This is a genomic window from Streptomyces sp. NPDC002888 (genome assembly GCF_042888465.1).
Lineage (GTDB): Bacteria > Actinomycetota > Actinomycetes > Streptomycetales > Streptomycetaceae > Streptomyces.
Window position 1 is genome coordinate 330,739 of record NZ_JBIAPU010000002.1, and the last position, 56,772, is coordinate 387,510.

Here is a 56,772-nt window from a genome sequence, read left to right on the forward strand (position 1 = left end):
CACCCGGCAAGCGTCGGCGAGCGGCTCCTCCGCGGAGCGCGGCAGCACCCGGCAAGCGTCGGCGAGCGGCTCCTCCGCGGAGCGCGGCAGCACCCGGCAAGCGTCGGCGAGCGGCTCCTCCGCGGAGCGCGGCAGCACCCGCCAAGCACCGGCGAGCGACGCCGCCGCGAAGCGCGGCACCACCCGCCAAGCACCGCCGAGCGGCACCGCCGCGAAGCCAGCGCCGGCAAGCGACACCGCCGCGAAGCGCACCGGTACCCACCCCGCACCGCCCAGCGAACCCCCCGTCAAACCCCGCCGCCTCCGCAAGTCGCGTCGAGTCGCACTCGCCGCCCTCATCACCGCCGCCCTGGTCTTCCCCCTCTCCGCCGCCGCGCACCCGGAGATCCCCGCTCCGGCCCCCGCCGTCCTGCCTCCGCCGACCGCGGCGACCCTGCACGACGCGTACGCCGCCAACCGGGCCAACGCCGCGCAGGCGTCCCGTATGGCCGCGGCCCACGGCGACGAGGACCGTGCCGCGGCGGACCGGGCCATGGCCGCCCCCTCCCGCCACCTGCTCACCTTCGACGGCCGAGGCTCCGGCCAGGCCACGGAGGTCCTCGGCGACCTCGCCCGCGCCGACCGCGTCGCGATCCTCGTCCCCGGCTCCGACACCTCTCTCGACGCCTACGGCCGCTTCCGAAGGACGGCGACCTCCCTGCACGCGGAGCTGACCCGCGAGGCCCCCGCGGGCACCCGCACCGCGGTCGTGGCCTGGCTGGGCTACGAGACACCCGGCACGATCAGCGCCACGGTCACGACCACCGGCCGAGCCGAACAAGCCGCCCCACACCTGCGCGAGTTCATCCACACCCTGCGCGGCGTGGTCGGCGACGACGCGAGCATCTCCCTGCTCTGCCACTCCTACGGCTCGGTCGTCTGCGGAAGAGCGTCCAAGCACCTGGACGTCGACGACATCGCCCTCCTCGGCAGCCCCGGCACCGGCGCCGACTCCGCCGCGGCCCTGCACACCCGGGCCCGCGTCTGGGCGGCCCGAGGCGCCGACGACTGGGTGCGGGAGGTCCCGCACGTGAGGGCCGACCTGTTCGGCACCACCGTCGGCTTCGGCACCGACCCGGTCTCCCCGGCGTTCGGCGCCCGCGTCTTCGCCGCCGGCGACGGCGGTCACAGCGACTACTTCGCACCGGGCTCGGCCTGCCTGACCAACCTCGCCCGGATCGTCCTCGGCGACACCTCGGAGGTGACCCGTGCGTGAGACCACCCCGCGCCGCGTCCGTAACGGCATACGACAGGGCGCCGACCGGGTCGACGCCGCCACCCCCGCCGAGCGGGACCGCGCGGTCGACGCATTGCGCGCCTTCGCGATCCTCGGTGTCGTCCTCGGCCACTGGCTGGTGACCGCCCTGGTCGCGGACGGCGCCACGCTGCACACCGCGAGCCCGCTGCAGCACATGCCCTGGCTGGCCCCGATCTCCTGGGCCTTCCAGACGCTCGCCGTGTTCTTCCTGGTGGGCGGCCATGTCGCCACCCGCGGCTACATCTCCGCCCGGGCCCGCGGCACGACGTACGGCGCGTGGCTGGCCGCCCGCCTCTCCCGGCTGCTCAAACCGGTCGCGGCCGTCCTCACCCTGTGGACGGTGACCGCGCTCGCCCTCCTCCTTTCCGGCGTCGAGTACGACACGGTCCGCGCCCTGGTCAAGTTGGCGCTGTCACCCCTGTGGTTCCTCGTGGTCTTCACCGTGCTGACGGCCGCGACCCCACTGCTGACCCGGCTCAACCCGCTGTGGCCGCTGGCCGTCGTCCTCCATGTGGACCTGCTGCGCTTCGGCCTCGGCGGCCCGTCCTGGCTCGGCTCGGTGAACGTGGTGGCGGGCTGGCTGGTGCCCTACGCCCTGGGCGCCGCCTGGACACGGGGCGAGCTGGACCGCCGTCGCGCCGCCTGGCTGCTGCTCACGGGCGGTACGGCGGCGACCGCGGCGCTCGTCGCGTGGGCGGGCTACCCCGCCTCGATGGTCGGGGTCCCGGGCACCGGAATCTCCAACCTGGGCCCGCCGACGCTGGCCGTCGTCACCTTCGGCGTGGCCCAGTGCGGCCTCGCCCTGCTCCTGCGCGACCGCCTGCGGCACGCCCTGCGCAGGCCGGTGGCCTGGGCGGCGGTGGCACTGGTCAACCTCTCCGCCATGACCATCTTCCTCTGGCACCAGACGGCCCTGATGGCCACCACGGCCACGGGACTCCTCGTCGGCCGCCTCCCCGGCCTGCACACCGTCCCCGACGGCCTGGACTGGGTCTGGGCCCGCCTCGCCTGGCTGCCGGTCTTCACCCTCGTCCTCGCCGTGTGCTGGACGGCGTTCCGCCATCACGAGCAGGGTGGGCGTCGGCGTACCGAGCGTCCAGGTCGCTCGCGGGTGGTTCGCGTGCACCGGACGTCCGAACGGGCGAGGGCGCGTCATGTCTAGGGTGGACGTGTGACGGAGACGGGGGTGGAGCGGGTGCTCCGGCGGTACGGCCTGCGCTGGTTGCATGTGCTGCGCGACGACCTGCTCACCGTGAGAGCGGACCCGCTGCCGCCCTCTGTGAGGCTGCGCTGGCTGCCGCACGTCCTGCTGTGCCTGGTCGCGCTCGGAGTCACGTCCGGAGCCGTGGCGCAGCTCACGGACAACGGGGGCGTGGGCATCCAGATCGCCTTCCCGCTCGGCCTCGCTCAGGGCGGTGCGATGGTGCTCGCGCTGAGGAGGCCCGTCCCCGCCTGGTTGCTCACGACGGCGGCCATGATGGTGGGCGCCTTCGAGGTGCGCCGGCACCTGCTGGCCAATGGCGCCCACGACTTCACCTGGCCCTGGACGGCAACCGGGATCATCGCACAGATGGCCGTGCTGCTGTTGCTCGCGCTGCGCGTGCCCACCCGGGTGTCCGCCGAGGCCCTGGGCGTGACCGTGCTCCTCACGTATGTCGTCCAGGGCCTGATGGGCGCCGCCGACTACCAGCCCACAGGGCTGGTCGCGGTCGAGCTCTTCGCGGTGGTCGTGGTGCTCGGCATCGCCCTGCGCGGCCGCCGCGAGGCCCGTGCGGAACTCGTCGAGCAGGCCACGCTCACCGCCGAGGAACGCTCCCGCCGCACCCTGCTGGAGGAGCGCAGCCGGATAGCGCGCGAGCTGCACGACGTAGTGGCCCACCACATGTCCGTCATCTCCATCCAGGCCCAGGTCGCCCCGCACCTCGTCGAGAACCCCTCCGAGGAGCTGAAGGAGAACCTCGCCGGCATCCGGCAGAACGCGCTGGAGGCCCTGACCGAACTGCGCCGGGTCCTGGGCGTGCTGCGCTCGGAGCACCTCGACGTGCCGAAGGCGCTGGAGGGTACCGAGTCCGGGAGCGACGCGGCCCCGCATGCCCCGCAGCCGACCCTCGACCGGCTCGACGCGCTCGTGGAGAACACCCGCGGCGCGGGTCTGTCGGTGACCCTCGAAGTCACCGGCGACCGGCGGACGTTGCCGCCCGGCGTGGAGCTGTCGGCGTACCGGATCGTGCAGGAGGCGCTGAGCAACGTGCTGCGCCACGCGCCCGGCGCGACGGCCCGCGTCCGGGTCGAGCACCACACGTTCGGGTTGAGCCTGATGGTCGTCAACACAAGCCCCACGCGGGCCGCGTCCCCCTCGTCGGGCGCCGGGCACGGGCTGCTCGGCATGCGGGAGCGGGCCGCGATGCTCGGCGGCGGCCTGTGGGCGGGCCCGGAACCGGACGGCGGCTACCAGGTGTCCTCCTTCCTCCCGGCGCAGGTGCCCACCGACGGCCTCGACCACGTGTTCCCGGCCCCCGCGGCCGCTCCGGCCCCCGACCCGAAGGACTCCAGCGCATGACGAGCAGCCCCATCCGTGTCCTCATCGCCGACGACCAGCAGATGGTCCGGCAGGGCTTCACCGTGCTGCTCAACACCCAGCCCGACATCGAGGTGATCGGCCAGGCGGTCCACGGCCTCGACGCCGTCGACAAGGTGGCCGAACTCGCCCCGGACGTCGTCCTCATGGACATCCGCATGCCCGAACTCGGCGGCATCGAGGCCACCCGCCGCATCACCGGCGAGCGCCCGGACATCAAGGTGCTGGTGCTGACCACCTTCGACCTCGACGAGTACGTGTACGACGCGCTGCGCGCCGGCGCGTCCGGTTTCCTGTTGAAGGACGCCTCCGCGGACCAGCTCGCCGAAGCGGTACGGGTGGTGGCCGCCGGCGACGCCCTGCTCGCGCCCGGCATCACCCGACGGCTGATCGCCGAGTTCTCCCGCCTGGGCGACAGACCCCGCGCCCCGCTGAAGGAACGCGTCGGCGGTCTGACCGAGCGGGAGACGGAGGTGCTCGCCCTGATCGCGCAGGGCCTGTCGAACGCGGAGATCGCCGAACGTCTCGTCGTCGCCGAACAGACCGTGAAGACCCATGTGGGCCGCATCCTGGTGAAGCTGGGTCTCCGGGACCGGACACAGGCGGCGGTCTTCGCGTACGAGTCGGGACTGGTGAGGCCGTCCGGCTACTGACGTCGGCCCCGTGGTGGGCCCGTAGTACCTGAGACGGATGCCGCAGGACCCCCCTCACTGGTGACGACCGCTACCACGGTCCCGGCCTACCGTTCTGTATGTGACCGAGACGACCCAGCACCTCAGCTCCCCGGACGGCGGGAGCAGGCCGCGCAGCCCGGAGTTCCGGATGGCGGCGGAAGCCCTGCGCGGGCTGCGGCAGGACCTGTTCCACGACGCCTTCGCCTACGACCCGCTGCCACGCATGCGAGTCGACGGCCCGCTGACCAGGCTGCTGCCCCCGCGCATACGGAGGCACGCGGTCTGGACGCCGCACGCCCTGGTGGCGCTCGCCGGCCTGCTGTCCATGACCATCGCGGGCGAGAGTGCCGGTGACGACATCGCCGTGGTCGTGAGCGCCCTCCTCGCGATCGGCCCGATCCTGCTGGCCATGCTGCGTCCCGTCGGCGCGTTCTGGTTCTCCATGGTGGCCACCCCGATCGCCACGACGTTCGGCTACGGCTGGGACGAGTGGCCGTGGCGGCCCGGCAGCTTCGCCTCCCACCTGGTCGTGCTGACGGTCGTGGCGCTGCGCACCAGGCCCCGCGTGGCGGCCTGGATGTGGGCACTGACCGCGGCGTACGGCATCCTCGTCGAGCCCTTCTTCGGCTCGGAGTACTGGTCGTCGAACACCGGCCCCATGCTGGTCTGCTCCGCCGTCCTGCTGCTCGGCGTCACTGTCTGGCACATACGCCGGGAGGCCAAGCAGGAGGTGACCGCCCAGCAGACGGTGACCGCGCACGAGCGGTCCCGGCGCACGCTGCTGGAGGAGCGCACGACGATCGCCCGCGAGCTGCACGACGTGGTGGCCCACCACATGTCGGTCGTCGCCATCCAGGCGGAGGCCGCGCCCTACCGGGTGGAGAACCCGCCGCCGGAGCTGGAGCGCGCCTTCGCCACCATCCGGGAGAACGCGGTGGCGGCCCTGACCGAACTGCGCCGCGTCCTCGGCGTGGTCCGCGCCGAGGACTACGAGGCCCCCGACGCCCCGCAGCCCACCCTCGCCGACCTGGGGGCACTCCTCGACAACGTCCGCGACGCCGGCCTGAGCGTCGACAAGGCCATCACCGGCGCGGTCCGTGAACTCCCGCAGGGCGTCGAACTGTCGGCGTACCGAATAGTCCAGGAGGCGCTGAGCAACACCCTCCGGCACGCCCCCGGCGCGAGCGCCCGCGTGGAGATCGGCTACGTCCTCGGCGGCCTCGGCCTGCGCATCGTCAACGACGCGCCCCCGGAGCTCTCCCTGCTCAAGCCCTCACCCGGCGCCGGCCACGGCATCACCGGAATGCGGGAGCGTGTGTCGATGCTGAACGGCGAGATGACGGCGGGCCCCACGGACGACGGGGGCTACGAGGTGACGGTGTTCCTGCCGGTCGCCATGGTGAGCGAGGACGAGGTATGACCATCCGCGTACTGATCGCGGACGACCAGATGATGGTCCGCGAGGGCTTCTCCGTCCTCCTGAACGCGATGCCGGACATCGAGGTCGTGGGCGAGGCGGTCAACGGCCGAGAAGCCGTCGACCGGGTCCGCGACCTCACCCCCGACGTGGTCCTGATGGACATCCGCATGCCGGAGCTGAACGGCATCGAGGCGACACGCGAGATCGTCGCCGCCGACGGCACCGCGAAGGTCCTGGTCCTGACCACCTTCGACCTCGACGAATACGTCTACCAGGCCCTGCGCGCCGGTGCCTCCGGCTTCCTCCTGAAGGACGCCTCGGCCCGCCAACTCGCGGACGGTGTCAGGGTGGTGGCCGCGGGCGAGGCGCTCCTGGCCCCCTCCGTCACGAAGCGCCTGATCACGGAGTTCTCCAAGCTCTCCGACACCGCTCGCATCCCCGCCACCGCCCAGGCGGCCTACGGCGACCTCACCGAACGCGAGACAGAGGTCCTCGTCCTCATCGCCCAGGGCCTGTCCAACGCGGAGATCGCCGAACGCCTGGTGGTGGCCGAGTCCACGATCAAGACCCATGTGAGCAGGGTCCTGGTGAAACTCGGCCTCCGAGACCGCACCCAGGCAGCGGTCTTCGCCTACGAGGCCCGCCTGGTGAGGCCGGGCTAACAGGACACTTCAGCCGGCGTCGGCGAAGGCGGAGTTGACGACGGCCATGACGTAGGGCCGTTCGGAGGCGGCGCCGGTGGGGTTGAGGGAGTAGGCGACGCGGCGTCTCAGGTCGCGGGTGGCGAAGACGCCATTGGTCCACCCGGGCCGGGAGCCGGTCTTGCCCCACACGGTGACGCCGTTGTCGAGGGTGACCCGCATCAGGCCGCCGACGCTGAAGCAGCTCGTTCCGTTGATGCAGTTCGTGTTGGTCGGCGCGCTGGGCACATCGGGCACCGTGAACACCAGCTTCTGCTGGGCGGGCGGGAGGAGCCGGCCCCGGAACAGGGCGGTCGTGAACCGGTCCAGATCAGCGGCCGTGGAGATCATTCCGCCCTCGGCCCAGGCCCAGGGGCTCTGCTCGGTCACCTCGTCCGTACCGACGTGTACGCGAGCGTGCGGTGCGGGGACGGACATGTCGTCCGGGGCGGGGAGGCTGGTGTCGCGCAGCCCCAGCGGTCGGATGAGACGGCGGGTGAGTTCGTCCTTGAAGGTTCGACCGGTCACCTTCTCGACCAGGAGGCCCGCGACGAACGTGTTGACGCCGTTGTACTGCTGCACACTGCCGGGCTCGGTCGGCTGCCCCGCTCCCTGGCTCTCGGCGGCCGCGAACGCGCCTCGCACCACGTCCTGCGGCGACACGCTCTTCCGCCACCAGCCGGGCCCGTCGGCAGGCCCGGGTATGCCGGCCGGTGCCGGCAGTCCGCTGGTGTGGTCCAGGAGCTGGCGCACGGTGACCGTGCCGTACGCGGCCGGGACGAGGTCGGGCAGGTAGCGCCGGACGGGCGCGTCGATGACGATCCGGTGCTCGGCGGCCAGCTGCAGCACGACCGTGCTGGTGAAGGTCTTCGTCACGCTGCCGATGCGGAAGTGGGCGTCACGGGGCACCTCTCCCGCGGTTCCGGTCCACGGCGTGGCCCGGCCGTCCCCCGCCACCCTGACCAGTGCACCGGCGACCACGCGATCGGGAAGACGGGCGAGCAGCTCCCGCACCGGCGCGCTCTCCCACGAGGCGGCGCCGGCGGACCGCTGCGGGACCGCGGACGCCGTCACCACGGGCACGCAGGCACCGGAGGTGATCACGGCGAGGGCCGCGCCGGTCACCACCAGGCGGCGAAGGGCAGAAGGACAGCGGCGCATCAGATTGCTCCCAAACATGATCGGTGGCCACGAAGCCGAAAACGGTGAACGGCCGCCAACTCTGCCGCTCCTGCTCCCGGTTGCCATCAGTGATCACCCTGGGCTGCCCCCGAGACACCCCTGAAACCTCTGGCGCCGCCTCCCCGGCCGGCCCAGGCCCTACTGGGACAGGCCCTACTGGGACAGACCCGGGCGCTCTCCGAAGATCTGCTCGCGGTGGACGCGCCAGCGCTCCATCATGGCCGAGATCTCGCCGTCGACGAACTCGAAGAAGGCGAGGGTCTCGGCCATGCGGCGGCCCGCGGGGGTGTCGCCGCCGAGGCTGGTGACGCCCTCGCTCAGGGCGGCCTCCCAGCGTTTGAGGACGGTCTCGCGGTTGGCCAGGGCCTCGTACCACTGGTTGCTGTGCACCCGGTAGCGCTCCCGTCGTGAACCGGGCTCGCGCTCGCGGGACACCATGTGCTGCTGGGCCAGGTAGCGGACCGCGCCGGAGACCGCGGCGGGGCTGATCCGTAGCTGTTCGCCCAGCTCGGCGGAGGTCAGCGCGCCCTCGTCGGAGGAGAGGAGCGCGGCGAAGACCCGGGCGGGCATGCGCTGCATCCCCGCCTCGACGAGCTGCGCCGCGAAGGACTCGACGAATCTGGACACGGCCTCCGCGTCCCGGCCGTTGTCCCGCCCGCTCTCGCTCATGGCCTCATCCTAACGGCGATTCACTCTCTTCCTTAACTTCACAAATTTCTGAAAGAAGCGTACGTTCTGAAGCATGACGAAGGCCATCACGATGTCGGGGCTGCACAAGTCCTTCGGCCGTACCCACGCGCTCGACGGGCTCGACCTGGAGGTCGGGGTGGGCGAGGTGCACGGCTTCCTCGGCCCGAACGGCGCCGGCAAGTCCACCGCCATCCGCGTCCTGCTCGGCCTGCTGCGCGCCGACTCGGGCGCCGCCCAGATCCTCGGCCGCGACCCGTGGAAGGACGCGGTGGAGATCCACCGCAGGATCGCGTACGTCCCCGGCGACGTGACGCTGTGGCGCAACCTCTCCGGCGGCGAGGTCATCGACCTGTACGGCAGACTGCGCGGAGGCCTGGACACGCGGCGCCGCGCCGAGCTGATCGAGCGCTTCGAGCTGGACCCCACGAAGAAGGGCCGGACGTACTCGAAGGGCAACCGGCAGAAGGTCGCCCTCGTCGCCGCCTTCGCCTCGGACGTGGACCTGCTGATCCTGGACGAGCCCACCTCGGGTCTGGACCCGCTGATGGAGGAGGTCTTCCAGCGCTGCGTGACGCAGGAGCGGGAACGGGGGCGGACCGTCCTGCTGTCCTCGCACATCCTCAGCGAGGTCGAGGAACTGTGTGACCGGGTCAGCATCATCCGCAAGGGGCGGACCGTCGAGAGCGGCTCGCTCGCCGACCTGCGCCACCTGACACGGACCAGCGTGACGGCGGAACTGGCCGGACCGCCCAACGGGTTGGCCCGGCTCCCGGGGGTGCACGACGTCGAGGTCCAGGGCCGGCGCGTCCGGCTCCAGGTCGAAACGGACCAACTGAACGCTGTACTGCGCTCGTTGAGCGAGTCGGGCGTACGGTCGCTGACCTCGAAGCCGCCGACGCTGGAGGAGTTGTTCCTGCGGCACTACCAGGACGAGGTGGGGGCGCGATGACCACCTTCGCACCGCAACTCGTCGGCACCGGGACGCTGTTGCGTTTCGCCCTGCGCCGCGACCGGGCGATGATCCCGGTCTGGGTGGGGGTGAACGCCTTGATGGTCCTCTCCATGCCGAACAGCCTGAAGGGTCTGTACGCAACGGCCGCAGAGCGCGCCGACCTGATGGAGCAGATGGCGGCCAACTCCTCGCTGCGCGCCCTGGTCGGGCCCGTCTTCGACGACTCCCTCGGCGCCCTCACCGCCTGGCGCGTCGGCGTCTACGCGGGCGCGCTCGCGGCGGTGACGAGCCTCCTCATCGTCGTACGGCACACCCGGGACGAGGAGGAGAGCGGCCGTCAGGAGCTCATCGCCTCCGGCATGGTGGGCCGCCGGGCCTCCCTGACGTCCGCCCTGCTGGCGGCGGGAGTCGCGAACGCCCTGATCGCGACGCTGGTCACGGGAGGCCTTGCCGGGCAGGGTGCCGTCGGCGCCCTGGCCTTCGGGCTCGGTCTCGCGGCCGTCGGGATGCTCTTCGCCACGATGGCGGCGATCGCCGCGCAGCTCACCGAGAGCGCGCGCCTCGCCCGGGGTCTCACCTCGGCGGTCCTCGGTGCGGCCTTCGTCCTGCGCGCGGCGGGCGACTCGGCGACGGACGACGGCTCGTCGCTGCTGACGTGGCTGTCGCCGCTCGGCTGGCTGGAGAACCTGCGGCCGTACGCGGACGAACGCTGGTGGGTGCTGCTGCTGTTCGTCGCGGCGGCGACGGCACAGGCGGCCGTGGCGTACGCACTGGCCGGGCGCCGGGACGTGGGCATGAGCTTCCTGCCCACCCTCCCCCACTCTCGGCTCCGCTCGAGCGGGGGGACCCCCATCGGCCCCGCGACCGGCCGCCTCGGCTCGGCGGGCGCGCTGGCCTGGCGGCTGCAGCGGGGCAGTGTGCTCGGCTGGAGCGTCGGCTTCCTCCTCGCCGGGGTCGTCTACGGCGGGATGACCGACGGGGCGGCCGACCTGGTCGGCGACAACGAGCGGGCCCGGGAGATCTTCGAGCGCATGGGCGGACAGGGCGGCCTCACGGACGCGTTCCTCGCCTCGATGGTCGGGATGCTCGGGCTGGTGGCCGCGCTGTACGTGGTGGCGTCGGTCCTGCGCCTGCACGGCGAGGAGACCTCGGGCCGGGCGGAGCCGGTGCTGGCGAACGCGGTGGGCCGACTGCGGTGGGCGGCCGGCCATCTGGTGATCGCCTTCGGCGGGGCCGCCCTGATCATGCTGCTCGCCGGACTGGGCTTCGCGATCGGATACGGGAAGGAGGCCGGGCCGATCCTCGGGGCGTGCCTGGTGCAGTTGCCGGCGATCTGGGTGGTCGGGGGACTGGCGGTCCTGCTGCACGGCGTGGCGCCCCGGGCGGCGATGGGCGCCTGGGGCGTGGCGGGCGCTGTGCTCCTGCTCGGCTGGGTCGGCCCCGCGCTGGATGCTCCGCAGGCGCTGCTGGATCTGTCGCCGTTCGGGCATCTGCCGAAGTTGCCGGGCGGGGACATGGCCTGGGGGCCGGTGCTGGTGCTGACGGGGTTGGCGGTGGTGCTGGTGGCCGGGGGCCTGGCGGGGTTGAGGCGCAGGGACGTGACGACGTGATCGTCGGCTGATGCCGGGGGTGGGCCGCGCAGCCCGGGCGGCCGGTTGCGCGGCCCACGGCCTGCCGGGTGGGAACCCCGCGGTGGCCGCGGGGCGTCCTTCTCGGGCGTGGGACAACGTGTGCAGGCCGCAGCCGGGTGTATGAGCGCCGCCCTCGGAGCCGGGGCGGGGCTTGCCGTGTGGACCGTCAGGGCGCGCGGGCGGGTGTGGCGCTTCGAACAGGGCCCGGACTGGAGCCTGCTCTACGCCGAACTGCCCCTGGCCCTCCTCGGCGGCACCGTCGCCGGCCTCGCGCTGTGGGCCCTCGTCCATGCCGTCGTCAGAGCGCGACGCTGAGCCCCTCCAACCCGCGGATCACGAAGTTCGGCTTGCGCCGCGGCTCCGCCGCCAGGGCCATGGTCGGGGCCTTCTCCAGCAGCGCCGTCATCGAGGCGGCCAGCTCGATACGGGCCAGGGGTGCGCCGATGCAGTAGTGGATACCGGCGCTGAAGGAGATGTGGGGGTTGTCCTTGCGGGAGAGGTCAAGCCGCTCGGGGGCCTCGAAGACCTCGGGGTCGTGGTTGGCGGAGCCGAAGAGCATGGCGATCTCCGCGCCCCGGGGGATGACGGTGCCGTCGATCTCGATGTCGTCCAGGACCCAGCGTTCGAAGAGCTGCAGCGGGGTGTCGTAGCGCATCAGCTCCTCGACGGCGGTCGGGACGAGGGAGTGGTCGGCGCGCAGGGCGGCGAGCTGGCCGGGGTTGCGGAACAGGGCCCACCAGCCGTTCACCGTCGCGTTGACCGTCGCCTCGTGGCCGGCGTTCAGGAGCAGGACGGCGGTGGAGATCATCTCCTGCTCGGTGAGCCGGTCGCCCTCGTCGTGCGCCTCGATCAGCCCCGAGACGAGGTCGTCGCCGGGCTCCTTGCGGCGGACGGCGATCAGCTCCGTCAGGTACTCCGAGAACTCCACGGACGCCCTGACCGCCTTCGCGGCGGTCTCCTCCGAGGGGTTCAGCTCGTACATCCCGCAGATGTCGGCCGACCAGGGCCGCAGCTGCGGACGGTCAGCCTCCGGGATGCCCAGCATCTCGGCGATCACCGCGACGGGCAGTGGCTCGGCGACATCCGTCAGCAGATCACCCCCGCCCGCCCCGACGAGTCCGTCCACCAGTTCGTTCGCCAGTCCGTGCACATACGGCTTGAGCCGCTCCACCGTGCGCGGCGTGAACGCCTTCGACACCAGGCGCCGGATGCGCGTGTGGTCCGGCGGCTCCAGGTCGAGCATCCCGTGGTCGTTCAGCGTGTGAAACGGCTCGTGCTCCGCCGGCGGCGCCGTCCGCCCGAAGTCCTCGTGCGTGAACCGGTGCTGATACGTCCGCCCCAGCCGCCGCTCCCGCAGCAGCGCCGACACATCGGCGTGGTGCGGCACGAGCCACTGGTCGGTCGGCTCATAGCGGATCACGCGGCCCTGGGCGCGCAGCTCTGCATAGGCGGGGTACGGGTCGGCGACGAACGCCGGGTCCCAGGGATCGAAGGCTGCCATGGACGGACGCTAGCCCGCCGGACCCCTCGCTGACCAGGGGCATCCTTCGGCCGGAGCTCTCCGGACCGGTCCTAGCGGGCCATCGACCGGTCCAGCTCCCGGGCCCTTTCCCTCGCCAGGCCCACCCAGTCCTGCCGAGGGGGCGCCGGCACCTGGATGTCCCTCTGGCCCTCCAGCCCCACACGGGGTTCCGGCCAGCACACCTCGACACCGGCGCGCTCCGCGAGGGCCACCGCGGTGCCGATGAAACCGGCGGTCAGGGCGTCGACGATCTCGTGCCGCGTCCGGTCGCGCCACTCCAGCAGGGCGTTCACGAACGCCTCGTAGGCGACGGGATCGACTTGGCACTCGTCGTTCTCCATCGGCCCGATCCCCGTCGGCATCCCCAGCTCGTCCTCGTACACGCGCACGTGCAACAGGAACAGCCGGGCCGCCCCGTTGGACGGGTTCCACAGGGTCTGGTCTCCCAGGTCGAAGTACTGGCTCATGGCTGCCCCTCCCGGCTCGCGATCAAGAGCGGGCAGGTTGACCACACCGCTCACCCGGCGACAGCGAATTCACGACACCACCGGCACCGTCAGCCCCCACGCGTCCTCCCACACCGTCCACGTGCGTCTGCGTACCGGCCCCGACACCACCGCATCCGCCCGGTACCGGAAGTCCGCGCCCGACACGGTGACGGTGCGCCCCGCGGCCCGCAGCGGCGACGCCTCCGCGCCCACCGAGACCGGCCGCACCTCGACCGCGGCGGCCCCGGCGCCCTCCGCCGACACGGACACCGCCGCGACCGGCTGGTCCAGGTCCACCAGCGTCACCCCGTCGACCTCCACCCGCAGCCGGGCAGGCCCGGGGCCGGGCGCGGAGGGCTCCCGGGCGGGGCGCGCCGGCACCAGCGTCCGTACGAGGGACTGGCACGTGCGCAGCCACGGCCGCGCCGACATCCCCGGCCCGACCGGCTCGGCGCCCTCCTCCGCGTGGATCGGCGGTATCCGCAACGCGTCGAGGACCACCCCGTCGCTGTCGTCGACGAGCAGGTCCATCCGCCGCTCGACCCCGTCGAGGACCGCCCGCGCCGCAGCCACCGTCCCCGTCGGCACCCCCAGCGCCGCCGCCAGCGACAGCCCGCCCCCCACCGGCACCATCGACAGCACACATCCGGCCAGCTCCCGGCGCCGGTGCAGCACGGACACCGCCCGCAGCAGCGCCCGGTCGTCCCCGACGACCACCGGCCGCCGCGAGCCGCGCCGTGCCAGTGCCCGGGCGAATTCCTCCGGACCGTCCGGCAGACACACTTTGGTGGTCGCACCGGCGCTGAGCACGTCTTTCGCGATCCGTACGGCCTCCCCGTCCGCCCTTCGGGCAGTCGGATCGATGACGACCAGCAGCTGATCGGAAGTCGCGAAAGTCGCCACCTCGGCCATGCCTCGCTTCCTCGGGTAGCATCTTTGTGCAAGAGCCCCTTGCGCTATTGCGCCAGGGGCTTCGTCTATTCCGGGGCATCCGGTCCGACGGGTTGCGGCCAACGAAGGTCGCTGGTGTACCAGGCATGTCCGTGCCATGTCCACCTCTGACCTTGGACATGCCCCGCCCGGAAGGGGTGTACGCGCGTGCCCGCACTTGTGCTGCTCGGTGCTCAGTGGGGTGACGAAGGCAAGGGAAAGGCGACCGACCTGCTCGGTGGCTCGGTGGATTACGTAGTGCGGTACCAGGGCGGCAACAACGCCGGCCACACGGTCGTCGTCGGCGACCAGAAGTACGCTCTCCACCTTCTCCCTTCCGGAATCCTGTCCCCCGGCTGCACGCCGGTCATCGGCAACGGTGTCGTCGTCGACCCGTCGGTCCTGTTCTCCGAGCTGAACGGGCTGAACGAGCGAGGCGTCGACACGTCCAAGCTCCTGATCAGCGGTAACGCTCATATCATCACGCCGTACAACGTCACCGTCGACAAGGTGACGGAACGCTTCCTCGGCAAGCGGAAGATCGGGACCACCGGGCGCGGCATCGGGCCGACGTACGCGGACAAGATCAACCGTGTGGGCATCCGCGTCCAGGACCTCTACGACGAGTCGATCCTGACGCAGAAGGTCGAGGCGGCCCTCGACGCCAAGAACCAGATCCTCACCAAGCTCTACAACCGGCGCGCGATCGCCGTCGACCAGGTGGTCGAGGAGCTGCTGACCTACGCCGACAAGCTCGCGCCGTACGTCGCCGACACCGTCCTGGTCCTCAACCAGGCGCTGGAGGAGGACAAGGTCGTCCTGTTCGAGGGCGGCCAGGGCACGCTGCTCGACATCGACCACGGCACGTACCCCTTCGTCACCTCGTCGAACCCGACCGCGGGCGGCGCCTGCACCGGCGCCGGCGTCGGCCCGACGAAGATCAGCCGGGTCATCGGCATCCTCAAGGCGTACACGACCCGTGTCGGCGCCGGCCCGTTCCCGACCGAGCTCTTCGACGCGGACGGCGAGGCACTGCGCCGCATCGGCCACGAGAAGGGCGTGACCACCGGCCGCGACCGCCGCTGCGGCTGGTTCGACGCGGTGATCGCCCGCTACGCCACCCGCGTGAACGGCCTGACGGACTTCTTCCTCACCAAGCTGGACGTCCTGACCGGCTGGGAGCAGATCCCCGTCTGCGTCGCCTACGAGATCGACGGCAAGCGCGTCGAGGAGCTCCCGTACTCCCAGACGGACTTCCACCACGCCAAGCCCGTCTACGAGAACCTCCCGGGCTGGTCCGAGGACATCACCAAGGCGAAGTCGTTCTCCGACCTGCCGAAGAACGCCCAGAACTACGTCAAGGCGCTGGAGGAGATGTCCGGCGCCCCGATCTCCGCGATCGGCGTGGGCCCGGGCCGGGACGAGACGATCGAGATCAACTCGTTCATCTAGGCTCAGGACATGCCTGTGCCCCTGGCCGCCGACATCGGCCAGGGGCACAGGTGCCTCATCGGAGGGTCAGCGCGCCGTCAGCTTCCACAGGTGGTCCGCGGTGCCGTTGTCGGACCACTGCAGGACCTGGGCGCCGGAGGACGTGCTCATCTGGTCCACGCCGAGCAGGCGCCCGCTGTTGTAGTTGGCGATCTTGTAGTAGCCGTCGCGGGCCGGGATGACCTGCCAGAGGTGGTCGGCGGTGCCGTTGTCACCCCAGATCAGGGCGGTGTTGCCGTCGGCGGTGCCCATGTTGTTGATGCCGAGCACCAGACCGCTCTTCTGGTTGACGATCTTGTACAGGCCCGAGCCGGCCGCCACCAGCGTCCAGTTCTGGTCCGTTCCGGTGGTGGACGTGGCCTGGACGACCGAGGTGCCCTGAGCGGTGCCCGCGTTGAGGGTGTCCAGGGCGAGAGAGCTGTTCTTGTTGGTGACCTGGTAGCGCCCGGCCAGCGAGGTGTTGGTGCCGCTCGGGGTGACGACCAGGTGGTAGCCGTCGGAGGCGTTCATCGTCACCGGCACGGTGATGGAGCCGCCCGAGACGGTGTAGTCGGCGTCGGAGATGGTGATCGGGCCGGGGGAGGCGGTCGTACGGCCCGTGTGCGGGCTGTACTCCAGCTTCACGTGCACCGTGCTGCCGAAGGCCGACAGGGACGACAGGCCGTTGACCTGCACGGCGCAGGAGCCGGTGCAGCCGCCGGCGATGACGCTGATCTGGTTGCCCGCGCTGTTGCGGGAGGCGAGACCGTCGATACCGGTCTGTGCGGGAGGCGTGGTGGGGACCATGTTCCCGGACATGTCGCCGTACCACTTGTACGTCCAGTAGGACCCGTTGGGTGATCCGCCGGTGTCGGTCAGGGTGTCGCCGAGGGTGCCGTAGTGGTTCCAGAAGGCCAGCTCGGCATCGCGCACGCCGGTGCGCTCGAACTTCGCGGCGTAGCCGATGAGGGCGCCGGAGTTGCCCATCTCGTCGGGCGTGCCGTACTCCTCGATGGAGATCGGCCGCGGGCTGATGCCGAGGCTCGACTCCAGCGCGCGGTACGCCGAGACGTGCGCGGCGATGTTGCTGCTGCCCTGGAGCTCGTGCCAGGCGATGACGTCGGGGACGGTGCCGCTGGCCTTGGCGTCGGTGAGGAACGAGCTCATCCAGGACTGGTTCCAGGCCGAGTAGCTCGGGCCCTGGATCGGGGTCGTGGTGTCCTTCGTGCGCACCTCCTTGAACGTGCGCGCCCACCCCGCGTTGAAGGCACCGGCGTTGGTGGTGTCCCAGGTCCAGTCGGGCTCGTTCCACAGCTCGTACGTGGAGATGTTGGTGGCGCCGGAGGACTTCACGGAGGCGACCTGCTTGTCGACGGCGGACAGCCAGTCGCTCCAGCTCACCCACTTGTAGGGGAAGTTGGGGTACCAGTCCGGCATCCGTACGACCACCTTGGCACCGGCCCGGGCCGCCTTCGGCGCGACGACCAGCGCGTCACCGGCGGGGGAGGGCTCGCCGTTGGGCAGCTGGGAGCCGCCCGGGGCCATCTGCACGAACGTGTTCGGCTTGAGCGCGTTGACCACGCTGTCGGCGGGCCTGCTGTTGTCGGCGAGGCCGTAGAGGCTGCCGGTGCCGACGTGCGTGACCGAGCGCAGGGTCTGGTTGGCGTTGACCACCAGGGTGGTGGCGGAGGTGGGCACCGCCTCGGCCGGGGCTCCGGTGGCGAGGGCGGCGGTGGCGGCCAGGGCGGCGACGCCCAGGACGGCGGTCAACGGTCTTGTGCGGCTCATGACAGGGGGTTCTCCTCAGAGGGAGGGGATAGGGGGGAGGGGGGTCTTCCGGATCCTGAGTCTCCGGATCCTGAGTCTCCGGATTCTTGGTCTTCCGGATCCTCAGTCCTTCACCGCGCCCGCGGTCACACCCGCGGCCACGTAGCGCTGTGCGAGGACCAGCAGGACTGCCGCGGGGACGGAGGCGACGACGGCGGTGGCCATGATCGCGTTCCACTCCTGGTTGTTGTTGCCGATGTACTTGTAGATGCCGAGGGTGATCGGCCTCAGGTCGCCGCCGCCGTCGAGGGTGTTGGCGAAGACGAAGTCGGACCAGGCCCACAGGAAGCTGAAGAGCGAGACGGTGACGAGCGCGTTGCGGCTCACCGGCAGCACGACCGACCAGAAGGTGCGGAAGGTGCCCGCGCCGTCGATGCGGGAGGCGGCGATCAGTTCACCGGGGATGCCCGACATGAACGCCGTGAAGATCATGACGCCGAACGGCACGGCGATCGTGGAGTCGGCGATGATCAGGCCCCACCAGGAGTTCAGCAGGCCCAGGTCGAGGAAGATGCCGTAGAAGCCCATCGCCATGACGATCCCGGGGATCATCTGGGCGATCAGCAGCACCAGGCCGAGGGCACCGCCGCCGAGCGGGCGCAGTTTCGCCAGGGAGTAGCCGGCCGGGGCGGCGAGGAGCAGGGTGAGCGCGACCGTGCCGAGGCCGATGAGCAGGCTGGTGCCGAGGTAGGGCAACTGGTCGTCGAGGACGGCCCGGTAGCCCTCGAAGGTCGGGTGCAGCGGCAGCAGGTCGGGCGGGTTCTTGCGCATGTCCTGCTGCGGGGTGAGGGACACGTTGAGCATCCAGTACACCGGGAACAGCATCAGCGCGGTGAGGAGGAGGCCGATGACGGTGTAGCGGCGACGCGACTTCACGCTTCCTGCCTCCTCTGGACGCGGATGTACAGCAGGCCGAAGACGAGGGCGATGAGGATGAGGAGGTTGCCGACCGCGGCGCCCGGACCGAACTTGGGCAGCAGCGTGCCGAACCCGAGCTGGTACGACCAGGTCGCCAGCGTGGAGGAGGCGTCGCCCGGCCCGCCCTTGGTCATGATCCAGATCAGGTCGAACACCTTGAGGGTGTAGACGAGCCCGAGCAGCAGCGTGATCGCCGACACCGGCCGCAGCAGCGGGAAGGTGATCCGGCGGAACACCTGCCAGGCGCTCGCCCCGTCCAGGGCCGCCGCCTCGTACAGCTCCGGCGGGATGTTCTGCAGCCCGCTGTAGAGGATGACCAGGTTGAACGGGATGCCGATCCAGATGTTGGCGACGATCACCGAGGTCAGCGCCCAGTCCGGCGAGGTGAGCCAGCCGACGGCATCCACCCCGAAGAAGTGCAGGAAGTAGTTCACCACCCCCGACTCGCTGTTGAACATCCACGACCACGTCGACGCCGACACGATCAGCGGCAGCAGCCACGGGATCAGGAACAGCGCCCGCAGCGTGGGGGCGAGCCGGAAGTGCCGGTTGAAGAAGACGGCGAGGGCGAGACCGATGACGTACTGGAAGGCGATGGACACGAAGGTGAAGACCATCGTGTGGCGCAGCGCCGGACCGAACGTCGGGTCGTCGAGGATCTTCTGGAAGTTGTCCCAGCCGGAGAAGGGCGCGTCCCCCGCCACGAACGAGCGCACGGTGTAGTCGCGCAGGCTCAGGTCGAGGTTGCGGTAGAGGGGATAGAGGTAGAAGGCGGCGAGGTAGGCGATCAGCGGGGCGACGAAGGCGAGCGCGGTCAGCCGGCTCCGGCGCCGCTGCCTGCGGTGCAGCAGCGCGGGCGCGGAGCCGGGGGCCTTCGCCACCGCCGACGCCGGCCGCGGCCGGTCGACGCGGGCGATGGTCATGGTGTCGTCCTCAGTTCTTCTGCGCGCTCGCCTGCGCCGTGTCCATCGCGTCCTGTGGGCTCTTGCTGCCGGAGAGGGCCGCCTGGACGGCGGTCCACATCGGCTGGGAGATGGTCGGGTACTTCGTGCCCAGACCGCCGCTGGTACGGCCACGGGCCGCGGCCACCGCGTCCACCCACGGCTTGAGCTTCGCGTTCTGCTTCACCTGCTCGGCCTGCACCGCCGCCGTCGGCGCCACGTACGCCAGCGTCGTGTCCGTCGGCAGCAGGTTGGCGTCACTGGTCAGACATGTGACGATCTTCTTGCTGACGTCGTAGCGCGCGGTGTCCTTCTGCACGGGCACGGTGACGAACTCGCCGCCCGTCGGCACCGGCGCCGAACCACCGCTCTGCCCGGGGACGTTGATGATGCCGTAGTCAAAACCGGCCTTCTCGGCGTTGCCGAGCTGCCAGGTGCCGTTCTCGCCGAACGCGTAGTCGCCGGTGGCGAACTCCTGCCAGCTGGTGGTCTGCGTGTTCTGCAGGACGTCCTTGGGGGCCAGCCCCTCGTCCACCCAGCCCTTCCACAGCGACAGCGCGGCCACACCCTTCGCGGAGTCCAGCTTGGTGAGGTCACCGCCCGCGCCCCAGAACCAGGGCAGGAACTGGAAGCTGCCCTCCTCCGTGTTGATCGCGGAGAAGGTGATGCCCTTCTTCCCGGCCGCCTTGACCTTCTTCAGCGCCGCCGTGAGGGAGTTCCAGTCCTTGATCGAGGCCGGGTCGACGCCCGCGGCGGACAGGACCTTCTTGTTGTAGTAGAGGGCGAGCGTGTTGGCGCCGATCGGCACTCCGTACGCGGCGTCGTCGATCGTGCCCGCGCCGATGATGTTCTTCTGGATCGACTTCGTGTCGAGGCCGAGGTCGCTCGTCTTGTTGAGGATCCCCGCCTCCACCAGCGTCGAGACGACCGGGTTGTCGACGAGCATCACATCGGGCGCGTTGCCCTGCTGGGCGGCCAGCAGCGCCTTGTTGCCCAGGTCGGTGGTGTCGTACGCGGTGCGCTTGACGGTCACCCCGGCCTTCGTCCCGCACTCGGAGACGAGCTTGCCCCACGGGGAGGACGCGTCGAACTGCGGGTACGGGTCCCAGAAGGTGTACGTCCCCCCGGACGCGTCGGTCGAGCCCGAGGAGTCGGACCCGCCTCCGCAGGCGGTGACGGAAGCGAGCGCGCCGACGACGGTGAGCGCGGCGAGGAGTGTGCGGCGGGTGGATATCACGGGGCTGACCTCGATGTTCGTAGGGCGAGGGTGTGAGGAGGGTCAGGGTCAGGAGGTGGGCAGCCAGACGCGCATACTGCCGTCTTCGCGGTTGGCCCAGGCGTAGTAGGGGATGGCGGTCAACTCGACGGGCTCGCCGCCTTGTCGCGGAGAACTGTCGGCCGGTCCGTAAGGCCACCAGCCCGGGTCCGGGATGTCGCGCCGCCGGCCGGCGGCCACGACGGTGGTCACGCCGCCGAGCAGGTCGGGCCGGTGCTTCACGGCGAGCGGACGCGTGGTGTCGACGACCATGTCGTCCAGGCCGCCACCCGGGTGGTCGATCTGCTCCAGGCAGTACACGAGCGGCCCGCGCTCGATCGCCACGCAGCCGCGCACGGCGTCCACGCGCGGATCGGCGGCGGTCAGGCGCGGCTCCAGCGCGAGCTCCAGGACGACCCGGTCGCCGGGCGCCCAGGTCCGCTCGATCCGCAGCCAGCCGTCCTCCACGGGACCGTCGTACGACTCCTCCCCGCACCGCACCCGCACGTCGCGGCACCACCGCGGGACGCGCAGGGAGAGCGTCCAGGGCCGGTCGGCCGGGGTCTCCTCGACGGTGAAAGCGATCGAGCCGTGCCAGGGGTAGTCGGTCTCGCAGCGGATCGCGATGCCTTCGGCGGCGGTGTAGCGCCCGCTGACGTACTGGTGGATCTGCAGACCCCCGTCGTCGCTGCTGGCCAGGTAGTGCTCCAGCGAGGCGAGCAGCCGCATGACGTTGGGTGGGCAGCAGGCGCAGCGGAACCAGCGGGTGCGGCGGGCCGACTGGTCGCCACCGGGGTCGGTGTGTCCGTCGCGGACCTGGAGCGGATTGACGTACAGCCAGCGCTCGCCGTCCAGCGACACCCCGGCCAGGAAGCCGTTGTACAGCGTGCGCTCGATCAGGTCCGAGTAGCGGGCCTCGCCGGTGAGCAGGGCCATGCGCCAGCTCCACTGCACGGAGGCGATGGCGGCACAGGTCTCGCAGTACGCACGCTCGTTGGGCAGCTCGTACGGGTCCCCGAAGTCCTCCTCTTCGTGATGGGCACCGAGCCCGCCGGTGAGGTGGGTCTTGGTGGTGGTCATGGCGTGCCACAACCGCTCGGAGGCGGTGCGGAGTTCGGCATCGCCGGTCTCGGTGGCGAGATCGGCGGCCGCCGCCAGCAGGTACAACTGCCGTACGGCGTGCCCCTCGACGTTCGTCGCCTCGCGTACCGGCACATGGTCCTGGCAGTAGGCCTCGCCGCCGAGCAGGCCGTGGCCGTGCCGGTCGACGAAGTAGGCGGCGAGATCGAGGTAGCGGCGCTCACCGGTCTCCCGGTACAGCTCGACCAGGGCGGTCTCGACCTCCGGGTGGCCGTCGATGCCGTCGATGGGCTTGCCGCTGTCGGGGAGACCGAAGACGGAGTCGACCTGGTCGGCGAACTTCCGGGCCACATCGAGGAGTTCGGGCCGTCCGGTGACCCGGTGGTGTGCGACGGCGGCCTGGATGAGATGCCCCGCGCAGTACAACTCGTGGCCCCAGCGCAGATCCTGGTACTGCTCGCCGCCCTTGACCAGCTGGAACCAGGTGTTGAGGTAACCGTCGGGCTGCTGGGCGCCGGCGACGAGGCCGATGATCCGGTCGACGTGGGCTTCCAGGTCGCCGTCGTTTCCCTGTGCGAGCTGCCAGGCCGCGGCCTCCAGCCACTTGTAGACGTCCGTGTCCACGAAGGGGTACGCGCCCCGGAACTCGCCCTCGGCCGCGCCCGCCGCGAGCCGCAGGTTGTGCAGGTTGCCCGCGGACTCCAGCAGTTCGGGGCCCTGCGGGATGGAGGTGCGCGCGTTGACCTCGCGCCGGGTGAGCCAGAAGCCCGCGTCGAGACCGACGGCGGCGGGACGCAGCACGGCACGCGCGTCCGGGCCGAGACGGACGGGGCCGACGGAGCCGACGGGGTCGACGGAGCCGACGGGAGTGGGCGGGGAGGAGCTTGTGCGGGACATGGTTCTCCGAGTGAGGGAGCGTGAAGAGGGAGCGTGTTTGAGCAACCGTTTTCCTGAGCGGAAAGTAGAGGGCAGCGAGGAATGCGGGTCAAGAGCTGCGGCAAGAGTTTTTTCAACTTGCCCAGGGACTGGCACTAGGCTGCGGCGCCTGTCACGATGGTGCGCGCCGTTGTCGCTGTCATCCCCGCCGCCGTCTAGGAAAAAGGTTTGCTCGTGATCCCTGCCGCAGGTGCTCCAGGCTCTCCCCCCACCGGCCGGGCCAGGCTCGCCGACGTCGCCGCGCTCGCGGGCGTCAGCGTGGGCACGGCCTCGAAGGCGCTGAGCGGCGCCGGCCGGATGCGCCCGGAAACCCGGCAGCGGGTGCTGGACGCGGTGGCCACCCTCGGCTTCCGCCCCAACCAGCACGCCCAGAGCCTGCACACCGGCCGCAGCTGGACGGTCGGCCTGATGACCACGGACGGCATCGGCCGCTTCAGCACCCCGGTCCTCCTCGGTGCCGAGGACGCGCTCGGCGCCGGCAAGATCTCGGTCCTGCTGTGCGACACCCGCGGCGACGCCATCCGGGAACAGCACCACCTGCGCAACCTCATGGACCGCCGGGTGGACGGCATCATCGTCACCGGCCGCCGCACGGACGCCCGCCCGCCCCTGACCGGCATCACGGGCCTGGAGTCGATCCCCGTGGTCTACGCGCTGTCCCCGTCGACGAACCCCGCCGACACCTCGGTCGTCTCCGACGACAAGGGCGGCGCCCAACTGGCCGTCGACCACCTCCTGTCCACCGGCCGCACCCGCATCGCCCACGTCACCGGCCCCGAACACCACGCCGCCGCCCGCGACCGCGCCCACCACGCCGTGGACCACCTGGAGACGGTCGGCCTCGGCCTGTCCACCGGCCGCGTCCACTTCGGCGAGTGGAGCGAGGCATGGGGCCGCCGCGCCGCCGACGCGGTCCTGCGCACCGCCCCCGACACCGACGCCTTCTTCTGCGGCAACGATCAGATAGCCCGCGGGGTCGCGGACGCGCTGCGGGAACGGGGCGTCGGAGTCCCCGGCGAGATCGCCGTCGTCGGCTACGACAACTGGGACACGATGGCGCTGGCGAGCCGGCCGCCGCTCACGACCATCGACATGAACCTCGCGGAGATCGGGCGGATCGCGGCGCTGCGGTTGCTGGAGGCGATCGACGAGGCGGATACGGCCCCGGGGGTGCGGCCGGTGCCTTGTCGGCTGGTGGTGCGGGAGTCGACGTGAGGGTCAGTCCTGGGCGGGGCGGTGGAAGCCGGTGGTGTCGAGGGCGCAGTTGAAGGGGGCGGGGATGTCGAGCTTCTCGCCGAAGGGCTTGCTGCAGCGGGCCTGGTATCCCTCGGCGGACGGTTCCCAGAGCACCGTGGCCTTCTCCTCCTGCATGTCGAGGATGAGATAGACGGGGACACCTGCCTTGGCGTACGTCTCGACCTTGTCGGTCAGGTCGTCGTCGCGAGTGGCGGAGGAGGTCAGTTCGGCGACGAAGGAGAGGGCTTCGCCGTCCAAGCGGTTGCTTGTGGTCCGGCTGGCTTGTCGGTCTACGACCTGGATGTCAGGGCCATAAGCGCGCTCTGCGCCTGGAAAGACGTAGAGGAAGGGACCATAGGTGATCCGGTGCCCTTCGGGCAGATGGGGACGCAACTGATCGCAGACCAGGTCCATGACGTCGAGGTAGTACCCCTGTGACCACGGCGACATGACGATGTTCCCCCTGATGATCTCGGCCTTGTAGCCGTCCAGCACGTCCAGCCTGTCGAGGTCGTTCAGCAGGTCCTCGAAGCTGGGGGGCTCGGTGCTGCTCATCGTCGGTCGCTCAGCCATCAACGTCATGATGCGCCCTTCCACCCGAAGCCGGCCAGTCGCCACACAGAGTGGTCGAGCGCTTACTCGACGGCGAAACTTCGGTCATTTCCGTTTGTTGACCCGGACATGGCCTGCTCCTGGTTCCGGGTGGCACCGTCCGGCCACCACCATCTACGCGTGTAGTCCCACACGGCGCACCACTCGCCCCCACCTCCCGGGAGTTCCGCATGCCCGTCCACCCCATGAACCGCCGCGAGTTCATGCACAAGTCGGCCGTGACCGGTGCCGCGGTGGCCGCCGCCGGGGCCGTGGCGGCGGCCGCGCCCGCGGAGGCGGCGGACCAGGCCACTCCCCAACACACGCCCCGCACCTGGTCGTTCTCCATCCTCGGCACGACCGACCTGCACAGCCACGTCTTCGACTGGGACTACTACACGGACGCCGCCTACAAGGACAGCAAGGGCAACTCCGTGGGCGTCGCCCGTGTCGCCACCCTCATCAAGCAGCAGCGGGAGGCGAAGGGCGAGGACCGCGTCCTCCTGGTCGACGCCGGCGACATCATCCAGGGCACGTCACTGGCGTACTACTACGCGCGCGTGGACCCCATCACAGGGGCGGACGGCAAGAAGGGCCCCAAGCACCCGATGGCCGTAGCCATGAACCACATGCGCTACGACGCCGCCGCCCTCGGCAACCACGAGTTCAACTACGGCATCGACGTCCTGCGCAAGTTCGAGAGCCAGTGCCGCTTCCCGCTCCTGGGCGCCAACGCGCTTGATGCCAAGACCCTCAGGCCCGCCTTCCAGCCGTACGCCATCAAGCGCATCTGCGTCCCCGGCGCCCCGGACATCAAGGTCGGCATCCTCGGCCTGACCAACCCCGGCATCGCCCTGTGGGACAAGGACAACGTCAGCGGCAGGATGGTCTTCCCGGGCCTGGTCGAACAGGCGAAGAAGTACGTGCCGAGGCTGCGGGCGCTGGGCTGTGACGTGGTCTTCCTGACCGACCACTCGGGCCTTGACGGAAGTTCGTCGTACGGTGACGAGCTGCCCTACGTCGAGAACGCGTCCAACCTCGTGGCGGAGCAGGTCCCCGGCATCGACGCGATCCTGGTCGGTCACACGCACGTAGAGGTCTCCTCCTACACAGTGAAGAACGAGCAGACCGGCAAGGACGTCGTCCTCTCCGAGCCGTACTGCTGGGGCATGCGCCTGACCGTCTTCGACTTCGACCTGGAACTGGTCCGAGGCCAGTGGAAGGTGCGGGAGATCCAGGCGCAGACGCTCAACCCCAACGGAGTGGAGGAGGACGAGCAGATCACCAAGCTCCTCCAGGCGGACCACGAGTTGGTGGTGAAGTACGTCAACACCCCGGTCGGCACCTGCACCCAGGACCTCTCGGCGGCGGAGTCGTGCTGGAAGGACGTGCCCATCATGGACTTCATCCACGAGGTCCAGATGAAGACGGTGTCGGCGGGCCTGTCGGCCTCGGACGCGGCGTTGCCGCTGATCTCGGTCGCGGCCCCCTTCAGCCGCACGGCGGACATCCCGGCGGGCGACGTCACGATCCGCGACATCGCCGGCCTCTACATCTACGACAACACGCTGTACGGCAAGAAGCTGACGGGCGCCCAGCTCAGGGACTACCTGGAGTACGCGGCGAAGTACTACCACCAGGTTCCGACAGCCATGAAGGTCGACACGTCCACCCTGACGAACGCCAACAACTTCTGGGACTACATGTACGACACGGCGGCGGGCGTCTCCTACGACATCGACATCGCCCAGCCGGAGGGCTCGCGCATCAAGAACCTCACGTACGCCGGCCAGGCGGTGACCGACGACCAGGTCTTCGTCGTAGCCGTCAACAACTACCGCGCCAACGGCGGCAGCGGCTACCCGCACATCGCCTCCGCGGACATCGCCTACAGCTCCACCAACGAAATCCGCCAACTGATGATCGACTATGTGACGGGGAAGGGCACGCTGGATCCGGCGGACTTCGCGGCGACGAACTGGAGGCTGACACAGGCGGGGACGGCGGTGTTCTGAGGCCCACCGGTGCGGAGGCCGGGGGCCGCGGGCGGTGGGTGGTGCGCGCCGGGCGAGTGGCGGCACGCCGGGTGGGTTGAGCGGCTTGCGGGTGCTGGGAGGCGCGGGGAGGGGGCGCCGAAATCGCTCCCTGGGTTCGGCGGTGCGGGAATTGGCGGAGTGGGGCCAGCGAGCAGCCCCATCACCGGCCGAGTTCGGCCCGCCTCCTGGCACAAACCTTCCAACACACCGCTCTCCAAGCACCGCAACCCCGCCACCGCCCCCTCGCTCCCAGCGATTGGCGGATCTGTGCCACCCCACAGAGGCAAAGCCCCAGGCGGACAACCCCACACAGGCACACATCCGCCAATCCCCCGCCGAACGCCCACCAGCCCTTCCCCGCCCCCCATCCGCCTGCCACCCCCTCGCCGCTAAGCCCACCCGGTGCGCCCCCACCACCCACCAACAGTCGACCGCCAAACCCACCTGGCGCCCCCGCCCCGCCGCCGCGCACCACCCACCGCCCGCAAGCCGCTTTACTCACCCGGCGTCCATGCGGGGCGCCGCCGCGCCCCCCCACCCGCCACCCGCAGACGCTAAGCCGACCCGGCGTCCATGCGAGGCGCCGCCGCGTCCCCCACCCACTGCCCGCAGACGCTAAGCCGACCCGGCGTCCATGCGAGGCGCGACCGCGCCCGCCAACCCCGGCCCGCAACGCAGCCCGCCCCCACCCGCAAGCACGCGCCGGCCACCCGCTTTTCCGGGCCGCTCGCTCGCTTCTCACCCGTGCTGGAGCGGACCGGGTCAAGGGGCGGCCGAAGGCCGATCGGCGCAGCCGACGCGAAGCGCCCTTGAGGCGGGCCGTGGAAGCACGACACTGACAAGAAGCGGGCGGTCCCCACGTTCACCTCGCCAATCGGCGGGCTCATCAGCGCGTGGCGGTCTCCACGTTCACCTCGCCAATCGGCGGGCTCATCAGCGCGTGGCGGTCTCCACGTTCACCCCACCAGTCAGCGGGCACATCAGCCCGCGGCAGCCCCCACACGTGCTTGAACGTGTCGGTTTTGGGAGAGACCTGCACAGTTGGGGGGCTCTGCTCTACCCTCGATTCACGGCCAACACCGCTGGGAGACCGGGGAGGGTGTTCGTGGACCAGGTTGCACCTGAGTTGCTGATGGCTCTGGCGGGCGGGACGGCGGGCGCCGCGGGGCAGCAGATCTGGGCGTCGCTGCGGGAGTTGGTCAGACGGCGGCCGGCGAGTGGAGAGCGCACCGGTGAGGGCGAGTTGACGGCGCTCGACGAGGCGTCGGACGACACGGTGCGGGCGCGGGAGCTGGCCGGGGTGCTGGCGTTGCGTGCCCAGCAGGACCCCGCGTTCGCCCAGGCGCTGGAGGCCTGGCGCCGTGCGGCCGAGGCGGTGAACCGGGGCCGTACCGGCTCCGGTGACGTGCACAACAAGATCTCCGGAAGCACGTTCCACGGCACGGTCGTCCAGGCGCGCGACATCAACGGCTCCCTGTACCTCGACGGCTAGGCACGGCGCGACCATGCCGGAGGAGCTGGACGACGGCTCCCGGGTGCGCCACGAGATCTCCGGCGATGTTCGTCGCGAACACCGAGCTCGGGCCCACGCGGCACGTTTTCGTGCCCGCGCTGTGCCTGCCCGCCTGCCCGCCTGCCCGCCCGCCGTCGGCGGCATGTGGTGACCGCCGACCCCGAGCTGTACGCCGCCATGGGGTGAAGGGCGCCCGCCCCCAAGCCCCGGCTGCCGAGCTCCCCCAAGCCCCGGCTGCCGAGCTCCCCCAAGCCCCAGCTGCCGAGCTCCCCCAAGCCCCGCCCCCCCAAGCCCGCCCCTGAAGCGCCCCGCCCCCTCCCCGCCGTTCCCGCCCAAGAGATAAACCCCCCAAACGGGCATATTCTGAATTCGCACCCCTGCCTGTCCCAGTCAGAAGAAGGTGAGTGCGATGCGCGTACTGCTCAAGGCGTCCATGGACACGGAGAGGGCCAATGAGGCCATCCGGAACGGCACCCTGGGGAAGCTGATCCAGGAGTCGGTGGCACAGATCAAGCCCGAAGCGGCCTACTTCACCACCGACAACGGCCAGCGCACCGCCTTCCTGGTCTTCGACATGCAGGACAGCTCCCAGATGCCGGTGCTCGCCGAGCCGTTCTTCCTCACCCTGGGCGCCAAGATCTCCTACACGCCGGTGATGAACCTCGACGACCTGCAGAAGGGCCTGTCCCAGATGGGGCGCTGACCCTCAGCTGAAGATGATCATCGACCCCTGCGCCAGACTCCGTGTCGCCGCCGCGTGCAGCCCCAGCCACACGTGCCGTTCGCGGGCGAAGGGGCTGGGGTCGTACGGCGCGGGGACGGCCGGTTCCTCCAACTCCGTGGGGGCGAGCGGGGGGTTCGGAGGCGCCGGAGGGTTCGCCGGGTCGATGCCGATCGACGGGGCCACGTACTCCAGCTCCCGCAGCAGGGCCTGGGAGGAGCCCAGGGGGCCGCCGCCCGCGAGGAGTTCGTCGTTCGACAGGGGTTGGGGGAAGTCGACGGGGACGTACGCACCCGCGTGGTCGTAGTGCCAGACCAGGTGCGACTGCTGGGCCGTCGTCTCGAACATCTCCAGGAGCTGTTCGTAGTCCCCGCCCAGCTCGTCCACCGGCGTCACCGGCAGCCCGCACACCTGGAGCAGGTAGACGCGGCGCAGGAAGTGCAGGGCGTCGTAGTCGAAGCCGGCCACCGGGGCGACGTCGCCCGAGAGGCCCGGCATGTACTGGTACACCGGCACGGGCGGGAGTCCCGACTCGGCGAGCACCTTGTTGTACTGCGCGAGTTCCTCGGCGAAGGGGTTGTCGGGGGTGTGGCACAACACGTCGACGAGCGGTACCAGCCACAGGTCACAGGCCAAAAGAGGCTCCTCACTCAGCGCGCGGCACGGTCCTGGAAACGAGTCGAAGGAGTAGGAAGCGTAGTCGGTGCGGCCCGGGGTCAGCTCCCCCCGTGCAAACGGTCATCTCCCCTCGTGCAGATCCCATACCCACACACCGTCCACCCATTTACCCGGACGGCCCACCAGCTTTCGTACTACTTCCCGCAGCGGCCCGTCGTTGGGCTGGGGCGCCAACACCAGAACGCCCGCCTTCCAGTGGGCGAGGTCGCGTGCCGCCTCCTCCCGCGAGCCCGCGGTGACCACCGGGACGACGCCCGTGTAGCGCACGGTGCGCAGCAGGTCGGCGGTGTAGCGCAGGGGTGCGCCGTAGACGCCGGTGCGGTCGTCGCCGAAGGGGCCGTTGAAGTAGCCGCCGGGCATACGGAAGCCCAGGCCGGCCGCGGTCTGCCAGTGCAGGGCCTCCGCCGCGCCGGGGTCGGGCAGCGGCACCGGCACGAGCGCCTCGCCCTCCCGGACGTACCCCTTCCAGGTGCCCTCGGCGAAGAAGGCGGGCACCTCGGCACGGTCCACGGACTTCAGCGGGGCGGGGACGAGGGGGAGCAGGGCGAGACAGACGGCCAGCAGGCCGGTGTACTGCGTCCCCAGGTTCCGGGTGGCCGCCAGCCGGCCGACCGCCACGGCGAGCAGGATGCCGAGCACGGGCGCGCAGATCAGGGCGACCCGGCTCTCGATGACCGACTCGAAGAGGGGGCGGTCGGCGAGCAGGGCCCAGGGGCCGGGCAGCACCGTGTCGGTGAGGGGGATCCGGATCCTCGGGCCGAGGGACAGGGCCGCGGCGCCCAGGGCCGTGAACGCCAGCGCCCTCACCAGGGCCCGGTTCCACAGTCGTACGGTGATCGCGAAGGCGAGGAGGGCGAGCGGCCAGCCGTAGAAGGCGTTCTGTTCGGTGGGGTTGCTGGAGAGGGCGGCGGCCCGGCGCGCGTCGCCCGCGAGTAGGGAGCGTTCGGCGAAGGAGAGCAGGGCCAGCGGGCTGTTGGCCGCGTTGTCGCCGTGCAGGATCGAGTCGTAGCTCTGCGGGCCGGAGAACTGCCACAGCAGGGGGTAGCAGATCAGGGGGAGGCACACCGACGCGGCGATGGCGAGGCCTTGCAGCAGGGGGCGCCAGGACTGCCGCACCACGTCCCACCGTACGAGCCCGTAGGCGGCGGCGAACAACAGCATGCCCATCGCCGCGAGCAGCAGGGTCTCCTCGCCCAGGAACACCTGGTACGCCGCCATCAGGCCGAGGATCACCCCGTCCCGGACCACCCGGGTGCCCTCGCACAGGCGCAGGGTGCGGTCGATGATCAGCGGGATCACGAAGAGGATCACGAAGTTGGGGTGCGCGTTGGCGTGGCTGACCATCGGCGGGGCGAACGCGGCGAGGGAGGCGCCGAGGAAGGCGGCCGCGCGCTGTCGTACGACGCGTTTCACGATCAGCCAGTACCAGGCGGCCGCGGTGGCGGCGAGGCCCAGCGTCATGCAGAGACTGAGGGAGACCGCGGGGCCGAAGAGCAGCGTGATCGGCGTGAACGGCACGGACAGGCCCAGCATGACCGTGTTGGCCATGAGGTTCACGCCCTCGGGGAAGCCCTGGAGGTCGCTGAAGAGGGGGTTGCGTAGGTGGGCGACGCTGTCGGCGGTCACCGCGAAGAACCACTCCCACTGGTTCTGGTCCTGGAGGGAGTCGGGGAGGTAGCGGTGGTCCGGGTCGAAAACGCGGCCGGAGTACAGGGCCAGCGCCATCAGCAGGAAGAGGACGCCGGCGACGAGGTCGGCCGGGCCGAGGGGGCGGATGCGGATGCGGGCGAGGTCGGCGAGGACGCGGGGGTAGTCCCAGGGACGCACCTTCGAGCCGGGCTGGTGGGACCAGTGCACCGGGACCTCGGCGACCGGCCAGTCGGCGCGGTGGAAGTGGTGCAGTACCTCGACGTCTATGCCCCAGCCGTTGAGGCGGGAGGCGGCGAACGCCGCGCGGGCCTTGTCGCCGTCGAACAGCTTGAAGCCGCACTGGGTGTCGCGTAACCCCGGGACCACCATCCGGCGTATGAGGGCGTTGCCGGCCCGGCCGAGCAGTTCGCGCAGCCGGTGCTGACGGGTGTCCTGCGTCGCGCCCGGCACCGCTCGGGAGCCGATCGCCGCCGTGTGCCCGCCGGTGAGCGCCCGGTCGAGGTGGTCCAACTCCTCGATGGGGGCGGCCAGATCGGCGTCCGTGACCAGCAGGAGGCGCCCGCGTGTCACCGCGGCGCCGCTGCGCAGGGCGTGGCCCTTGCCCCGGTTGCGGGGGCCGACGACCAGTTGGACGCGGGGGTCGCGGCGGGCCACGACGACCTCGCGGGTGGCGTCGGTGGAGCCGTCGTCGGCGACGACGATCTCCCAGGTGGGCCAGCGGTCGGCGTTGTCGCTGAGGTACCGGGTGACCGCGTCGAGGGTGCGGACGAGCCGCTGCTCCTCGTTGTAGGCGGGGATGAGGACGGAGAGGTCGACGCGGGGCGGGCCGCCGGTCCAGGTCGTGCGGAGGCCGGCCGCTCGTTCGGCCGGCGGGTGGGTCGCGCTCACTCGGCCGCCAGTCGCTCGATCAGGGCCAGCGAGTCCGCGCTGTACGCGGTGAGGATCGCGCGCGCGGCGGTGATGTCGCGGCGCGCCAGGGCGTCGACCAGTTCGGTGTGGCCGGACCACAGGTGGCCGCGCAGATCGCTCAGACGGCGCAGGTGCTGCACCGTGCAGGCCCAGGACTGCAGGCGCAGCCGGTGCAGGAAGTCGGCGAGGTAGGGGTTGCCGAACAGGGTGGCGAGCTCGCGCCAGAATCGCAGGTCGTAGCCGATGAGGACGGTCAGGTCACCGGCCGCGGCGGCGCGTTGGGCCTCCTCGCCGCGTCGGCGTACGCCCGCGACGGCGGCGGCGATCCGGGGGTCGTCCGGGGCCTGGAACCGGGTGGGCCCCGCCTCCAGGGCGTGGAACATGCCCTCGATGATCAGGTTGCGGGCCTCCAGCATGCCCCGGTAGTCCTCGACGGAGTACTCGTGGACGTGGAAGCCGCGGTGCTGGTCGGCCTCCAGGAGGCCCTGTGCGGACAGGTCGACCAGGGCCTCGCGGACGGGGGTCGCGGAGACGCCGTACTGCTCGGCGATCTCCTTCACCGTGAACTCCTGGCCCGGCTGCAGCCGCCCCGCCAGCACCTCGTCACGAAGGGCGTCGGCGATCTGCTGCCGCAGGGTGCTGCGGGTCACGGCGCCGTTGCCGCTGGAGCCGGGCATGGTCGGGGCGTCTCCCTCGTCGCGTAGAAGGTGGCGTACATCCATATGTACGAGCACGCCACCTTACGCGTTCGACTCCGCCCCGAACCGGCCAACTATGCCGTGTACTCGTCGGCCACCGACAGGGCCGCGTCCAGTGCCGCCAGGCCCTCCTTCAGCTCGGCCTCGGTCACGTTGCACGGCGGCACGACGTGGGTGCGGTTCATGTTCACGAAGGGCCAGATGCCGTGCTTCTTGGCGGCCGCGCCGAAGGCGGCCATCGGCGCGTTCGCCTCGCCCGCCGCGTTGTACGGCACCAGCGGCTCGTGCGTCTCCCGGTTCTTGACCAGTTCGATCGCCCAGAACATGCCGGCCCCGCGCACCTCGCCGACGCTCGGGTGCCGCTCCGCCAGCTGCCGCAGCGCCGGCTCGACGACGGACGCGCCGAGCTTCGCCGCGTTCTCGACGATGCCCTCCTCGGCCATCACGTTGATCGTCGCGACGGCCGCCGCGCAGGCCAGCGGGTGCCCGGAGTACGTCAGCCCGCCCGGGTACGGCCGCTGGGCGAAGGTGTCCGCGATCGCCCCGGAGATGGCGACACCGCCGAGCGGCACGTACCCGGAGTTCACGCCCTTCGCGAAGGTCATCAGGTCCGGTACGACGTCGAACAGGTCGGCCGCGAACCACTCACCGGTGCGCCCGAAGCCGGCCATCACCTCGTCGAGGATGAAGACGATGCCGTACTTGTCGCAGATCTCGCGGACCCCGGCGAGGTAGCCGGGCGGCGGGATCATGATTCCGGCCGTGCCCGGGATGGTCTCCAGGATGATCGCGGCGATCGTGCCCGGCCCCTCGAAGGCGATGGTCGTCTCCAGGTGCTCGAGCGCCCGCGCGCACTCCTGCTCCTCGGTCTGCGCGTAGAAGCGGGAGCGGTACAGGAAGGGCGCCCAGAAGTGCACGACTCCGGCGGAGGCGCTGTCGGAGGCCCAGCGGCGCGGGTCGCCGGTGATGTTCACGGCCTGCTGCGTACCGCCGTGGTAGGAGCGGTACGCCGACAGCACCTTCGCCCGCCCGGTGTGCAGCCGCGCCATGCGCACGGCGTGCTCCACGGCGTCGGCGCCGCCGTTGGTGAAGAAGATCTTGTCCAGGTCGCCGGGGGTCCGCTCGGCGATCAGCCGGGCCGCCTCGGAGCGCGCCTCGATGGCGAAGGCGGGCGCGAACGTCGTCAGCGTCGCCGCCTGCTCCTGGATCGCGGCGACGACCTTCGGGTGCTGGTAGCCGATGTTCGTGTAGACGAGCCCGCTGGTGAAGTCGAGGTACCGCTTGCCGTCGTAGTCCCAGAAGTACGACCCTTCGGCGCCGGCGACGGCGAGCGGGTCGATGAGCTCCTGGGCGGACCAGGAGTGGAAGACGTGCGCACGGTCCGCGGCCTTCACGGCGGCGCCGGCCTGGGGGTTGGGCTGAGGGGTCATGCGAGTGAGCGTAAATGTCCGCGATGCGGAAGCGGAATCGGCGTCCTGTCTGTGGGTGGGGGGTTTCCGCGACAGGTTGTCGAAGAGTTGGTGCATTGACAGCTTCCTGTCGAAGTGACAGCGTGTTGTCATACCGAGCCATGAGGAACGGTCCGAGGAGGCAGTCATGACCCGCAAGCGCGTCCATCTCGCCGTCTACGACACCTACGCCGACTGGGAGACCGGCCACGCCACCGCCTACCTCGCCCGCGCCGGGTACGAGGTGCGGACCGTCGGCCCGTCCGCCGAGCCCGTCCGCAGCATCGGCGGCCTGCGCGTCCAGCCGGACCTTGCCCTGGACGCCGTACGACCGCAGGACAGCTCCCTGCTGATCCTCCCGGGCGCCGACCTCTGGGACACGAGCGACGACCTCGCCCCCTTCGCCCGCACCGCCCGCGCCTTCCTGGACGCCGAAGTCCCCGTCGCCGCGATCTGCGGGGCCACCGCCGGACTCGCCCGCGAGGGCCTGCTCGACGACCGGGCCCACACCAGCGCGGTCTCCTTCTACCTCGCGGCGACCGGCTACGGCGGCGGCGAGCGCTACGTCGACACGGACGCCGTGGGCGACCGGGGGCTGATCACCGCCGGACCCACCGAGCCCGTCGCCTTCGCCCGCGAGATCTTCCGGCTCCTCGGGGTGTACGAGGGTGAGGTGCTGGACGCCTGGTACCGGCTGTTCCACGACTCCGACGCGCAGGCGTACGCCGTACTGGAGAAGGCGGCCGCCCGGTGAGCCGTGAGCGTCAGGACCTGCTCAGCCGCGGCGCGCTCGGCGTCTTCCGGCTGAACGGCCAGTTCCTCGCCGTCGCCGAGGAACTGGCCCGGCCCGCCGGGCTCACCGCCGCGTGGTGGCAGGTGCTCGGCGCCGTACTGCGCGAGCCGCTGCCCGTGGCCGGGATCGCCCGGGCCATGGGTATCACCCGGCAGAGCGTGCAGCGCATCGCCGACCTGCTCGTGGACCGCGGCCTCGCCGAGTACCGCCCCAACCCGGCCCACCGCCGCGCCAAGCTGCTCGCCCCGACCGAGGAGGGCCGGGCCGCCGTCGCCCGCATCAACCCCGGGCACGCGGCCCTTGCCGACCGGCTGGCGGAGGCGTTCGGGGAGGGGGAACTGGCGGAGGCGGTGCGGGTGCTGGAGCGGTTGTCGGAGGTGTTGGAAGAGGTGCTGGAGGAGGTGGGGCCGGTGGTTCCGGAACCCGGCCGACCTGCCGAGAGCCGTCGGGAACGAGAAGCGCCCGCCGTTCCGGAAACGTAGAAGGACCGCCGTTACCGAACCGTAGAAGGACCATCGTCCACCTGCGAGGATCCCCGCACTATTCTCGGTCCGTCCGTGCAGGGGCGGGCGGGGGAGAGGGCGGGTCGATGGGGATGGCCATGGGGGCGTTGGGGCCGGGGGACCCGCAGCGCATCGGGGCGTACCGGCTGGTCGCGCGGCTCGGGGCCGGCGGGATGGGGCAGGTGTACCTCGCCCGGTCGGAGCGGGGACGGACCGTCGCCGTGAAGCTGGTGCGCCGGGAACTGGCCGCGCAGGAGGAGTTCCGGGCCAGATTCCGCCACGAGGTGCGGGCCGCGCAACGCGTCGGCGGGCACTGGACGGCGCCGGTGCTGGACGCGGACACCGAGGCCGCCGTGCCGTGGGTCGCCACCGGCTACGTCGCCGGGCCCAGCCTCCAGCAGGTCGTCGGGCAGGACCACGGCCCGCTGCCCGAGCGCACGGTGCGGATCCTGGCCACCGGACTCGCCCACGCGCTCGGCGACATCCACGCCGCGGGCATCGTCCACCGCGACCTCAAGCCGTCCAACGTGCTGGTGACCATCGACGGGCCGCGTGTCATCGACTTCGGCATCGCGCGGGCACTGGAGACCGCCACGGACGGCGGCCTCACCCACACCGGCGCGATGGTCGGCTCGCCCGGCTTCATGGCGCCCGAGCAGGTGCGCGGGGAGCCCATCACGCCCGCGTGCGACGTCTTCTGCCTCGGCTCCGTCCTGACGTACGCCGCCACCGGCAGGCTCCCCTTCGGCTCCAACGGCAGCGGGGCCCACGCCCTGATGTTCCGTATCGCCGAGCAGGAACCCGACCTGACCGGCGTGCCCGAGGGCATCGCCGACCTCGTCCGCGCCTGCCTGCGCAAGGACCCCGCAGCCCGCCCCTCACTCGCCCGCGTCCTGGAACTCACCGGCGCCCAGGACACGGCCGCCGACGGCCGCTTCCGTGAGCCGTGGCTGCCGAGCGCCCTGGTCGCCCAGCTGGGGCGGCACGCGGTGCGGTTGCTGGAGGCGGAGGGGCCGGAGGGGGAGTCGGGAGCCGGCGCGCATGTCGGGGGACCCGACCCGGCCCCCGAGGCGACCCCGGAGCACGCCCCTGCCTCTGACGACGTCGCCCGTCCCGGCCGGGAGCCCGCTTCGGGTGAGCCCAGTGGCAACGGCCATCCTCAGCAGCCTGCCGTCGGTGCCTGGAACGACCCGGCCGGGCCGCCCGACGCCTGGAACCCGCCGCCGTACCCCCCGTACGTCCAGACCACCCCCTACCCCGCCACCGACCACGGCCCCGGGGAAACCCTGGAACCCCCGCCCCGCAGTGGCCGTTCCACCGCGTTCCTCGTGGCCGTCGCCCTGGTCGTCGCGCTCGGCGCGGGCGGCTCGGTCTACGCGCTCATGAACGGCGAGGCCACCCCCGCCCCGGGCCCCACGACGCCCCGGACGGCCACCGCTCCTACGGCGCCCACCTCACCCGAGCCCACGACCCCCACCCCCGCTCCCACCGACGCCACGGTCCCCTCCGCCTACCTCGGCACCTGGACCGCGACGTTCGACAACGCCGGTGGCCGCAACACCCGCCAACTGACCATCAGGCAGGGGAAGGTGGGCGAGACCGTCCTCACTCTCGTCGCCGACGGCGCGACCGAAAGCGGCGCCTACCACTGCGAGTTCACGGCCGCTCTCGCGGAACCCCCGTCCGCCGACGGCCCGTTGGCCATAGGCCCCTCCACCGTCACCTCCGGCCAGCCCCGCTCCTCCTGCAACCCCGGCGCCGCCACCGAGATCACCCTGCTGCCCGACGGCAGGCTCCAGCGCGCCAACCCCGGCACCGGGACGCTGACGTACACGAGGCGGTGAACGTACGGGGAACTTCGGGCGGGTGGCCCGGAATGTCCCCTCGGGCAGGCTCGGACAGACGTACGGTGACCCCACGATCAGGCCGGTCGGAGTGGCGGGGGCACCCACGGTGGAATGGCTGAGCGCTGAGAACGTGGTGGCCGTCGGGACGGCGCTGCTGGGCATCGTCGCGTCCGGCGTCATGGTCTGGTACGAGCGCCGGGTACCGCGGCGCAAACGCATCGGCTACCGCGTGCAGATGGACAACCCGATCGGCGACGACGTCAGATCGGGGCTGGCGAACAGACGTCTCGGCTGGTTCGACGAGGGGCCCGGCATGGCCGACGCCACCCTCGTCCTCCTGCGCATCGAGAACGACGGCTCGCAGGGCATCGACCGCGACGACTACACCGGACCCGAACGACACGGTCTCACCGCGGTGTTCACCGACCGCACCGTCCGCGGAGTCTCGGTCACCCAGCCCGACGACACCGACCACCTCATGGACCACTTCACCGCGGACCGGGGTTTCGGCTACGACGGAAACACCCTGCGCATTCCGCGCGTCCCGCTCAACCGCGGTGACCACTTCAAGCTGCTGGTGCTGCTGTCCGGCGGTGACGTGGGCCGCGGGATACGGCTGTTCGGCGGCATCCGGGACGGCGAGGTCCACCCGAACCGCAGCGCCACCCCGGACGAGATCCCGCCCATGTTCAGCCTCCCCGCCCGGCTGTTCACCGGTCTGCTCACCCTCTCCGTCCTCGCCCTCGCGGCGATCATTGTCGTCCGCGACGACGCCCCGCCGCCTCTGGGCTGCGCGAAGGGCACGCTGACGGTGACCGGCTCCACCGCGTTCGCCCCGGCGATCAGGACGCTGGCGCAGGAGTACGAGAAGGAGTGCGAGGGCGCCGACATCGAGGTCGAGGCGCGGGGGAGCGAGGCCGGTGTCGCCGAACTCGCCGCCCTGGGGGCCAGGTCGGGGCGGAGGGCCCCGTCCGTGATCGCCTTCTCGGACGGCCCGATGGGCGACCGCTGGAACCTGAAGGGGGAGAAGGTCGCGGTCTCCGTCTTCACCCTCGTCGTCAACGACGACATCGACCTCGGCCCGGACGGCCTGACCCGGGCCGACGTCAAACGCCTCTACGCCGGTGGGATCAGACGGTGGAGCGACCTCGACCGCTACCGGCCCGGCCGCCCCCGCCTTCCCGACCTGCCCGTCGTCCTGGTCAGCCGGGACGCCTACTCGGGGACCCGGCAGATCTTCCAGGACCGCGTCCTGGGCGGCTGGGAGCAGGCCCCCACGACCTCCCTGGACTGCGCCCCGCCCACGCGGGCCGACCGCACGGTCACCCGCTGCGAACTCGGCTCCACGGAGGACGTGTTGGACAAGGTCGCCGGTCAGCCGGGCGCCGTCGGCTACAGCGAACTCACCCTGGCCGCCGATCACAAGAGCGTGCGCCGGGTCGCCCTCGACGGCGAGGAGGCGTCCGTCCAGGACATCGCGAACGGCACGAGCCACTACCCGTACCGGGGCGTCGAGTACGCCTACACCTACCGCTCCGCCCCCGCCGGCTCACTCGCCGCCGCCTTCCTCGCCTACCTCGACGAGGGCACCAGCCAGGGTGTGATCCGCGACCACGGGCATCTGCCGTGCGCGCGGGAGGGGGCGGGGATGTGCGCGTGAGGGCCTGAGGCGCCGGACGCTCACCTGGGCTCAGGCGGCCGCTGTCGAGGCATGTTCGGCCGTGTTCCCGCCCCCGGGGGCATCGAGAACCGCCCCTGCCCGGCGCCGGATTCCTGCCGGACACCGGAAGACACCGCCCCCTGGATCCCCATGGGCGCGCACCCCGTCCGGAACTCCACCATCCAGTCCGCCGTCTCCACCCGCACCAACTCCGTCACGTCCTCGGAGAACCGACGCAGCACCCCCAGACACCGCTCCGTCGCCTCGCTGGCGGTGCCCTCCGCCGGCCCCAGCACCTCCCGCACACTCTCCGACGCCCAGTCGAACTGGAGCACCTGAAGCCGCCGCTGTACCGCCTGCGCCGTGGCGACGTCCCTTATCCACCCGGACGTGACCCCGAAGAACCGATCGACGGCGACACACGCCACGGCCGACAGCAGCGCGAGATACCCCCACGGCGCCACCCCGCCTACGACTCCGGTCAGATCCAGCAACGGCAGCGACGCCCCGGTCACGGCCCCGACGGCCGCCCCGCCGCGCAGCACGCGCGCTCCCCGCCGCTTCCACACCCGCTCGGCGAAATACCAGGCCGCCGTCTCCAGCGCCCCCCGCTCCACCCACCGGTACAGCTCGTCCAGCCGCTCCGCGGGCTCCGCCCAGTCGCCGAGCGGAAACGCCCGCCCGGTCAGATCGCCCGGCCGCAGCCCGGCCGCACCCTCACCCCGCCCGTCCTGAGGCGGACCCTCGGGCTGCATCTCCGGCTGACCCACCCGGCACTCCCTACTGATCCCGACCGATCACGCTGAGTGACAGCGTGATGCACCGTGACACCGCGACACCGTGAAAACCGTGAACCGTCACACCGTGACTCCTGATGCTGACGCGCCGCATCCTTCCTACCGCCCAATGGGTGGCGAAGGAGTCGCTTTCATCGCTTTTCCGCCCGGACGGGGGCCTTGATCAGGTATACGCCTGATGCTCGACTCACTCGAAAGAGTGCCGGGGCGATGGCTGCGCCGAACACGTAGGCTCGTGCTGAACGGGAAAACCCGTACAGACGGAGGAGCTGATCGTGATCCCCGGTGGTGGCCAGCCCAACATGCAGCAGCTGCTGCAGCAGGCCCAGAAGATGCAGCAGGACCTGGCGAACGCGCAGGAGGAACTGGCGCGGACCGAGGTCGAAGGCCAGTCGGGCGGTGGTCTGGTGAAGGCGACCGTCACCGGTTCCGGAGAGCTGCGCGGGCTGCAGATCGACCCGAAGGCGGTGGACCCGGAGGACACCGAGACCCTCGCGGACCTGATCGTCGCGGCCGTACAGGCGGCGAACGAGAACGCGCAGACGCTCCAGCAGCAGAAGCTCGGTCCGCTGGCCCAGGGCCTGGGCGGCGGCATCCCGGGCCTGCCCTTCTAAGACGGGCTTCGGCCAACTACGGTACGTACTGAAGGAACCTCAGGAAGGACGGCAGTCCGTTGTACGAAGGCGTGGTGCAGGACCTCATCGACGAGCTGGGGCGGCTGCCCGGCGTCGGTCCCAAGAGCGCCCAGCGGATCGCCTTCCACATCCTGCAGGCGGAACCGACGGACGTACGGCGTCTCGCGCAGGCCCTCATGGAGGTCAAGGCGAAGGTCCGCTTCTGCGCGACCTGCGGCAACGTGGCACAGGAGGAGCTGTGCAACATCTGCCGCGACAGCCGCCGCGACCTCTCGGTCATCTGTGTCGTGGAGGAGCCGAAGGACGTGGTGGCGATCGAGCGCACGCGGGAGTTCCGCGGCCGCTACCACGTCCTGGGCGGCGCCATCAGCCCGATCGAGGGTGTAGGACCGGATGATCTGCGTATAAGAGAACTGTTGGCCCGCCTGGCCGACGGCACAGTCACCGAACTGATTCTGGCCACGGACCCGAATCTGGAGGGGGAGGCTACGGCGACGTACCTCGCCCGCATGATCAAGCCCATGGGCCTCAAGGTCACCCGCCTGGCCAGCGGCCTCCCGGTGGGTGGCGACCTGGAATACGCGGACGAGGTGACTCTCGGCCGCGCCTTCGAGGGGAGACGACTCCTAGATGTCTGACGCCACGCTGCACGCGACCGAACAGAACCCGGACGACTTCGCGGTCCAGATCTCGGACCAGGTCGAGAGTTTCCTGGTCGCCGTCACCGAGGTCGCGAAGGGCGACGAGCCGGACTCGGCGGTCCCCTTCCTCCTCCTGGAGGTCTCCCAACTCCTCCTGGCCGGCGGCCGTCTCGGAGCCCACGAGGACATCGTCCCCGACGAGCGCTACGAGCCCGACCCGGGCCCGGAGGCGGACGTGGACGACCTCCGCGAGAACCTCGCCCGCCTGCTGGAGCCGATCGACGTCTACTCGGAGGTCTTCGACCCCTACGAGCCCCGTAAGGCGCCCGTACCGGCCCGTATCTCCGACGACCTCACCGACGTCATCACCGACCTCCGCCACGGCATGGTCCACTACCGGGCCGGCCGCACCTCGGAGGCCCTGTGGTGGTGGCAGTTCTCCTACTTCTCCAACTGGGGAGCCACGGCGTCGGCCACCCTGCGCGCCCTCCACTCGGTCCTGGCCCACGTGCGCCTGAACCAGCCCCTGGAGGAACTCGACGGCCTGGACACCGACCAGGGCATCGGCGACGACACCCTGGAGTTCGAGGCCGGCCGCGTGATGGCGGAGGAGATCGGCGGCGGACTGGGCCAGGGGCAGGTCAAGTAGCCTCGGGCAGTGGGACGGTGTTCGGTTCCTTCGTCTCGACCGTCCCCTCCGCCTCATTCGCCAGGACCAGGCCGGGGACTTCGGGGAGAGCGGCGCGGACGGCGTCACGGACGCGTTGGAGATCGACGTCCAGGCGCTCCAGCCGCTCGACGAGCTCACGGACGGGCAGGCCGGACTGACGGGCGATCGAAAGGAAGTCGGCGATCGGCTCGGCGAGGGTGAGGGGCGGGTGCCGTTTGCCCGGTGTGCGCTCGACGCGACAGAGCCGACGGTCTGTCTCGTCCAGTCGGTCCAGCCGGTCCTCGGGGATCCGGAAGCCGAACGCGGACAGTCGTTCCACGACCTCGTGCGGTTCCTTGGACAGCAGCGTCGCGATGGAGACCACATGGTGCAGCGGGACCGGGCGGCCCTCTTCGAGCGGCTGTTTGGTCTCGTTGTTCAGGCCGAGGAGGTAGGTGTCGAACCCGTAGGCATCCTCCGGTGGCGCCGCGAGCGACGTGACGAGACCGTACTGGGCCAGACGCTCGACGACGGCCCGCGGTGAGGCGCTGAGGCCGGAGGACTTCAGGGCCACATGGTGCGCCGACACCGGGTGCTCCGGGGACAGTTGACCCTCCGGGGGCCTGGCGCGCCGATCCGGCGTGAGCAGAATGACGTCCCTGGGCTCGACGCTCGGGGGAAACGACGTGTCCGGCGGTTCGAGACCGTAGGCGCGCAGTCGGGATGCCACTTCCGCCGGCGGCAGTCCGGTCGTGAGGGATGCTCTCGCCACATGCGGGAGGGCCATCGGAACATCCGCCTCGATCCAGGGGGCTTCACCATTGAGGCCCGCGCTGAGGATCAGCACGTCCATCTCGTCCGTCCGGCGTGGCAGGGCGGAGGGCGTGCGGAACCCCAGCGCTTCGACGCAGCGGGCCATCTCGTGCAGGGGAACGCCGTGTGAGGAGGAAACGCGGGCCAGTACTCCCGGTGGGACCGGCTTCTCTTCGCTCAGGCTCCGCCAGTCAGGGGAACCCCAGCCCCACTCCGTGCTCTGCCGGAGGAAGCCGTCGGCCTGCTGTTCGCGGTCGGGGGCGAGCGCCAGACGGAAACCGAGGGCGCGAAGCTCACATGCCACATCCGGCACCGGCCGTTTCAACTCGGCGGCGGCATGGAGCACATGACCGGCCGGGACCGGCTCGGCAGGGTCCAGCGGGTCTTTTCCCTTCATGTGGTGACTGACCAGGCGAAGGGTCGTCTCGTCCGCGGCCTCCACCAACGTTTCCGCTGCCGGAACGGTGAAGCCGAACCATGTCATCCACTGAACGGCTGTGCCGAGGTCGATGCCGAGCTCGCGCCGGGCCTTGAGGAGGTGGCCGGGAGTCACCGGTCTGCTGACGCCGAGCCAGGGGGACCGGCCGTCCAGGCGACGGCTGAGCAACGGCAGGGCCCGCTCGTCAGCGTCCTCTGCCGACGGGTCCGGTTCCATGACGGTGAAACCGAAGGCCTTCATGCGCCGGGCGGCCTCACAGAGACTGATGCCGAACTCGTGGCGGGCCTTGAGGAGGTGACCGGGAGGCACCGGGCCGACGCGCCGAAGCCAGTGAGCCAAGGAAGCCCGGGTGTGGAACGGAGGGACCAGGTCGTCGCTCAGAAGCGCGAGGTTGATCTCGTCGATGACGGGATCGTCGTCGGGCGGCCCCGGCGTCGGCAGGCGCAGCTCCCCCATGCGCCTCACGGCCTCCCGGTACGAGACGCCGCGAGTCTCGGCCAGGAACAGCACGTGCCCGGGAGTGGCAAGCTCCTTGTCCGTGTCGTAGTCGGGATCGGGCCAGCGCCGATCGGTCCAGACGCCGTCGACGAGCGTGCACGTGAGGATGTCGGAGGGAAGCGCCGGGAGGACCCGCTCGACCAGGTCCAGCTCCGGCACGATCGCCGCCAGTGCGGTCAACTCGGCGTTGGGCCGGTGAGCCAGCAGCCGCCAGAGCAGGATGCGGTCGTCCATGGTGCCGCTCACCCTCCCGGCCGGGGTTTCGCCCAGGATTGTCTCGTAGTCCGCGAGCCCGGAGTCGCGCCGGTGGACGATGAGCGGGTCCTGGGTGAAGAACCCGGCAGCGGCCACAGCCCATCGATGGCCGTGCAGTTCCGTCTCGTGTCCCGCCGCTCCCGCCATCTCCGTCACGATGTCGGCGAGCCGGGGACTGCGACCCGTCACCTCGGCGAGCCACTCGGCGTCCAGGAGCGGCGGGTCGGCGGACAGGAGCGTCGGCAGCGCGGCCCTGAGCAGGTCTTCCACGTCCGCGCAGACGTCGGCGTCGAGAATCTCGGTGCGATCCACGGAGAGGCGGCGGGGCCGGGTCCTGCCGGTGAGGTTGACCACGGCGCCGCGCAGCCGGCGCAGGTCGCCAGGGTCGGTCAGGACACCTCGCCGTTTGCGTGGCTCGGTGTAGATCCCGTCGACCAGGACACCTCCGCCGTGCCGGCACCAGACGACCTGGCCGTCCACCCCGCCGGGCGCGGCAGGCCAGGAGACCATGTGGCCGTGGGCCTGGAAGCCGTCGGGACGCAGTCCCGGTGCCTCCCGTGGGCGCAGGACACCGGGCTCCCACACCACGGTCTGTCTGCCGTGCTCGGCGGTGGTCGCGAACTCCGCGATGCCGAGGAACCTGCGCAACTCCCTGACGCAGGAAGGCGCCTCGTCGCCGTCCCGCAGATACAGCCGGACCGTGGTGCCGATGGTTCCCGGGCTGCCGGTGGGCCGGACCCGGAAGTAGTGCCCGGGGCCGCTGATCAGGACGGTGATCTCCCGCAACCGGTTCTCGACGGCGTCCATGTGGCAGGTCGTCACCCGGACTTCGTCGGCGAGCATGAAGTAGCTGAGCACGCCGATGCCGAACCGGCTGTTCGGATGCATGGTGACGCCGCGGCTCTGCCACTCCTGCTGTTCCTCCTGGAACCGCGGGAGGTCCGTGAACCGTACACCGGCCTGTGAGAACACCTCCGACAGCGTCACCTCGTCCATGCCGACGCCGTTGTCCCGGCACTGCAGGTAGTGCCGGTCCTCCTCCTCGTCGTACCCCTGGGTGAACTCGATCCGCCCCCGGTACGCGCTGTAGGCCTCGTAAGCCTGGGCCCGGGCCCGCCGGTAGCGGCAGGCGTCGAGGGCGTTCTGATAGAGCTCGCGGATGGCGAGAGACCGGTCGCGGTAGAGGTTCTCACCCATGAGGAGTTCCTGGACGCGTTCCTCGTCCAGCCGGAAGCGGATGACCCCGCCGACCGGAACCGCGGTGCCCTGGCTGTCGACTTCACGCACCTTGTCGGTGCTCGTGTACAGCGGCAGCGCGTTGAACTCGGGCGCGGCGGCCCGCCGGACGGCGCGCAGCAGGGACTCCAGCCGTTGGGTGTGCTCTGTCAGGGCGGCGACGACGGCGGGATGGCCGCAGCCCGCCTTGAGCCCGATTCCGTCCGGGCGCTTGTACCAGGTGGCCTTCTGCACCGTGGCAAGGAGCTCCGCGGGGTCGAGGGGGTCCGGAATCCCCACGTGTCGGACGATCACCGAGGAGAGGTCCGCGGCTTCGACCGCCATGCCGTGCGCGACGGTGAACAGCGCTCCAACCAGCCGTTCCCGTACGTCCTGGAAGTCCCGGCCGTCGAAGTCCAGCGGGAAGGGGTCCTCCCGCAGGTGGTCCGGCCGGGCGGCGTCGAACAACTCGTTCGGTCCCGCATGCGCGCAGCCCAGCAGGCGCGACAGGAGTTCCGGATCGAGCAGGACCTCGAGACCGGTGCCTTCGACGCCCACGGCCGACGGGAACGCCGTGAGCTGTCCCGGTTGCCGTCTCGCCCACTGGTGGAACAGCCACCACCCGATCTCCCGCCGCCCGTCGGGGCGATCCTTCAGGGCGCCCAGCTCCGCCCGCCGGACGAGCCGTTCGTGGCTGCGCAGCAGCACCTCGTACATCCGCCGTTCCCCGTCCGGCGCGGTCCGCTGCCCGAGGTCCGTCGGATCGACGTGAGACAGCTCGGCCGCCGTCCGTGACCGGTGCGCCTGGTACAGGTGGGGCAGCAGCGCGATCAGGGCGGCCTCGGCGGGGGAGAGGAGGCCCTTCTCTTCGGGCCAGAGCGTGCTGATGAGCCAGTTGGTCCAGCGGGAGATGCGTTGCGCCAGGTTCACGTCGTGCCACGGGTCGTCGGCGAGTGCCGGCCGCGCCTCGTCGTACAGCTCCGCCAACCGGTCGCCGGCTCTTGCGGCCTGTGTCCTGAGGGACTCGGCCTGCTCTGTGCCGCTGGGTTTGACCAACCGCCAGGCCGGGGACTTCGCGACGCTGTCGCCCCAACACGGCGGGGTGGTGGAAGCACGGGACGGAGCGGACGGGGAAAGGCCGGCGCTGCCTCCCTCCTTGGCGCGGGCTTTTTCCAAGCGGGCCCGTGCCGCAAGACCGCGCCACCGCGCCTCGGCCGGGAGGCGCAGGCCGCCGGGGTTCTTCCGACGCGCCAGGCGTTCGAGGGCGGAGATGAAGAGCACCACTTTGGTGTCGTCGCGGGGGACCGTGCGCATCGCTACCCAGTCCGCGACGGTGCTGCCGGCCGGGACTTTACGGGGGGACGCAAGGCCTGCCCGGATCTCCGCGTGCACGACGGGCGGTTCGGGCTTCCCGGCCAGCTTCAGCAGCCCGGCCAGCTCTGTCCAGTAGGTCTGCGGTTCCTTCATGGCCCCGTGCCCCGTCCCCCGTGCCCCGCGCCCTCGCCCGATGGTCCCGAGTCGGCCGACTCGGGCGACTCGGGCGACTCGGAAGGTTCCAAGCTACCGATCTGACCTGCAAAGCCATGCCTGATCGCGCAGATTGCCCCGGCACAGCGACCGGCGCCTTCCGGCACGGTCGTGGACGTCCCCGTCATCCCGACGCTTCGAAGGAGCCGCAATGGATCCGGTTCTCGTCGCTGCCGTGTGCAGCGTCCTCACTGTGCTGATCGTCGCCGGGGCGGCAGTGCTCTTCCTGCGCTCCGCGCTCGACGGAGCCGAATCCAGGCATCGGGCCAGGATCCTGGGGGCCGTGGCCGAGATGATCCGGGCGGTACGGGGGAAGCGGTGATCTCAGATCCGTACGGCCGCGCCCGTGACGCCGATGCCGCTGTCGCTTTTCCCGGGCACGGACACCGTGATGGTGCTGGGGCGCCCCATGTCCTCGCCTTGATGGATCGTCAAGGTCGTCGGTGTGGCGACCAGTTCGAGCTCCCGCAGGTAGCCGCCGAAGGCCGCGGCCGCCGCGCCCGTGGCAGGGTCCTCGACGACCCCGCCGGGCGGGAAGGGGTTACGGGCATGGAAGACGGTGGGCGACTCCCGCCAGAGCAGGTCGACGGTGGTCCAGTCCCTGCGGCGCATGAGGTCGGTGAGGGCGGGCATGTCGTAGTCCAGGTCGGCCAGGCGGCTCCGGTCGGCCGCGGCCACGATCGGATGCCAGGCGCCGGCGTAGGCCACACGGGGCGGTAGCGCCGGGTCGAGCTCGTCGGCGGACCAGCGCAGGGCCGCCAGCAGGTCGGCCAGGTCTGCCTCCGCGAGGGGCTCCGTTCGCGGCACGACGCTCACCAGGGTCGCCACGGTCGTCCCGTCGTCGGCCACCGAGGTCGTGACGGGAACCGGGCCCGCGTTGGTCCGCAGGCGAAGCGGCCCCACGCCGTTGCGGTCGGCGTGGGCGACGGCCAGGGCGATCGTCGCGTGACCGCAGAACGGCACCTCGGCGAGCGGGCTGAAGTAGCGGACGTCCAGGGTGCCTTCGTCGGACGGCACCACGAACGCCGTCTCCGAGTACCCGACCTCCGCCGCTGCCGCCAGCATGGTCGCGTCATCGACCCCGGTGGCGTCGAGCACCACACCGGCCGGGTTGCCCCCTGCGGGATCGGTACTGAAAGCCACGTAGCGCAAGATCTCCATCCCGCGACCGTAACGCAGGTGAGTGGTGGCCAAAAGGCCGTTGCCCAGCGCGAGTTGGCTGCCTGCGTTTCCGCGGCTCAGCCCGGAGCTCAAGACGCAGGCCACCTGCGCTGGATCCGGGAGCACATCACTGTCGTCGACTGACCCACCCCCACGGTCACAGCCCCCACAGCCCCTTCCCCACAGCCGTCACCCCGCCCGCCAGCGCCAGGGACAGCACCAGGAGGCGGGCTCGGCCCTCCGGCAGGCGTCCGGCGAGACCTCTGCCGATCACGCCGCCCACGGCCATCGCGGCGACGACCGACGCCCACTTCGGCGTGGACAGCTCCGGCACCCCGTTCGCGGCGACGGAGAAGGCGTTGACGACCACGCCGTAGAACTGCGCGTTCGGCACGAACTCCCGTACCGTCCAGCCCGCGTTGACGGCGTAGAGGGAGACCGGGGGGCCGCCGACGCCCGCCGCGGAGTTCATGAAGCCGCCGACCGCGCCCGCGGCGACCGCGCCCCTGGTGCCGCGCAGGGCGGGGACGTGGGCGCCGCGCATGACCAGGACGACCGCCGCGGTCACCAGGCTTCCCATGACCAACAGGAGTGCACGCTCCGGGAGTTGACGGGTCAGCCAGGTGCCCGCCGGGACCGTGCACGCCGCTGCCGCGCACAGCGGCACCATCGCGCCGGGGCGTACCCGCCGCAGGCCGCCCGCGAGGCCGACGACGCTGATCGCCCCGGCGGCGCAGTTGGCGAGGGCGACGCCCTCGGTGGGGCCCAGGAGCAGGACGAGGGCCGGTACGGCGACCAGGGCGAAGCCCATGCCGGTCAGCCACTGCACGGACGAGCCGAGCAGCACGATGGCCGCCAGGAACGCGTCGCCCGTCCAGCCGCTCGCCATGGCTCAGCAGCCTCCCATGCCTTCCCCCATGGTGTAGCCCGCTACACCCCCCTTCGGGGAGAGCACTCCCTCGTTTCCCCAGGTCGGAGACGGGATCGTTGATCTCGCAAGCGAACGCGAGCAACAAGTCCGCCCGAGCGCGAAGGAAACCCCGTCATGAAGTCCCTGCTCTCCTCCCGCCCCGTCCTGTGGTTCCTCTTCCTCTTCAACGCCGTTGTCGCCGCGGCAGCGCCCTTCGTCGTGGACGGGACGCAGGGTGTGATGACCGCCGTCGGGATGGGGGTCGTGTCGCTGGGGGCCGGGGTCAGCCTGATGCGGCGGGCCTCCGCCTGAGAATTGGGTCGGCCCTGGACGTGCGCTGTACGACGCCTGCACGGGCCCTAACCGGCGGAACGCGAGGCTGGAGTCACTCCCGCAGCACAGGAAAGAGCGGGAGGTCACCACCCCACCGCACCAGGAGTGAGCGATGACCCGTCGTCCCGCAGGCAAGTCCATAGGCAAGCGCGCAGCCATCGTCACCGCCGCCGCCCTCGTCGCCACCGGCACCTTCGCCGCCGGGGTGAGCACGGCCGGTCCGGAGCGGTCGGCCAAGCCGTCGAAGAAGCAGGTCACCACCCTGTTCGACAAGTGGAACGCGGCCCTGCAGACCGGTGACCCGGAGACGGTGGCCGACCTCTACGCCGACGACGCGGTCCTCCTGCCCACCCTCTCCAACAAGATCCGCACCGACCGTGCCGGCATCGTCGACTACTTCGAGCACTTCCTGCAGAAGAAGCCGGTCGGCAAGAAGGTCGAGACGGTCGTCAACGTTCTCGACGGCAACTCCGCCATCGACACCGGCGTCTACGAGTTCACCCTCACCGACCCGAAGACCGGCAAGAAGAGCGCCACCAAGGCCCGCTACACCTACGAGTACGAGAAGCGGGACGGCGAGTGGAAGATCGTCAACCATCACTCGTCGGCGATGCCCGAGGGCTGATCCTCACAAGCCTTCGCGCCCCGAGGGCTCTCACCCGGTGCGCTGTGCCGCCCGCAGGGCGACCCGCACGCACAGTCCGCCCCCGGGAGCGTCCCGCAACGTCACGGTTCCGCCGTCGTCCGTCACCAGCTGCTTGACGACGGCGAGACCGAGGCCCGAACCGGAGCGGCCGGTCAGCCCCTGACCGCGCCAGAAGCGGTCGAAGGCGCGGGACTTCTCCGCGTCCGACATGCCCGGACCCTCGTCGAGGACCGACAGGAGCACCTCGTCGGCGCTCGACTCCTCCCGGACGGTGATGGTGCTGCCGTCCGGTGACACCTCCAGGGCGTTCGAAAGCACGTTGTCCAGGACCTGGTCCAGATGACCGGGGCTGGCCAACACGAGCGGCCGGTCGTCGACAACACTCCCCCTGAGCGCGATGGTGACTCCGCGCTCGTCGGCGGCCGGCCTCCACACGGCCAGGCGTTCGGTCACGATGTCCGTCAGCGACAGCGGCTCGGCCACGGACACCTTGGCCTCCGCCCTGGCCAGCACCAGCAGCCCGTTGACCAGGCGGCTCATCCGGACCACCTCGGCGGTCGCCTGCTCCACGTCCTCCCGTACGAACTCGTCGTCGACGCCGTCCGAGATGTTGTCCAGCGACAGGCGCAACGCGGTCAGCGGCGTACGGAGTTGGTGGGAGGCGTCGGCGACGAAGATGCGCTGGGAGGCCACCAGGGTCTCCAGGCGTTCCGCGCCCTGGTTGAGGGTGCGCGCCAGCGTCTGTGTCTCCTGGGGGCCTGTCACGGGGGAACGGGCCGTCAGGTCGCCGTCGCTGAACTTGCTCGCCATGTCGTTGAGTTGGCGCAGCGGGCGGGTGAGGCGGCGGGCCACCACGGCACCGATCAGCGCGGCCACGCCGAGGACGGCCACGGCGAGGGCTGCCCTGAAGCCCCAGATGGTCCACAGGCGCCCGGTGAGTTCGCTGGTGGAGTAGACGATCCGTACGGCACCGACGGTCCGGTCCCCGTCGCTCGCGGGCACGGTGACCACCAGGTGCCGGCCCCAGATGAAGTCCGACCCCCAGTCGACCTGGGTGTCGTCGTCGGCCGTGGCCTTGGCCAGGGCCGAGTCCCGCGCCGGGCGGGGCAGGTCCGCAGCGCACGCATCGGTGGCGGTGACCTCGACCCGGTCGTGCGTCTTCTCGGCGTACGCCTTGGCCATCTCCTCCAGCGCCTCGCACGACGCCCGGTCACCGTTGCCCAGCAGCAGCGCCATGGTGGTCGCCTCGCGCTTGACGGACAGCTCGGTGTCGCCGCGCAGCTGGGAGGTGAGTGTGAAGGCGACCGGCACGGTGAACAGGAAGATGGCGACGGCGACGAGCAGCACGTAGCTGCGGATGAGCTGGCGGATCATGACACGTTGCCGTTCCCGCCGTCGGCGGCCTCACCCTCGTTCACCACGAGCCGGAACCCGACCCCCCGCACGGCCTCGATGGTGATCGCGCCGGCCAGCTTGCGCCGCAGCGCCGCCACGTGCACGTCGAGCGTCTTCGTCGGGCCGAACCAGTTGGCGTCCCAGACGGCCTCCATGATCTGCTCGCGCGTCATCAGCGCGCCCGGCTCCTCGGTGAGGAAGGACAGCAGGTCGTACTCCTTGGGCGCGAGGGACACCTCCTCGCCGTCCAGGTGGACGCGGGCGGCCTTGCGGTCGACCGTGAGGCGGGGGCCGTAGCGGTCGGGGCCGGTTCCCTCGGCGCTGCGGGGCTGGACGCGCCGCATGACCGCTCGTATCCGTGCGATGACCTCGCGCACCCCGAACGGCTTGGAGACGTAGTCGTCGGCGCCCAGCTCGAGGCCGACCACCCGGTCCGTCTCGTCGCTGCGGGCGCTGATCACGATGATCGGGACGTTACTGCGGGCGCGCAGCGCCTTGCAGACGTCGAGGCCGTCGGTGTCGGGCAGGCCGAGATCGAGGAGGACGACGTCGTAGGGGCCGGTGTGGGCCAGGGCGGCCGCGCCCGTGGTGACCCATTCGACCTCGAAGCTGTAGCGCTTGAGGCCGCGCCGGAGCGATTCGGCGACAGGTTCATCGTCTTCGACCAGGAGTACGCGCACAGATCGCACCCTAATGCTTGAAACTTAATTCACAGCCGTCACACTTCTTCACAGCCGCGTTGATTTGTGACGCGGGTTGTGACGCGGGGCACTTTTCGAGTGGTCTCTCTCGGCTGCGGGCAGGTGCAGTCCTGGAACAAGAGCGGCCGGGGTCTCACCATGCGATACCGCGGAGGCGGATTTCGGGCGCTCGATAGACTGAGCCGACCGCAGTGCATATGCGTATCTGCGGAAAGAGACGGATTGAGCGAGGAGCGCACGTGGGCCTTGTCGTGCAGAAGTACGGAGGCTCCTCCGTAGCCGATGCCGAGGGCATCAAGCGCGTCGCCAAGCGGATCGTGGAAGCGAAGAAGAACGGCCACCAGGTGGTCGTCGTCGTTTCCGCGATGGGCGACACGACGGACGAGTTGATCGATCTCGCCGAGCAGGTATCCCCGATGCCGGCCGGGCGTGAGTTCGACATGCTGCTGACCGCCGGGGAGCGTATCTCCATGGCCCTGCTGGCCATGGCGATCAAAAAGCTGGGCCACGAGGCCCAGTCCTTCACCGGCAGCCAGGCAGGCGTCATCACCGACTCGGTCCACAACAAAGCCCGGATCATCGACGTCACGCCGGGCCGGATCCGTACGGCGCTGGACGAGGGCAACATCGCCATCGTCGCCGGGTTCCAGGGTGTCAGCCAGGACAAGAAGGACATCACCACGCTCGGCCGCGGTGGCTCCGACACGACCGCCGTCGCCCTCGCCGCCGCGCTCGACGCCGAGGTCTGCGAGATCTACACCGACGTGGACGGCGTGTTCACCGCCGACCCGCGCGTGGTGAAGAAGGCGAAGAAGATCGACTGGATCTCCTTCGAGGACATGCTGGAGCTCGCGGCCTCCGGCTCCAAGGTGCTGCTCCACCGCTGTGTGGAGTACGCCCGCCGCTACAACATCCCGATCCACGTCCGGTCCAGCTTCAGCGGACTGCAGGGCACGTGGGTCAGCAGTGAGCCGATCGAGCAAGGGGACAAGAAGGTGGAGCAGGCCATCATCTCCGGTGTCGCACACGACACCTCCGAGGCCAAGGTCACGGTCGTCGGTGTCCCCGACAAGCCGGGCGAGGCCGCCGCCATCTTCCGCGCCATCGCCGATGCCGAGATCAACATCGACATGGTCGTGCAGAACGTGTCCGCCGCCTCCACCGGTCTGACGGACATCTCCTTCACGCTGCCGAAGACCGAGGGCCGCAAGGCCATCGACGCCCTGGAGAAGAACAAGGGCGGCATCGGCTTCGACTCGCTGCGCTACGACGACCAGATCGGCAAGATCTCGCTGGTCGGCGCGGGCATGAAGACCAACCCGGGCGTCACCGCCTCCTTCTTCGAGGCGCTGTCCGACGCCGGTGTGAACATCGAGCTGATCTCGACCTCCGAGATCCGCATCTCGGTCGTCACCCGTGCCGACGACGTGCCGGAGGCCGTGCGCGCCGTGCACACCGCCTTCGGACTCGACTCCGACAGCGACGAGGCAGTCGTCTACGGAGGCACTGGCCGCTGATGGAGCGGTCCGGGCGACCGACGCTCGCCGTCGTGGGGGCAACCGGTGCCGTCGGCACCGTGATGCTCCGGATCCTCTCCCAGCGCGCGGACATCTGGGGCGAGATCCGACTGATCGCCTCGCCGCGCTCGGCCGGCCGCAAGCTGGCCGTGCGCGGGGAGGAGGTCGAGGTACTGGCCCTGTCGGAGGACGCCTTCGACGGGGTCGACGTCGCCATGTTCGACGTACCCGACGAGGTGTCCGCGAAATGGGCGCCCATCGCCGCCGCCAAGGGCGTGGTGGTGGTCGACAACTCCGGCGCCTTCCGGCTGGACCCCGAGGTGCCGCTCGTCGTGCCCGAGGTCAACGCGCACATGGTGCGCAACCGGCCGCGCGGGATCGTCGCCAACCCCAACTGCACGACCCTCTCGATGATCGTGGCGCTGGGCGCGCTGCACGCCGAGTTCGGGCTGCGCGAGCTGGTGGTGTCCTCGTACCAGGCGGTCAGCGGGGCGGGCCGGGCCGGGGTCGACACCCTGCGCCGGCAGCTGTCCCTGGTGGCGGGTACGGAGCTGGGGACCGCACCCGGTGACGTACGGCGGGCCGTCGGGGACGACACCGGGCCGTTCCCGGAGCCGGTGGCGCTGAACGTCGTGCCGTGGGCCGGGTCGCTGCGCGAGGACGGCTGGTCGTCGGAGGAGATGAAGGTGCGGGACGAGTCCCGCAAGATCCTCGGACTGCCCCGGCTGCCCGTCGCCGTGACCTGTGTGCGGGTGCCGGTGGTCACGACGCACTCGCTGACCGTCCACGCCCGCTTCCAGGGCGAGGTCACCGTCGACGGTGCCCGCGAGATCCTCGCCACGGCTCCCGGTGTCGTCCTGTGCGACGACCCGGCCGCCGGGGAGTTCCCCACCCCCGTCGACGTGGTCGGCACCGACCCGACCTGGGTCGGGCGGGTGCGCCGGGCGCTCGACGACCCCACCGCGCTGGAGCTGTTCGTGTGCGGCGACAACCTGCGCAAGGGGGCCGCGCTGAACACCACGCAGATCGCGGAGCTGGTGGCCGCCGAGTTCGCCTGAGGCGGGCATGACGCTCGCATGACTTACTCATGACGAACCGGTGGGCCGGAAAACTCCTGGCCGGAGGCACAAGGGTTTGTAGGATTTGTGCCGAGCAGGTGTGAGCCGACCGATGGTCCGGACCACTTGTTTCGGACCCGGTCGGCATCCGAAGATTTTCTCCCCGCCCTCCGCAACCGTGCGGAGGGCGGGGAGCGTCTTTGCGGTCGCCCTTCGGGGGCGTGGAGATGCATGATCCCGGCGCATGGGGGCGCTGTGATCCGGGCGTGGGGACGCCCGTTCATATGGGACACAGGGGAAGAGCGGGACGCATGAGGGCATGTGAGACGCCGTCGGTTGTGCTGCCTGGCGCGAGAACGTTGTCGGCCAGATGGACTGACGCGAAAGTGACGCTCGGCACGTACAACCCTCACGGGGGTGAGCGTGTCCAACAGGCGTGGCAGTGGCAGAGGTACTCGACTTCAGTGCGGCGACGCGCGGTGCGGTTCTACCGGCCCGCCGGCCCGCCGTCCGCCCCCGCGCGGCCGGGGCGCCCGGTGGCATGCCGGTGATCGCGCCCATGCCCGCAGCGCGGCCCGCCCGCATACCCGGACAGCGTGACGGCGCCGAGTCCGCCGAGTACGCAGATGACACAGTGGCCGCCGGCACCACCGTCGACCACCTCACCGAGACCTACCGGGCCCACTACCGCTCGCTGCTCGGTCTCGCCGCCCTCCTCCTCGACGACACCGCCTCCTGCGAGGACGTCGTCCAGGAGGCCTTCATCCGTGTCCACTCGGCGCGCAAACGCGTCCGGGAACCGGAGAAGACCCTCGCCTACCTGCGCCAGACCGTCGTCAACCTCTCCCGCTCGGCCCTGCGCCGCCGCATCCTCGGACTGAAGCTGCTGTCCAAGCCGATGCCGGACATGGCGAGCGCCGAGGAGGGGGCGTACGACCAGCTGGAGCGGGACTCCCTGATCAAGGCGATGAAGGGCCTGCAGCGCCGCCAGCGCGAGGTCCTCGTCCTGCGCTACTTCGCCGACATGACCGAGGCCCAGGTCGCCGAGACGCTCGGCATCTCGCTGGGCTCGGTCAAGGCCTACGGCTCCCGCGGCATCGCAGCCCTGCGCACCGCCATGGAGGAGCCGGCGTGACCGGGGAAGCCGAGGGACCAGACCCCCACGAGCGGCACGAGCCGTACGAGTGGCACGAGCCGACGGGGCTGCCGCACAAGCCAGAGCCGAAGCAATCGCACGCTGGGAACGGAACCGTGAACCACCACCTCGACGACCAGGGCCCGGGCGGGCTCGACTCGGACGAGCTGGCACTGCGCCGGATGCTGCAACGGACGGTCGGGGAGATGGAGCCGCGCGACGGCGCCCTGGACCACCTCAGGCGGGCGGTGCCCGCCCGCCGGGCCCGCAAGCGACAGGCAGCCGTCGGCATGGCGGCCGCGGCCCTCTTCATCGGCACCGCCATCCCGGCCCTCGTGCACGTCTCCAACGCCGAGGGCTCCGACGTCAACCCCTCCGTTGCCGGGCAGGCCTCCCAGGCGCAGGGCGGGGCGAGCCAGGGCAACCACCCCGACGGCGGTGAGAGCACCTCCGGCACCTCGTCCGGCAAGACCGTGGACAAGGGCAAGGACGGCAAGAAGGCCGAGGAGAAGGAAAAGGGCCCCGGCGCCACCGTCGGCGCGACCAGTGGGGCCGACCCGTCGGTGCCCAGCGCGGCGGCCGCCCCGGTCTGCACGGCAGCCCAGCTCGGCTCCGCCACCGCGAACGTCGACGTCCCCGACTCGGCCGGAATCGTCTACGGCACCTTCCGCGTCACCAACGTCTCCGACGCCGGCTGTACGGTCACAGGGCAAGGCACCGTCACCCCGCTCCCGCAGGGCGCCGCCGACGGCACGAAGATCACCGTGGTGCAGCACGCCTCCGGGGACGCGGCGGCCACGCTGCCCGACCCCTCCCTCTACCTCGCCCAGCTGGTCCTCGCGCCCGGCTCGGCCTACGACGTGAAGTTCGCCTGGGTGCCCTCGGAGACCTGCCCCACCGATCCCGGCAGCACGGACGGAGGCAGCACCGGCGGCCCCACGCCCAGCCCGACACCGAGCGGGGACGGCTCCGCCACCGAGGGCTCCTCCACCGGCGGCGACACGGGCACGACGACCCAGCTGATGACGGAGGACGGCACGGCCGACGGCAGCGTCGTCATCTCGCACACCCCGGAGGCGGGCTCACCGACGGTCTCGGCGACGGTGTCCAACGCGTGCGCGGGCGTGATCTACCGGACGGGGCTGCTGGCGGGGTCCTGAGCCGAGGAGCTCGCCCCCTCCATCGTGAGCTCCTCCGCCACGATGCCCAGTTCCGCGTCCCGGATGATCTCGACCTCGCGGCGCAGCAGCCGGAACCACATGAAGACGACGAACCCGGCGAAGACGAACCACTCGCCGGTGTAGCCGAGGTTCTGGAACGCCTTCAGGTCGAGGCCGGTGTCGGCCGGTGAGCTCGCCGGCACCGCCTTCATCCCGGAGTCGCCCTTGTCGAGCGTGACCCACGCGTCGTACACGTCGTACGGCACGAGGTTCACCAGGGACGCCGAGCTGATCGCCGCGGTCTGCCCGGCCGGCAGCCCGCCCTGCGCGCTCACACCGTTGTCGCCCGGCGTCTCGGACGCCTGGAGCGCACCGGTGACGGTGACCTCGCCGGCGGGCGGCGCCGGGGCCTTCGCCGGGTCGGGGGTGCCGGGCAGCCAGCCCCGTACGACGGGCAGCGCCTTGCCGCCGTCGACACGCAGCAGGGTCAGCACGTAGTACCCGCTCCTGCCGTCCAGCTCCCGGCCGGGCAC

General features: G+C 71.0%; 50 protein-coding genes (1 of these 50 only partly in view). 28 read left to right on the top strand and 22 right to left on the bottom strand.

Annotated features, from left to right (window positions below):
- Positions 1–337: 337 nt before the first annotated feature.
- From ACFYWX_RS04480 to ACFYWX_RS04505, 6 genes are all read left to right on the top strand, one after another.
- Positions 338–1,255, top strand: a complete 918-nt coding sequence (locus ACFYWX_RS04480; RefSeq protein ID WP_389422645.1) for an alpha/beta hydrolase — start codon at positions 338–340, stop codon at positions 1,253–1,255.
- The gene (locus tag ACFYWX_RS04485; protein ID WP_389422451.1) at positions 1,248–2,459 is read left to right on the top strand and encodes an acyltransferase; all 1,212 of its coding nucleotides are present in this window, start codon (positions 1,248–1,250) and stop codon (positions 2,457–2,459) included. Before ACFYWX_RS04480 ends, ACFYWX_RS04485 begins: the two co-directional genes overlap by 8 nt.
- A gap of 9 nt (positions 2,460–2,468) precedes the next feature.
- Positions 2,469–3,857 (top strand): sensor histidine kinase, encoded by a 1,389-nt coding sequence (locus ACFYWX_RS04490; protein ID WP_389422452.1) that lies wholly within the window; start codon positions 2,469–2,471, stop codon positions 3,855–3,857.
- Positions 3,854–4,528 (top strand): response regulator, encoded by a 675-nt coding sequence (locus tag ACFYWX_RS04495; RefSeq protein WP_389422453.1) that lies wholly within the window; start codon positions 3,854–3,856, stop codon positions 4,526–4,528. Before ACFYWX_RS04490 ends, ACFYWX_RS04495 begins: the two co-directional genes overlap by 4 nt.
- A gap of 100 nt (positions 4,529–4,628) precedes the next feature.
- Positions 4,629–5,969: a sensor histidine kinase gene (locus tag ACFYWX_RS04500; protein ID WP_389422454.1), complete on the top strand. Its 1,341-nt coding sequence runs from the start codon at positions 4,629–4,631 to the stop codon at positions 5,967–5,969.
- Positions 5,966–6,631: a response regulator gene (locus ACFYWX_RS04505; RefSeq protein ID WP_389422455.1), complete on the top strand. Its 666-nt coding sequence runs from the start codon at positions 5,966–5,968 to the stop codon at positions 6,629–6,631. The genes ACFYWX_RS04500 and ACFYWX_RS04505 overlap by 4 nt, the downstream gene beginning before the upstream one ends.
- Positions 6,632–6,640: 9 nt before the next feature.
- Here ACFYWX_RS04505 and ACFYWX_RS04510 read toward each other — a convergent pair whose 3' ends face one another.
- Positions 6,641–7,810: a serine hydrolase domain-containing protein gene (locus ACFYWX_RS04510; protein ID WP_389422456.1), complete on the bottom strand. Its 1,170-nt coding sequence runs from the start codon at positions 7,808–7,810 to the stop codon at positions 6,641–6,643.
- A gap of 174 nt (positions 7,811–7,984) precedes the next feature.
- Positions 7,985–8,500, bottom strand: a complete 516-nt coding sequence (locus ACFYWX_RS04515; protein ID WP_389422457.1) for a GbsR/MarR family transcriptional regulator — start codon at positions 8,498–8,500, stop codon at positions 7,985–7,987.
- Between the two features lie 73 nt (positions 8,501–8,573).
- Between ACFYWX_RS04515 and ACFYWX_RS04520 the strand changes: the two genes are divergently transcribed.
- From ACFYWX_RS04520 to ACFYWX_RS04530, 3 genes are all read left to right on the top strand, one after another.
- The gene (locus tag ACFYWX_RS04520; protein WP_389422458.1) at positions 8,574–9,470 is read left to right on the top strand and encodes an ATP-binding cassette domain-containing protein; all 897 of its coding nucleotides are present in this window, start codon (positions 8,574–8,576) and stop codon (positions 9,468–9,470) included.
- The gene (locus ACFYWX_RS04525; protein WP_389422459.1) at positions 9,467–11,083 is read left to right on the top strand and encodes an ABC transporter permease; all 1,617 of its coding nucleotides are present in this window, start codon (positions 9,467–9,469) and stop codon (positions 11,081–11,083) included. The genes ACFYWX_RS04520 and ACFYWX_RS04525 overlap by 4 nt, the downstream gene beginning before the upstream one ends.
- A gap of 141 nt (positions 11,084–11,224) precedes the next feature.
- Positions 11,225–11,419 carry a hypothetical protein gene (locus ACFYWX_RS04530; protein WP_389422460.1) on the top strand — a complete coding sequence of 65 codons (195 nt, stop codon included), beginning with the start codon at positions 11,225–11,227 and terminating at the stop codon, positions 11,417–11,419.
- Here ACFYWX_RS04530 and ACFYWX_RS04535 read toward each other — a convergent pair.
- The 3 genes from ACFYWX_RS04535 to ACFYWX_RS04545 all read right to left on the bottom strand — a co-directional run bounded on the left by ACFYWX_RS04535 (position 11,403) and on the right by ACFYWX_RS04545 (position 14,026).
- Positions 11,403–12,605 (bottom strand): cytochrome P450, encoded by a 1,203-nt coding sequence (locus ACFYWX_RS04535; RefSeq protein ID WP_389422461.1) that lies wholly within the window; start codon positions 12,603–12,605, stop codon positions 11,403–11,405. The two genes, ACFYWX_RS04530 and ACFYWX_RS04535, sit on opposite strands and share 17 nt — an antisense overlap.
- Before the next feature lie 71 nt (positions 12,606–12,676).
- Positions 12,677–13,093, bottom strand: a complete 417-nt coding sequence (locus tag ACFYWX_RS04540) for a DUF6086 family protein (RefSeq protein ID WP_389422462.1) — start codon at positions 13,091–13,093, stop codon at positions 12,677–12,679.
- A gap of 69 nt (positions 13,094–13,162) precedes the next feature.
- Complete coding sequence (locus ACFYWX_RS04545) at positions 13,163–14,026, bottom strand: diacylglycerol kinase family protein (protein ID WP_389422463.1); 864 nt, start codon at positions 14,024–14,026, stop codon at positions 13,163–13,165.
- Positions 14,027–14,212: 186 nt separating this feature from the next.
- Between ACFYWX_RS04545 and ACFYWX_RS04550 the strand changes: the two genes are divergently transcribed.
- Complete coding sequence (locus ACFYWX_RS04550; protein ID WP_389422464.1) at positions 14,213–15,496, top strand: adenylosuccinate synthase; 1,284 nt, start codon at positions 14,213–14,215, stop codon at positions 15,494–15,496.
- A gap of 66 nt (positions 15,497–15,562) precedes the next feature.
- Here the strand turns inward: ACFYWX_RS04550 and ACFYWX_RS04555 are convergent, their stop codons facing one another.
- The 5 genes from ACFYWX_RS04555 to ACFYWX_RS04575 all read right to left on the bottom strand — a co-directional run bounded on the left by ACFYWX_RS04555 (position 15,563) and on the right by ACFYWX_RS04575 (position 22,432).
- Positions 15,563–17,302, bottom strand: a complete 1,740-nt coding sequence (locus tag ACFYWX_RS04555) for an RICIN domain-containing protein (protein WP_389422465.1) — start codon at positions 17,300–17,302, stop codon at positions 15,563–15,565.
- Between the two features lie 102 nt (positions 17,303–17,404).
- Positions 17,405–18,166 (bottom strand): carbohydrate ABC transporter permease, encoded by a 762-nt coding sequence (locus ACFYWX_RS04560; RefSeq protein ID WP_389422646.1) that lies wholly within the window; start codon positions 18,164–18,166, stop codon positions 17,405–17,407.
- A 47-nt stretch (positions 18,167–18,213) separates the two neighbouring features.
- Positions 18,214–19,182: a carbohydrate ABC transporter permease gene (locus ACFYWX_RS04565; RefSeq protein WP_389422466.1), complete on the bottom strand. Its 969-nt coding sequence runs from the start codon at positions 19,180–19,182 to the stop codon at positions 18,214–18,216.
- 10 nt (positions 19,183–19,192) lie between these two features.
- Entirely contained in the window at positions 19,193–20,437 is a 1,245-nt protein-coding gene (locus ACFYWX_RS04570; protein ID WP_389422467.1) for an extracellular solute-binding protein, read from the bottom strand.
- 48 nt (positions 20,438–20,485) lie between these two features.
- Entirely contained in the window at positions 20,486–22,432 is a 1,947-nt protein-coding gene (locus ACFYWX_RS04575) for a glycoside hydrolase family 127 protein (protein ID WP_389422468.1), read from the bottom strand.
- Between the two features lie 213 nt (positions 22,433–22,645).
- On the opposite strand from ACFYWX_RS04575, the gene ACFYWX_RS04580 reads away from it, so the two are divergent.
- Positions 22,646–23,686: a LacI family DNA-binding transcriptional regulator gene (locus ACFYWX_RS04580; protein ID WP_389422469.1), complete on the top strand. Its 1,041-nt coding sequence runs from the start codon at positions 22,646–22,648 to the stop codon at positions 23,684–23,686.
- A 3-nt stretch (positions 23,687–23,689) separates the two neighbouring features.
- Here the strand turns inward: ACFYWX_RS04580 and ACFYWX_RS04585 are convergent, their stop codons facing one another.
- Entirely contained in the window at positions 23,690–24,289 is a 600-nt protein-coding gene (locus ACFYWX_RS04585) for a Uma2 family endonuclease (RefSeq protein ID WP_389422470.1), read from the bottom strand.
- Positions 24,290–24,489: 200 nt separating this feature from the next.
- Here ACFYWX_RS04585 and ACFYWX_RS04590 point away from each other — a divergent pair, with 200 nt between their 5' ends.
- The 3 genes from ACFYWX_RS04590 to ACFYWX_RS04600 all read left to right on the top strand — a co-directional run bounded on the left by ACFYWX_RS04590 (position 24,490) and on the right by ACFYWX_RS04600 (position 28,550).
- Positions 24,490–26,313, top strand: a complete 1,824-nt coding sequence (locus tag ACFYWX_RS04590) for a bifunctional metallophosphatase/5'-nucleotidase (RefSeq protein WP_389422471.1) — start codon at positions 24,490–24,492, stop codon at positions 26,311–26,313.
- Between the two features lie 1,126 nt (positions 26,314–27,439).
- Positions 27,440–27,826 (top strand): hypothetical protein, encoded by a 387-nt coding sequence (locus ACFYWX_RS04595; protein WP_389422472.1) that lies wholly within the window; start codon positions 27,440–27,442, stop codon positions 27,824–27,826.
- Positions 27,827–28,256: 430 nt separating this feature from the next.
- Positions 28,257–28,550: a hypothetical protein gene (locus tag ACFYWX_RS04600; protein WP_389422473.1), complete on the top strand. Its 294-nt coding sequence runs from the start codon at positions 28,257–28,259 to the stop codon at positions 28,548–28,550.
- Between the two features lie 3 nt (positions 28,551–28,553).
- Here ACFYWX_RS04600 and ACFYWX_RS04605 read toward each other — a convergent pair whose 3' ends face one another.
- The 4 genes from ACFYWX_RS04605 to ACFYWX_RS04620 all read right to left on the bottom strand — a co-directional run bounded on the left by ACFYWX_RS04605 (position 28,554) and on the right by ACFYWX_RS04620 (position 33,933).
- The gene (locus ACFYWX_RS04605) at positions 28,554–29,204 is read right to left on the bottom strand and encodes a hypothetical protein (RefSeq protein ID WP_389422474.1); all 651 of its coding nucleotides are present in this window, start codon (positions 29,202–29,204) and stop codon (positions 28,554–28,556) included.
- Positions 29,205–29,306: 102 nt separating this feature from the next.
- A complete protein-coding gene (locus ACFYWX_RS04610) occupies positions 29,307–31,784 on the bottom strand; it encodes a dolichyl-phosphate beta-glucosyltransferase (protein WP_389422475.1) in 2,478 nt (825 codons plus the stop codon).
- Complete coding sequence (locus ACFYWX_RS04615) at positions 31,781–32,482, bottom strand: GntR family transcriptional regulator (RefSeq protein ID WP_389422476.1); 702 nt, start codon at positions 32,480–32,482, stop codon at positions 31,781–31,783. Before ACFYWX_RS04615 ends, ACFYWX_RS04610 begins: the two co-directional genes overlap by 4 nt.
- 95 nt (positions 32,483–32,577) lie before the next feature.
- A complete protein-coding gene (locus ACFYWX_RS04620) occupies positions 32,578–33,933 on the bottom strand; it encodes an aspartate aminotransferase family protein (RefSeq protein WP_389422477.1) in 1,356 nt (451 codons plus the stop codon).
- 166 nt (positions 33,934–34,099) lie between these two features.
- Between ACFYWX_RS04620 and ACFYWX_RS04625 the strand changes: the two genes are divergently transcribed.
- The 4 genes from ACFYWX_RS04625 (at position 34,100) to ACFYWX_RS04640 (ending at position 38,754) form a co-directional block, all read left to right on the top strand.
- Positions 34,100–34,705, top strand: a complete 606-nt coding sequence (locus ACFYWX_RS04625; RefSeq protein WP_389422478.1) for a type 1 glutamine amidotransferase family protein — start codon at positions 34,100–34,102, stop codon at positions 34,703–34,705.
- On the top strand, positions 34,702–35,226 hold the full coding sequence (locus ACFYWX_RS04630; RefSeq protein WP_389422479.1) for a MarR family winged helix-turn-helix transcriptional regulator: 525 nt from the start codon (positions 34,702–34,704) through the stop codon (positions 35,224–35,226). Before ACFYWX_RS04625 ends, ACFYWX_RS04630 begins: the two co-directional genes overlap by 4 nt.
- A 119-nt stretch (positions 35,227–35,345) precedes the next feature.
- Positions 35,346–37,091 (top strand): protein kinase, encoded by a 1,746-nt coding sequence (locus ACFYWX_RS04635; protein ID WP_389422647.1) that lies wholly within the window; start codon positions 35,346–35,348, stop codon positions 37,089–37,091.
- A 109-nt stretch (positions 37,092–37,200) separates the two neighbouring features.
- Positions 37,201–38,754 carry a PstS family phosphate ABC transporter substrate-binding protein gene (locus ACFYWX_RS04640; protein ID WP_389422648.1) on the top strand — a complete coding sequence of 518 codons (1,554 nt, stop codon included), beginning with the start codon at positions 37,201–37,203 and terminating at the stop codon, positions 38,752–38,754.
- A 20-nt stretch (positions 38,755–38,774) separates the two neighbouring features.
- On the opposite strand, the gene ACFYWX_RS04645 is transcribed toward ACFYWX_RS04640, so the two are convergent.
- Positions 38,775–39,524, bottom strand: a complete 750-nt coding sequence (locus ACFYWX_RS04645) for an SLATT domain-containing protein (protein WP_389422480.1) — start codon at positions 39,522–39,524, stop codon at positions 38,775–38,777.
- A 302-nt stretch (positions 39,525–39,826) separates the two neighbouring features.
- Between ACFYWX_RS04645 and ACFYWX_RS04650 the strand changes: the two genes are divergently transcribed.
- From ACFYWX_RS04650 to ACFYWX_RS04660, 3 genes are read left to right on the top strand one after another with little or no spacing between them, the layout of a single operon-like run.
- Positions 39,827–40,165 carry a YbaB/EbfC family nucleoid-associated protein gene (locus ACFYWX_RS04650; RefSeq protein ID WP_389422481.1) on the top strand — a complete coding sequence of 113 codons (339 nt, stop codon included), beginning with the start codon at positions 39,827–39,829 and terminating at the stop codon, positions 40,163–40,165.
- Positions 40,166–40,224: 59 nt separating this feature from the next.
- Positions 40,225–40,824: a recombination mediator RecR gene (recR, locus tag ACFYWX_RS04655; protein WP_030942251.1), complete on the top strand. Its 600-nt coding sequence runs from the start codon at positions 40,225–40,227 to the stop codon at positions 40,822–40,824.
- Positions 40,817–41,476: a DUF5063 domain-containing protein gene (locus ACFYWX_RS04660; RefSeq protein ID WP_389422482.1), complete on the top strand. Its 660-nt coding sequence runs from the start codon at positions 40,817–40,819 to the stop codon at positions 41,474–41,476. The genes recR and ACFYWX_RS04660 overlap by 8 nt, the downstream gene beginning before the upstream one ends.
- Here the strand turns inward: ACFYWX_RS04660 and ACFYWX_RS04665 are convergent.
- The gene (locus ACFYWX_RS04665; protein WP_389422483.1) at positions 41,469–46,163 is read right to left on the bottom strand and encodes a hypothetical protein; all 4,695 of its coding nucleotides are present in this window, start codon (positions 46,161–46,163) and stop codon (positions 41,469–41,471) included. The two genes, ACFYWX_RS04660 and ACFYWX_RS04665, sit on opposite strands and share 8 nt — an antisense overlap.
- Positions 46,164–46,374: 211 nt before the next feature.
- Here ACFYWX_RS04665 and ACFYWX_RS04670 point away from each other — a divergent pair, with 211 nt between their 5' ends.
- On the top strand, positions 46,375–46,545 hold the full coding sequence (locus ACFYWX_RS04670) for a hypothetical protein (protein ID WP_389422484.1): 171 nt from the start codon (positions 46,375–46,377) through the stop codon (positions 46,543–46,545).
- A 2-nt stretch (positions 46,546–46,547) separates the two neighbouring features.
- Here the strand turns inward: ACFYWX_RS04670 and ACFYWX_RS04675 are convergent, their stop codons facing one another.
- Together ACFYWX_RS04675 and ACFYWX_RS04680 are read right to left on the bottom strand one after the other, a co-directional pair.
- Positions 46,548–47,384, bottom strand: a complete 837-nt coding sequence (locus ACFYWX_RS04675; RefSeq protein ID WP_389422485.1) for a PhzF family phenazine biosynthesis protein — start codon at positions 47,382–47,384, stop codon at positions 46,548–46,550.
- 157 nt (positions 47,385–47,541) lie between these two features.
- Positions 47,542–48,273 (bottom strand): TSUP family transporter, encoded by a 732-nt coding sequence (locus ACFYWX_RS04680; protein ID WP_389422486.1) that lies wholly within the window; start codon positions 48,271–48,273, stop codon positions 47,542–47,544.
- Positions 48,274–48,429: 156 nt separating this feature from the next.
- Between ACFYWX_RS04680 and ACFYWX_RS04685 the strand changes: the two genes are divergently transcribed.
- Both ACFYWX_RS04685 and ACFYWX_RS04690 read left to right on the top strand, forming a co-directional pair.
- On the top strand, positions 48,430–48,606 hold the full coding sequence (locus tag ACFYWX_RS04685) for a hypothetical protein (protein ID WP_389422487.1): 177 nt from the start codon (positions 48,430–48,432) through the stop codon (positions 48,604–48,606).
- A 133-nt stretch (positions 48,607–48,739) separates the two neighbouring features.
- Entirely contained in the window at positions 48,740–49,252 is a 513-nt protein-coding gene (locus ACFYWX_RS04690) for an SgcJ/EcaC family oxidoreductase (protein WP_389422488.1), read from the top strand.
- Between the two features lie 30 nt (positions 49,253–49,282).
- On the opposite strand, the gene ACFYWX_RS04695 is transcribed toward ACFYWX_RS04690, so the two are convergent.
- A complete protein-coding gene (locus ACFYWX_RS04695) occupies positions 49,283–50,647 on the bottom strand; it encodes an ATP-binding protein (RefSeq protein WP_389422489.1) in 1,365 nt (454 codons plus the stop codon).
- Complete coding sequence (locus tag ACFYWX_RS04700) at positions 50,644–51,348, bottom strand: response regulator transcription factor (RefSeq protein WP_389422490.1); 705 nt, start codon at positions 51,346–51,348, stop codon at positions 50,644–50,646. The genes ACFYWX_RS04695 and ACFYWX_RS04700 overlap by 4 nt, the downstream gene beginning before the upstream one ends.
- Positions 51,349–51,608: 260 nt before the next feature.
- On the opposite strand from ACFYWX_RS04700, the gene ACFYWX_RS04705 reads away from it, so the two are divergent.
- The 4 genes from ACFYWX_RS04705 (at position 51,609) to ACFYWX_RS04720 (ending at position 56,239) form a co-directional block, all read left to right on the top strand.
- Positions 51,609–52,886, top strand: coding sequence for an aspartate kinase (locus ACFYWX_RS04705; protein ID WP_389422491.1), 1,278 nt, complete (start codon positions 51,609–51,611; stop codon positions 52,884–52,886).
- Positions 52,886–53,944 carry an aspartate-semialdehyde dehydrogenase gene (locus tag ACFYWX_RS04710; protein ID WP_389422492.1) on the top strand — a complete coding sequence of 353 codons (1,059 nt, stop codon included), beginning with the start codon at positions 52,886–52,888 and terminating at the stop codon, positions 53,942–53,944. The genes ACFYWX_RS04705 and ACFYWX_RS04710 overlap by 1 nt, the downstream gene beginning before the upstream one ends.
- 442 nt (positions 53,945–54,386) lie before the next feature.
- On the top strand, positions 54,387–55,079 hold the full coding sequence (locus ACFYWX_RS04715; RefSeq protein ID WP_389422493.1) for a SigE family RNA polymerase sigma factor: 693 nt from the start codon (positions 54,387–54,389) through the stop codon (positions 55,077–55,079).
- Positions 55,076–56,239 (top strand): hypothetical protein, encoded by a 1,164-nt coding sequence (locus tag ACFYWX_RS04720; protein WP_389422494.1) that lies wholly within the window; start codon positions 55,076–55,078, stop codon positions 56,237–56,239. Before ACFYWX_RS04715 ends, ACFYWX_RS04720 begins: the two co-directional genes overlap by 4 nt.
- Here the strand turns inward: ACFYWX_RS04720 and ACFYWX_RS04725 are convergent.
- Positions 56,209–56,772: the 3' portion of an SURF1 family protein gene (locus ACFYWX_RS04725; RefSeq protein WP_389422495.1), read on the bottom strand. It continues 258 nt past the right edge of the window; 564 of the gene's 822 nt are visible here — the last part of the coding sequence; its start codon lies beyond the right edge, outside the window — the gene reads right to left on this strand; it ends in the stop codon at positions 56,209–56,211. The two genes, ACFYWX_RS04720 and ACFYWX_RS04725, sit on opposite strands and share 31 nt — an antisense overlap.

Excerpts from the sequence above, each read along its gene's own strand:
- ACFYWX_RS04585 (WP_389422470.1), bottom strand. The coding sequence starts at position 24,289 with ATGACGTTGATGGCTGAGCGACCGACGATGAGCAGCACCGAGCCCCCC.
- ACFYWX_RS04710 (WP_389422492.1), top strand. The coding sequence starts at position 52,886 with ATGGAGCGGTCCGGGCGACCGACGCTCGCCGTCGTGGGGGCAACCGGT.
- ACFYWX_RS04600 (WP_389422473.1), top strand. The coding sequence starts at position 28,257 with ATGCGCGTACTGCTCAAGGCGTCCATGGACACGGAGAGGGCCAATGAG.
- ACFYWX_RS04675 (WP_389422485.1), bottom strand. The coding sequence starts at position 47,384 with ATGGAGATCTTGCGCTACGTGGCTTTCAGTACCGATCCCGCAGGGGGC.
- ACFYWX_RS04590 (WP_389422471.1), top strand. The coding sequence starts at position 24,490 with ATGCCCGTCCACCCCATGAACCGCCGCGAGTTCATGCACAAGTCGGCC.
- ACFYWX_RS04680 (WP_389422486.1), bottom strand. The coding sequence starts at position 48,273 with ATGGCGAGCGGCTGGACGGGCGACGCGTTCCTGGCGGCCATCGTGCTG.
- ACFYWX_RS04635 (WP_389422647.1), top strand. The coding sequence starts at position 35,346 with ATGGGGGCGTTGGGGCCGGGGGACCCGCAGCGCATCGGGGCGTACCGG.
- ACFYWX_RS04515 (WP_389422457.1), bottom strand. The coding sequence starts at position 8,500 with ATGAGCGAGAGCGGGCGGGACAACGGCCGGGACGCGGAGGCCGTGTCC.
- ACFYWX_RS04510 (WP_389422456.1), bottom strand. The coding sequence starts at position 7,810 with ATGCGCCGCTGTCCTTCTGCCCTTCGCCGCCTGGTGGTGACCGGCGCG.
- ACFYWX_RS04535 (WP_389422461.1), bottom strand. The coding sequence starts at position 12,605 with ATGGCAGCCTTCGATCCCTGGGACCCGGCGTTCGTCGCCGACCCGTAC.
- ACFYWX_RS04665 (WP_389422483.1), bottom strand. The coding sequence starts at position 46,163 with ATGAAGGAACCGCAGACCTACTGGACAGAGCTGGCCGGGCTGCTGAAG.
- ACFYWX_RS04495 (WP_389422453.1), top strand. The coding sequence starts at position 3,854 with ATGACGAGCAGCCCCATCCGTGTCCTCATCGCCGACGACCAGCAGATG.
- ACFYWX_RS04520 (WP_389422458.1), top strand. The coding sequence starts at position 8,574 with ATGACGAAGGCCATCACGATGTCGGGGCTGCACAAGTCCTTCGGCCGT.
- ACFYWX_RS04685 (WP_389422487.1), top strand. The coding sequence starts at position 48,430 with ATGAAGTCCCTGCTCTCCTCCCGCCCCGTCCTGTGGTTCCTCTTCCTC.
- ACFYWX_RS04670 (WP_389422484.1), top strand. The coding sequence starts at position 46,375 with ATGGATCCGGTTCTCGTCGCTGCCGTGTGCAGCGTCCTCACTGTGCTG.
- ACFYWX_RS04530 (WP_389422460.1), top strand. The coding sequence starts at position 11,225 with ATGAGCGCCGCCCTCGGAGCCGGGGCGGGGCTTGCCGTGTGGACCGTC.
- ACFYWX_RS04620 (WP_389422477.1), bottom strand. The coding sequence starts at position 33,933 with ATGACCCCTCAGCCCAACCCCCAGGCCGGCGCCGCCGTGAAGGCCGCG.
- ACFYWX_RS04625 (WP_389422478.1), top strand. The coding sequence starts at position 34,100 with ATGACCCGCAAGCGCGTCCATCTCGCCGTCTACGACACCTACGCCGAC.
- ACFYWX_RS04545 (WP_389422463.1), bottom strand. The coding sequence starts at position 14,026 with ATGGCCGAGGTGGCGACTTTCGCGACTTCCGATCAGCTGCTGGTCGTC.
- ACFYWX_RS04525 (WP_389422459.1), top strand. The coding sequence starts at position 9,467 with ATGACCACCTTCGCACCGCAACTCGTCGGCACCGGGACGCTGTTGCGT.
- ACFYWX_RS04690 (WP_389422488.1), top strand. The coding sequence starts at position 48,740 with ATGACCCGTCGTCCCGCAGGCAAGTCCATAGGCAAGCGCGCAGCCATC.
- ACFYWX_RS04695 (WP_389422489.1), bottom strand. The coding sequence starts at position 50,647 with ATGATCCGCCAGCTCATCCGCAGCTACGTGCTGCTCGTCGCCGTCGCC.
- ACFYWX_RS04575 (WP_389422468.1), bottom strand. The coding sequence starts at position 22,432 with ATGTCCCGCACAAGCTCCTCCCCGCCCACTCCCGTCGGCTCCGTCGAC.
- ACFYWX_RS04560 (WP_389422646.1), bottom strand. The coding sequence starts at position 18,166 with ATGCTGTTCCCGGTGTACTGGATGCTCAACGTGTCCCTCACCCCGCAG.
- ACFYWX_RS04555 (WP_389422465.1), bottom strand. The coding sequence starts at position 17,302 with ATGAGCCGCACAAGACCGTTGACCGCCGTCCTGGGCGTCGCCGCCCTG.
- ACFYWX_RS04540 (WP_389422462.1), bottom strand. The coding sequence starts at position 13,093 with ATGAGCCAGTACTTCGACCTGGGAGACCAGACCCTGTGGAACCCGTCC.
- ACFYWX_RS04505 (WP_389422455.1), top strand. The coding sequence starts at position 5,966 with ATGACCATCCGCGTACTGATCGCGGACGACCAGATGATGGTCCGCGAG.
- ACFYWX_RS04615 (WP_389422476.1), bottom strand. The coding sequence starts at position 32,482 with ATGCCCGGCTCCAGCGGCAACGGCGCCGTGACCCGCAGCACCCTGCGG.
- ACFYWX_RS04565 (WP_389422466.1), bottom strand. The coding sequence starts at position 19,182 with ATGACCATCGCCCGCGTCGACCGGCCGCGGCCGGCGTCGGCGGTGGCG.
- ACFYWX_RS04660 (WP_389422482.1), top strand. The coding sequence starts at position 40,817 with ATGTCTGACGCCACGCTGCACGCGACCGAACAGAACCCGGACGACTTC.